Source organism: Nonomuraea diastatica (genome assembly GCF_004349015.1).
GTDB lineage: Bacteria > Actinomycetota > Actinomycetes > Streptosporangiales > Streptosporangiaceae > Nonomuraea > Nonomuraea diastatica.
On record NZ_SMKP01000045.1, the window covers coordinates 1 to 56,048 of the forward strand.

The following is a 56,048-nucleotide window of genomic DNA, read 5'->3' on the forward strand; positions in this document are numbered from 1 at the left end:
AGCAACGAGGCTCTCCGGTAGAGGCATCGGATCTTGGTCGACTGCTGTCTTACCGGGAGCCTCTTCTCATGCCAACTCGCCCCGGCGCTGCCCCTGCTGACCAGCGCGATCAGGTTGAAAAAGCCTCAGTATCCGAGCCGTCGGAGGACGGCATGGCGCCACCGACTTCGCTATCACCCGACCTCACGAGACATGACAACCACAGTTCAGCGAAGGACCGGGTTGGAGGGCCCTCGTGACTTCGGCCACGCGTCGATCCCTCTTGACGGAGGTGGTGTCAACGACATGATCGACCACCGTTGTTTCGGTCTGGGTGTACCTGCCCCTGATCGCTTTCAGCTGGAGTCCGGTTACAATGTGCGGGCATGACAGAGAGTTTGGAGATCGCCCGGGAGGCCGTACGCGAAGCTGCTTCCCGAATGGTTATCCTCGGCGAGGACTTCGACGCCGCGCTGCAGGGGCTGACGGAAAGCGGCGCCATAGGCGATGACGGTCTGCTCGCAGGCTTTCTCTCCGCACTCGCCGAGAGCCTCACAGAGGCGAGCGAGATGCGAGCCGCACTCAGCCACGTGATGGCCGCGACCGGTGATGGCTTGCGACTCGTGGCTTCCTCCACAGAGGCTGCGGAAGCGGCGAGCGGCGAACATCTGGAGCTGCGGGGTGAATCATGGGCATGATGCTCCCTTCCTGGGTGATCGACCCCGGCTACTGGCCGCCCGACGAGCAGGATTACCTGGCGAACGCGAACACGCTGAGGACCGTTCTGGAGGGGATCCAGGGTCCGGTCGCCGAGTCGAACGCCACGATGGAGCAGGCCCAGCAGAATTACCAGGGTGAGGCGTCTACTGCCCTAGCCGGTACGTGGGAGCAGGTTTCGCAGACCGGCGCACTGGCGACGACCGCGATGAACCTCATCCCCGTCTCCCTCGACGGTGTCGCCGGAGTGATCAGCGGATCGAAACTGGTCATCGGCTCGGTGGCCGCGGCCACCACGGTGCTGATCGCGGCTCACCTGCTCAACCCGCACCCTCTGAGCAGGGCCTACGTGGAGCTGAGAATCCGCGCCATGCACCGCATCGTCCAGCAGGTCGCACGCGAGGCGAAAGACGGCTCCGAGGGGGCGATCGGCCGTGCCCTCAAACGCCGGGTGGCCGAGTATCTTCGGGAACTCCGCGAGAACTTGCCGCATCTGGACCCGCGCCCCCAATTCGCCGGGAGCGTCCCCGGGAGCCGCCGGCGTATCGAGACGGCGTCCGAACGCGACTCGCACATGACGATGATGGCTGGCAGGGGCTGGTTCGGAAAGACATCCGGAAACGAGGAGAGAGCAGCGGAGAGGGAGATCGAAACACAGTATTTGAACACGAACTACGAGCTGCAAGAGGTCGAAGAGCTCGCGCGTGACGAAGACGATCTCGCGGCCGATGCGGCTCAGGGCATAAGCGGCGAGGCAGCACAGCGACATTGGCAGCAGGCGGATGCGTTGAGAGAGCGGGCAGAGAGTTTGCGAAACAGAAGAGGCCACAATTGATCTCACCTTGTTGGAGTCATCATGCGGCCGCCGCCCACGCCTCAAGATGATCAAGAACAGCTGGAGCAGATCTTGGCACAGGCGGCGAAGGCGATGCGAGAGCTCCAGGAGGCCCAGACCAGGATCGGCGCCGTCACAGGCGTTGGCACGAGCGCCGACGGCCTGGTGACGGCCACGTCCGATGGGCACGGCGCCATCATTTCGCTGAAGCTCGACCCCCGCGCCATGCGCCTCGACACGACAGCCCTCGGACGGCACGTGACGATGGCGGTGCAGGAGGCCCAGCGGGCCGCGGAGCAGCAGACACGAGACGTCCTGAGCAACCTCCCCCACACTCAGGCCATGCCGAAACCGCTGGGCGCTTCCTTGGTGCGAGAACGCGTGGAGGAAGCGGCCCGCCGACTTCTCGGTTAGCCGGCGATCTTTGGCGGCGGATCTGCTGGCTCAGCGGCGGTTGGGCGATGCCCAGGCGTACGGCGGCGTGGCCGAAGTGCAGTTCCTCGGCGAGCACGACGAAGGCGTGCAGCTGTGGCAGCGGCAACTCGGGGCGGTCCATACGCCTAGAGCTATCAGGTGATGCCTATGGGCGTCTTGGACGTATAGGTGCTCCTCTCTTAAGGTCCAGCACATGACAGAGCGACAGGTGATCCTCAGCGGCTCGACGTTCGAGGAGCAGATCGGCTATGCCCGCGCCGTGGTGGACGGCGATCGGGTCCATGTGTCGGGGACGACCGGGTTCGACTACACCACGATGACGATCTCCGACGACGTGGTGGAGCAGGTTGAGCAGTGCCTGCGCAACATCGCGGCAGCGCTGGCCGAGGCGGGGTGCGGCTTCGCCGACGTCGTACGGGTGCGCTATCTGCTGCCGGACCGGGCCGACTTCGAGCCGTGCTGGCCGGTTCTCCGCCGATACTTCGGCGAGGTCCGGCCCGCCGCCACGATGCTCGTGTGCGGGCTTTCCGACCCTCGGATGAAGATCGAGATTGAAGTTTACGCGCGGCGCGCCACGACGTGAGCCTGAGATATCCATCGCAAAGGAACCACCGATCGCGGCCTTCGATCGGCGCTTGATGCCGCCGAAGGCCGTGTCGGCATTGCTCTTCTTGCGGGAGTGGACGGGATCAGCCGATCAGGTCACGCTCGATGTCGAGCTCGCCGTACTCGGCGTCGGTCACCAGAATCATCGCCATCACCGTCACCCCGCCGTCCAGGAGCTTGCGAGCAGGAAGTCCGCCAATCGGTCTGACCTGCATCTAGTTCAGGCTTGCTACAGCCGGATGACATTCGATATGAATCCTCTATGGCAGAAGGACATTTGGCGATGGGTTGACCTGGGTGGAGTTCCAGGTGCTCGACGCACACCTTGCCGTACTGTCGCTGATCACCTGTGAGAAGGGAGCGCCTGCCGGCATCACGCGGACGAGCACAAGGGCTATATCACCGTCCTGGCCAACGATCACCGCGGCAAGAGGCTCAACAGGCCACGGCCCTCGACAGGGTGCACTGCTAAGGAACGCGATGTCGAGACCAACGATCACCTAGGCCGTGTTTCATAAGGCGTTGAGCCACTCGTTGATCGCAGCGATGGTGACGACGGCTTCGTAGCGGACGGCGAGCTTGTCATACCGGGTGGCCACGCCTGGCTCTTAGGCGTACGCTCCGGAGGGTTGCCCTCGGGTTCCGGCCGCTATCGCGAAGATCCCTCCGGCGTGCGGCTGCTCCCGCAGTTCCGCTTCGGACAGGCCCACGCGGGCGGTGGTCACGTAGAGCGTGTCGAGATCGAGACCACCGAAGGAGCAGCTGGTCACCTTGCGTGCCGGGATTTCGATGGTCTTGACGAGCCGGCCTTCCGGTGTGAATCGCTGGACGGCCCCGCCCTCCCACAATGCCACCCACAGGCATCCCTCGGCGTCGGTGGTCAGCCCGTCCGGGCGACCGCGGTCGATGTCGATCAGGCGGCGCCGGTTGGTGAGGGCCCCGGTCTCCGGATCGTGGTCGAAGGTGTCCACGCCGCCCGTGGGGGAGTCCGCGTAGTAGAAGGTGCGCCCGTCAGGGCTCCAGCCGAGGCCGTTGGAGACGGAGACACCGGTCAGCATGGTGTGGAGCGTGCCGTCGGGGTCGAGGCGATAGAGCGCGCCCGCGCCCCGGATACCGGTGAGTAGGGTTCCGGCCCAGAAGCGTCCCCAGGGGTCGGCCTTGCCATCGTTGAATCGTCCGCCGGGCGGATCGGTGTCCACCTCGTGCAGGACCGTGCGCGCTGAGCCGTCGGCGGCGCAGCCGATGATCCCGGTGGCCGTGGCCAGCAGCAGGCCACCGTCGCGGCGGACGGCCACGGCACCGACCGCCTCGCCCGCCTCGAAGCTCATGTCCTCACCGGTCGCAGGAGAGAAGAGGTGCACCCGGCCGGCCGGGATGTCGGCCCACCACAGCCGCTGCCGTTCCGGGTCCCAGACAGGGCTCTCCGCCACCGTCGCCCGCGCGTCGAGCATCAGGCCGGCGATCACGGGCGAGGCACCGCGATGCTCTGATGGGCCAGGAAGGGCAGCAGACCGGGCAGCCCGCCCTCGTAGCCGATACCGCTGTCGCCGCGGCCGCCGAAGGGAATCTCCGGGGTGGCGGGGGTGGCCACGTTGACACCCGCGATGCCCACATCGAGGCGGGCGAGCAGTTCCGTGCCGACGGCGGCGTCGCGGGTGCAGACGTAACCGGCCAGTCCATGTCCGGTGGACGAGGCGTCGGCGATCGGCTCCTTCAGGTCGGTGAAGGAGCGGACCAGGGCGACAGGGCCGAAGACCTCCTCCCGCCATTCGGGCGTGTCCGTGGGCGGGTCGACGACCACGGTCGGTGCGACGTGCCAGCCGCCGGCCTCGGGCCGTGGGCCGCGGTGCACCCTGGCGCCCGCCGAGGCCGGCGCGGCGATCAGGTTCTCCAGGCGCGCGGCCATCTCGCGAGTGCGTACGGGGCCGAGGGTCGTGCGCTCATCCAGCGGGTCACCGGGAACCAGCGTTGAGATCCGTTGGGCAAGGCGATCCAGGAAATCCGCGCGTACGTCCTCGTGGACCCACACGTTGTTCGCGGCGATGCACGAGGCCCCGTTGTTGCGGAACTTCGCCACCATCAGCGTGTCCGCGGCCTCATCGAGATCGGCGTCGGGCAGCACGATGAACGGCGCCCGCCCGCCGAGTTCCATCACCACGGGCGTAAGGGCCGCCCCGGCGGCCTGCGCGATGGTGCGGCCAACGGTGGTGGAGCCGGTGAAATGCAGGAGACGCACACGGCGGTCGTCCAGCCAGGCACCGGTGATCTCGGCCCCGTCCCCGGCCACCGTGTTCAGCAGCCCGTCGGGGAGTTCGGCCTCGCAGGTCTCGGTGAAGGCGAGGCTGGACAGCAGGGACAGTTCGGAGGGCTTGAAGACCACGGCGCAACCGGCTGCCAGGGCGGGGGCGATCTTGCGCGCGGGAATGGAGACGGGGAAGTTCCACGGCGTCAGGACGGCGGCCACGCCCACCGGCCCGGAGCGGACGAGGTGCCGCATGCCGAGGCGTACGGAGAGCACCTGGTCGGTGAGGGTGTGCGTGAGGTCGGCGTACCAGTCGAAGTAGTCCGCGGCCAGGGCGAGCTCGGCGCGCGCTTCGCGAAGGCACTTGCCGGTCTCGCGAGTGACGGTCTCGGCAAGATCATGGGCGGTGCGCAGCCGCCCGGCGATCGCGCGCAGCGCCGCGCCCCGCTGCGGGGCCGGAGTGGCACGCCATCCCTCCAGGGCCGCGGCGGCGAGGTCCACGGCGTGTCCGGCGTCGCGGCCGGTGCCCGCGGCGACGTGCCGGATCCGCCGGCCGGTCGCCGGCTCCAGCACCTCGAAGCGGGGCCCGTCACCGGCACGGGGCCGGCCGCTCAGCCGCACCCCCGGGATGTCCTGGTGCATGATCGGTCCTTCCTGCATTATTCGGCCTCCCCGCGGAGCACGGTCAGGTAGCGGCGTGCGCTGTCCGCCAGCCGCTTCCAGTTCTTGTCTCTGATGGCGTCCGCGTCGATCAGCCCGACCCCGACCCCGACCGTCGCGCAGCCGGTCAGCAGGCACTGCCTGCCGAGCTCGGCGGTGACTCCTCCGGTGGCCAGCAGCGGAATATCGGGCAGTGGCTGGCGAAGCTGGCCGAGGTACGAGGCGCCGACGGGGGCGATGGGGAAGATCTTGACGACGTCGGCGCCTGCGGCGTGCGCCTGGACGACCTCGGTCGGCGTGAACGCTCCCGGTATCGAGATCAGCCCGGCCGCCTTCGTCGTCGCGATCACCGCCTGGTCCAGGTGAGGTGAGAGCAGGAACGAGGCGCCCGCGTCCGCTGCCGCCTTGACCTGGTCGGGCGTGCGAACACTGCCCGCGCCGACCAGCGCGCCGCCGCCGAGGCGGCGTGCCAGTCCGGCGATCGAGGCGAGGGCATCCGGGCTGTCCATGGTCGTCTCGAACGCGGTCACGCCTGCGGCGTGGAGGGTGTCGCCGGCGGCGAGGACGTCGTCCGTGCCCAGCCCACGGTAAATGATCAGAAGGTCGGGGAATTCCATGCCTCTCACCAGTTCGTGAAGGAGCCGTCGTTTCGGGACAGGCGGGGTGGCTCGTTCCAGGTAGTGGTACGGGCGGCGGCCAGCGCGTCGAGGTCGATCGCCAGACCCAGGCCCGGCTTCTCCAGCGGCAGCAGGCTCCCTTCCCGCAACTCCGGTGCCATGGGGAACACCTCGGGCAGCAGGTCGGCGGGATGGTAGGGCTGCTCCTGGACACCGAATGCGGTGCACGCCAGGTTGAAGTGGACGGCCGCGGCGGTGGCCACCGGGCCGAGGGGATTGTGCACGGCCACGCGGAGGTAGTGCGTCTCACACCAGCCGGCGATCTTCGTGGCCTCGGTGAGCCCGCCCGCGATGCACAGGTCGATCCTGGCGTAGTCGATCAGCCTGTCCTCGATCAGTGGCCGGAAATCCCATTTCGAGGCCAACTGCTCGCCGGCCGCCAGCGGCACGGCCGTGCGCTCACGCAGCGTGCGGTAGGCGCCGAGGTTCTCGCACCGCAGCGGGTCCTCGACGAACAGCGGGCGTAGCGGTTCCAGCTCACGGCAGAGCAGCACCGCCTCGGGCGGGTCGAGACGGGTGTGCACGTCGAGGATCAGGTCGACGTCCTCGCCCACCGCCTCCCTGGCCGCCGAGAAACACTCGACGCCCATGCGTACCGCCGAGCGCGGCTCGAACGTCTCCCCTGATGCGGGCAGTGCCAGCCGCAACGCCCGCCACCCCGCCTCCCGCAGCGCCATGCAGGCTCGCGCGACCTCAGCGGGCCCGTCTTTCTCGGGTCGTACGTGCGTGTAGCACGGGACGCGGTCGCGGACCCGGCCGCCCAGCAGGACGTGCACGGGGACGCCGAGCGCCTTGCCTTTGATGTCCCACAGCGCGAGGTCGACCGCCGCGATCGCCGAGGCTCCCACCCGGTCGGCGGGAAAGAAGCCACCACGCGACATCACCTGCCACAGATGCTCCGTGCGCAGCGGGTCCTGCCCGATCAGGAGCGGCCTGAGGTGGTCGAGCGCCCCGCACACCGCCGCCCCGCGACTGGCCAGCCCCGATTCGCCGATGCCGAGCACGCCTTCGTCGGTGTCCACCAGCACGAACAGATAGGTACGCCGCCCGCCCCGCACCGGCGCTGCTCGGACATCGCTGATCTTCACGCCATCTCCTCACTGAAGTGACACGCCGTCCGGCGGCCCGGTGCGATCTCGCGCGCGACCGGCCGCGCCACGCGGCAGATGTCCCGTCCCGCCCGCAGGGCGCATCGCGTGTGGAAGGGACAGCCGGAGGGCGGCGAGAGCGGGCTGGGCACCTCCCCGGGCAGTGGCACGTGGCTTCGCCGCCGCTCGACCGCGGGATCGGGCTCGGGCACCGCGGACAACAGCGCGGCCGTGTAGGGGTGCAGCGGCCGGGCGCACACCTCCTCAGCCGGTCCCTCTTCCATGATCTGTCCCAGGTACATCACGGCGATGCGGTCGCTCATGTGCCGGACGACGGCGATGTCGTGGGCGACGAGCAGGTACGCGATGCCGAGGCGGTCCTTCAGGTCGAGCAGCAGGTTGACGATCTGGGCCTGTAGGGAGACGTCCAGCGCGGAGACGGGCTCGTCCAGCACCAGCACCGACGGGCCCACGGCCAGCGCCCTGGCCAGGGCGATGCGCTGGCGCTGGCCGCCGGAGAAGTCACGCGGCAGGCGAGCCGTCATGGACGCGTCGAGTCCGACGAGTTCCAGCAGCTCCGCCACTCTGCGCCCGGCCTGGCCGGGTTCTGCCAGGCCGTGGATGCGCAGCGGCTCTGCCACCAGCCGCCCGATGGTGTGCCGCGGGTTGAGTGCGGCGTAGGGGTCCTGGAGGACGAGTTGCACCTGCCGGCGCAGCTCCGTCAGCCGGCGGCCGCCGGTCGCCGTCAGATCGTGGTTCTGGACCAGCACGGAGCCGGAGTCGGCTTTCTCCAGGCCGAGAAGTATCCGCGTGAGCGTGGACTTGCCGCAGCCGGACTCACCGACCAGCCCGAGGGTCTCGCCGGCGCGCAGCCGCAGGCTCACGCCGCGTACCGCCCTGAGCTCCCCTTTGGCGCGCGGCCCGAGCCCACGTCCACGCAGCCGGTAGCTCTTGTGCACGTCGCGCAGGACTAGAACGTCGGCGGCGGGCCCGGGCGCCGGAGACGACCGCGCGGGGGTGGGCCGGCCGGGTTCCGCCTGGGCGGAAATATCGGGTTCGGCGTCTGTGGCCGGCTGCTCGGCGACGGTCAGTCGCAGCCCATCGTCCGTGACCCAGCAGGCCGCGCGGTGGCCGGGGGCACGCTCCGTCAGCGACGGGGCCGTGGCGTGGCAGCGGTCCTCCGCGAACGCGCAGCGCGGCGCGAAGGCACAGCCGCTCAGGGAACGGCGCAGGTCCGGCGGCCGGCCTGGGATGGATGCCAGCCGGTCGGAGTGGTGGGTGAGCCGGGGGACCGATCTGAGCAGGCTCCATGCGTACGGATGCCGCGGCGCGTCGTGCAAGGTGGCTACCGGGCCCTCCTCGACGACCTGGCCCGCGTACATGACCAGGACCCGGTCGCTTAGCCGGGCCACCAGGCCGAGGTTGTGCGTGATGACGGCGACGGCGGTGCCCAGTTCCTTGTTCAGCCGCGCGAACACCTCCAGGATCTGGGCCTGCACGGTGACGTCCAGTGCGGTGGTGGGCTCGTCGGCGATGATGAGCGAGGGGTCGCCGGCCAGGGCTATGGCGATCATGACGCGCTGGCGCATGCCGCCGGAGAACTGGTGGGGATAGTCGGACAGCCGCCGTACAGGGTCGGGCACCCCGACGAGCTCCAGCAGTTCGGCGGCTCTGGCCCGGGCGCGGCGGCGGTCGTGGCCGTGTGCGCGTACGGCCTCCGCGACCTGTGCTCCGATGGTCATGACCGGATTGAGCGAGGATTGGGGGTCCTGGAAGATCATGCCGATTTCGCCGCCGCGCAGCCGGGTGAGCTCGGCTCTGGACATGTCGAGGACGTCACGCCCCCGGTAGCGGATGGAGCCGGAGGTGATCCGGCCCGGGTCGCGTACGAGCCGCAGCACGCTTCTGGCCGTCACCGACTTGCCGGAGCCCGACTCGCCGACGATGGCGAGCGACTCGCCGGGATGGACGTCGAAGCCCACCCCGCGTACGGCCTGCACGCCGCCCTCCCGCCCCGGGAACTCGACCGTCAGGTCGCGCACCTGAAGCAGCGGTGACGTGCCGCCGGTGTGCTGGTTGCCGTCCATGTGCGCCTTTCCGGGTCATCCGCGGCGCAGGGCCGCGTTGAGTGCGTCGCCGAGCAGGTTGAGTCCGATGACCAGCCCGGTGAGCACGGCGATGGGCGCGAGCACGCCCCAATGTTGCTCCGCGAGGTACGGCAGGCCCTTCTCGATCATGCCGCCGAGCGATGGGGCGGGCGGCTGTATGCCGAAGCCCAGCAGGCTGAGCGCGCCTTCCAGGAACACGGCGCCGGCCGCGGACATCACGAAGTTGACCACGAGCGCGTCGACCGCGTTCGGCAGGATGTGCGTCACCAGGATCGCGGTGCGCGAGGCTCCCACGACCCGGGCACCTGTGACGTAGCCTCGCTCGCGCTCGGTGAGCACGGCGGTCCGGGTCAGCCGGGCGGTGACGGGGATGCCACTGATCACGATGACGATCAGCACGGTGGAGAAGCCGGGGCCGAGGAACGCGGCCAGTGCCGCGCCCAGGATCACCGTGGGGAAGGCGAGCTTGAGGTCGAGCACTCGCTGAACGAGCACGTCGGCGGCTTTGTGCGTGGTCGCGAGCAACCCGATGGCGATGCCGATCGCTTTGCTGAGCGGCACCGCCAGGACGATGATGATCACATCTTGCCGGATGCCGTACAGCAGCCGCGAGAGCACGTCCCTGCCGAGGTCGTCGGTGCCGAACCAGTGTCCGGCGGACGGCCCCCGCAGGACCGCGCCCGTCTGCTGGAAATCGGGCGCGTACGGGCTGAGCCATGGCGCGAGCAGGCCGGCGGCGACCAGGACCAGGACGGTCGCGGCTCCCGCCGCACCGCCGGGAGAGCGCAGCGCCCGGGGTGTTCTCATGCTTCACCGTCCAGCCTGACGCGCGGGTCGAGGGACGCATGGATCAGGTCACTGACCAGTTGCACGGCGATGAAGACGACGACGAAGTAGACCACCAGGTCCTGGATGATCAGATAGTCGTGGTTCGCGACCGCGTTCGCCAGCACCTGGCCGAGTCCGGGCCAGGCGAACACCGCCTCGATGACCACCGCGCCGCCGAGCAGGTGCCCGACGCGCACGCCCAGCACCGTGATGACCGGCGGCAGCGCGTTGGGCAACGCATGCCTCCACAACACCCGGCGGGCGGAGACGCCCTTGGCGTGCGCGGTGTCGAGGTACTCCTCCTCCAGTTGCCCGCGTAGCTCGGTCTCCAGGAACCGGCCCACGACCACGCCCGAGTGCAGGCCCAGTGCGATGGCGGGCATGGCGAGGTACTGGATGCCGATCCCCGGGTCGGCGAGCAGCGGCTCGCGGCCACCCGCGGGCAGTAACCGGACGGTGATCGCGAACGCCAGGATGAGCAGGATTCCCAGGACGTACTCGGGCACGCCGAAGATCAGCGCGCTGGCGCCGCGAAGCAGGGCCTGCGGCACCCGCCGTCGTACGGTGGCCGCGGCGATGCCGAACGCCGCCCCGGTGACGGCCGTGACGACCAGGCTGGCCAGCGCCAGCTCCACGGTAGCGCCCGCCGCCACTCCGAGGGTCTCGGCGATCGGCGCGCCGGAGACGTAGGAGGCGCCGAGGTCTCCGGTGATGAGGCCGCGGGCCCAGTCGGTGTACTGCCACAGCAGAGGCCGGTCCAGGCCCATGCGCTCTTCCAGGGCGGCGACAGCGGCAGGATCGGCCTGCTCACCGAGGATGACCGAAGCGGGGCTGCCGGGCAGCAGGCCGACCAACAGGAAGACGACGACGGAGGTCAGGATGACGGTGAGCGCCGCGGTCGGAAGGCGGCGGATGAAGTAGGACAGCACGTGTCAGATCACCGTGGAGTTGCCCAGGAGCACGTCGTCCCAGACGGAATAGTCCCAGTTCGAGACGCCGGTGGTGACGGCGGTGGGAGTGGCGTGCACGAGATCGCAGCAGAACGCCTCGTCCAGGACGAACGCGGTGACGGCGTCGTAGGCCGCACGCTGCTCGTCCTTCCCCGCTGCGCTCAGAGTGGCTGCGGCGAGCCTCTCGTACTGCTCCGATGCGAAATTGAACAGGTTCTGGGTGGTTCGGTACGGCATGGCGCTGTAGAGGAGGTTGGCGGGGGAGAGGTTGGTGTAGCCGTGCTGGCCCATGAACATGCCCTCGAAGGTACGGTTCTCGATGCGCTCCTGCTGCTGGGTGGCGTTGAGCACGCGCAGCTGTGGTCGCAGCCCGGCCTCGCGCAGGTTGAACTCGACGATCTCCGCGGCCTTGCTCACCGCCTGCGCCGACTCCAACACCAGCTCGGCACCCCCGACTCCGGATTCCTCGAGCATCCTCCGGGCGCGGGGCAGATCGCGGGCGTAGTGGTCGGCGAGCCGCTGGTTGTAGGCGGGGCTGCCGGCCGACCACGTGGTGGCGTTCGGGGTGGCCTTGCCACGGTAGATCTCGTCGCTGATCCTGCGGCGGTCCAGCGCGTAGTGGATCGCCTGCCGTACCCGCTTGTCCTTCAGCGGGTCCGCGTTGACGTTGCAGCCGAGGTAGACGCCGGAGCTGTAGGTGTCGTAGGGGGTAACGGTGAATTTCCGGTCGGCCTCCACCTGCTTGAGTTCCATAGGGCCGACCCCTGTAGCCAGGTGCACCTGGCCGGAGCGCAGTGCGGACATGCGGGCCTCAGGTTTGGTGATCACCCGCACCAGAACGCCGTCCAGATCTGGCCTGCCGGATTCCCAGTACTTCGCGTAGCGGTCGAGCTGCAGGCTGGTGCCCTGCCGGTACTCGCCGAAGGTGAACGGGCCGGTGCCGATCACCTTGGCGCCGGTCATGAGCTCCTTGGCCGACTCCCGATCCAGGAGGATCATCAGGGACAGCGCATCGAAGAGGTTGTTCACCGGCTCGTCGAAAGCCAGCCGGGCCGTCCTGGGGTCCACCGCCTTCACTTCGGCCAGCCGCTTGAGCAGCCAGGCGAAGGCGAACGGCGGCTGCATATCGCGCTGAAACTCCATGGAGAAGCGCACGTCGTCGGCGGTGAAGGGACGACCGGAGTGCCAGGTAACGCCGTCGCGCAGAGTCAAGGTGATCACGCGGCCCCCGTCGCTCGTCTCCCATGCGGTGGCCAACTCCGGGAGGATCTCGTGGGTCTTCCTGTCCAGGCGGATCAGGCTGTTGAAGACCTGCCTGCGCCACGTGGCGTTCTGGGCGGACTGGTTGACCACGGTCTTGGGGATGATGTCCGTGCCCTGTGCGATGACGAGCCGGCCGCCCCGAGAGCCCGCCCTGGCGCCCTTGTTCCTGGCTTCGCGTTCGACGGCGGAGGTGCAGCCGCTGACGCCCGTGCCCAGCAACGCCATACCTGCCATACTCCAGCGCAGGAAGTCTCGTCGCGGCACTTGGCCGGGATGGTTGCTCATGGTGGAATCCTCCGTTGCGCGTCGGCGGGCCAGGCCGTTCGGCTGAGCTTTCTAGCTGCTCAACTAGTTAATTCCTAACAGAAGTTAATCTGTGGGCAACGTCGGCGTCAAGGCATTCGCCCCATGGAGGCTCCTGGGAGGGCCGCCATTGACGCGCTGGGCCGGAGGCTATTATCTTCTGGCTGAAATTTATAGCCTGCCTCGATGAGGAGCCCGTATGAGCCTGCGGATCACCGACCTTCGCTTGCGCCGCTTCCGCGCGACACAGAGATCGACGTGGATGTTCCTCGAAATCGAGACCGAGGACGGTCTGGTGGGAACGGGAGAGTGCTCCGACAGCGGGTGGCCGGAACAGGTGCCGGAGACGGTCGCACGGCTGGCCTCCCGAGTGCTCGGGACCGACGCGGTGGCCGGTGGGCAGGACCTCTGCGACCAACTGCGCCGCGAGTGCGCGCTGCACGGCGACCCCCGCACCCGCTTCCTACGGCGCACCGTCATCGGCGGCCTCGACATGGCCCTGGCCGACATCGCCGCGCAGGCGCGAGGAGTGCCGCTGTGGCGCTGGCTCGGAGGCGAGCAGCGGGAGAGCGTTCCGGTCTACGCCAACATCAACCGCAGCGGCGGCAGGCGCCGGCCCCGGGACTTCGCCATCAAGGCCGCCGCCGCGGTCGCCGACGGCCATGGCAAGATCAAGGTGGCTCCCTTCGACGGGCCCCCGCTGCCGGGCTGGTCCATCGTGGACACCGGGCTCGCGATCGCTCAGGCCGTGCGAGAGGCCATCGGCGAGGCCGCCGAGCTGATGATCGACGTGCATCACAAGCTCTCCAGGGAGGAGCTCGCCGCGGCCGTCCCACGCCTGGACGACCTCGGCGTCGCCTGGCTGGAGGACGCCGTGGACGTCACCGACCCCGAGGCCATGCGCTGGCTGGCTGCCCTCGCCAAGGCGCCCATCGCCGGCGGGGAGACCATCCACAGCGCCGAGCAGCTCGCCGCGGCTCTGTCCACCGGGCACCTGAGGGTGCTGCTGCTCGACCCCAAGTACACCTCCGGACTGACCCCGCTGGCGCGCCTGGCTCAACAGGCCACAGGAGTGGACGTGACCTACCACAATCCCTGCGGCCCGATCAGCACCGCCGTGTGCGCGCACCTGGCGACCATCCACCCTGACTTCACGCTGGTGGAGCTCATGTACGGCGAGGACGTGGACCGCGCCGCGGTGGTCACGCCGCCGGAGACCGTGATGGGGGCGAGCCTGCCCCTGTCCATGGCTCCCGGCCTCGGCGCCGGCCTCACCCCTGGGCTCGACTTCCTCACGGAATCGGCGTGAGCGCAGGTCATGCGACGATCCGGGGCGTCAGCCCCGTGCTGCCCACCCCTTTCGGCGTCGACGGTTCACTCGACCGCCGCTCCTTCGGCCGGGTGAGCAGGCACACCTGGGAGCTGGGCGTCGGCTCTGTCATGTTCCCCGGCTTCGCCTCCGAGTATTTCGCGCTGAACGACGAGGAGCGGCTGCACCTGCTGGCCGACCTGGCCGGGACCGTACCACCGGGACGGCTCATGATCGCCTCCGTGGCCGAGCACGCCACGCATCATGCCGTCAGGCAGGTCCGGCGGTGCGCCGACCTCGGCGCGGGCGCGATCAATGTGCTGCCGCCCCACTTCGGCTCCCCTGCGCGTCAGATGGTTCTCGACCATCTGGCCGCAGTGCTGCAGGCGGCCGGGCCGATGCCGGTGATCGTGCAGTTCGTGCCGCGCGCCACCGGCACCCGGCTCACCCCAGAAGACCTCACGAAGCTGCGCTCCCACCATCCCAACCTGGCCGCGGTGAAGGTCGAATGCCGCTCTCCCGGTGCGTACATCCGCGCACTCACCAGGCACGGCGTCCCGTGCCTGGCCGGCAACGCCGGCATCGACCTTCCCGAGGCGCTGGAGGCAGGCGCGGTGGGAGTGCAACCCGGTGGCGGCTTCGTCGATCTCTACGTACGCATCCTGCGCCTGTGGGACGCGGGGGAACGCGACACCGCCCGCACCCTGCACGCCAGACTCGCCGCCTGGCTGGAGGAGTGGTGGCCGCAGCCGGGCCGGTCACTCGCGATGGGCAAGGCCATCGCCTGGCGCCGCGGCCTCATCGATGCCCCCACCTGCCGGTCGCCCGGTCCGGAGACACCGGACGTGGCCGAGGTCGACCGGTTCATCGGTGAGTTCGCGCTCAGGGCGACGGCGCCCTGAATCGATCGCCGCCGCCCGTCGCCTCACACCGGTACGTGTTCCGCCTCCCGCCAGGTGTACCCCGGTTGCCAGCCGAGCATCCTGCCCGCCTTGCTGACGTCCCATACCGAGGCGCAGCCGGGCAGCGAGCCCCGGAGGGCCGTGCCCGGGTGGTGGCGGCGCAGCAACTCCTCGGTCGGTATCTCGCTGAGGGTGTCGGCCGCCGCCACCGCGAACACCTCCCATCCGATGCCCTCCGCGGTTACGGCGGCGGCGAAGGCCCGTGCCAGATCGCGCACCTCGACGTAGGCCCACAGCCCACGGCGCAGGAACCCCGGCTCCGCACGCTCGCGGCGAACGCGCTCCCGCAACAGCTCGGGGGTTCCGATCGCGGGGAAGCGCAGCGCCGCCACGGACAGGCCGGTGCTTCGATGGAACATCGCGCAGGCGGCCTCGTCGGCCTGCTTGGACAGGGCGTAGCCGTCCTGTGGACGTACCGGGTGCTCCTCGTCGACCGGGGCGTAGAGCGGGGACAGCTCGCGCGGACCCGAGGAGATCCCGAGCACCGCGCCGCTGGATGCCGTCACCACACGGGGCACGCCCTCCGCGAGGGCGGCATCGAGCACGGCGTAGGTCGCCGTGGTGTTGACGGTGTAAATCGTGTGCCCGGGACCGGCGCGCGGGTTGGGCATGGCGGCGAGGTGGATGACGGCGCGGGCGCCCCGGAAAACCGGCCGCAGCGCGCCGGGGTCCCGGATCGCCATGGTGTGCACGCGAAAGCCGGGCGCGGGGGGCCCCTCAAGGTCGATGCCCACCACCGGAACACCCGTCGCCAGCAGGTGCTCGACCACCGCCCGGCCGAGCCGCCCGGACGAGCCGGTGACGACGACGGCGTTCTGCTGCTCGATCACGGTGGTCCTCACACGGGATGGACGGATTCGGGGCGGTGGGCGAGCTTCTTGTAGGCGTCGAGCCGCTCGCCGTCCAGCACCCAGGTGCCGTTGGGGGACTCCACGCCCGAGTTGAAGTACGACAGCGCGACCAGGCCCTGCTGCAGCGCGTACTCGTAGGCGTGCGCCAGCCAGGCGGCGGACTTGCCCGGCTCCTGGTAGGCGGTGCGCACGCCGTACTCGGCCACGAACAGCGGCTTACCCCATTCGAGGCAGGTGGCGATGGGCTCGCCCCAGATCGTCTCCGGGGTCTTCCACGGACGATATTCGGCTTCTGTGGTGTCGTAGGTCCACCAGGGGTTGTAGTCGTCGACGCCGATGAGATCGGCCTCGGGAATGTGCCACGCCTCGACGTCGTCGCCGCCCTGCCAGATCCAGCCGTTGAGGATGGGGGTCACGGCGATGTTCTTGAACTGGTGCAGGATCGGGGCGGCGTGCTGGTACATCGCGCGGTAGGCCCCGGGCGTCTGCTCACCGCGCGGCTCGTGGTGCAGGCAGAACCACACCGGGCCCGGTACGCTGCCCAGCGCCCTGGCCACGTCCTTCAGCCAGACGTCGTGCTTGCCGTCGGCCACCTCCTGCCAGGGGCCCGGCAGCTTGGTGGAGATGACAGGAATGCGATGGTGCTTGATGTCGTCCATGGCGACGCGCCGCATGTCGCGCCACTGCTCCCCGTTGACATACTTGAAGTAGCTCCGGTGGCACCCCAGCGTGGTGCCAAGGCCCTTCTCGAAGTCGGGCACCGTCTGCTGCGGCCCCATGGAAGATCCGTACACCAGTTTGCCCGGGCCCGGGTCGCCGGGAAAGCGCCCTCTGCGCCACCGTGGGGTGGCCGCCGCGGCGGGCGCGGACAGCAGGTCGAGACCTGCGGCGCCCACCACGGCCGCGCCGCCGAGCAGGATCGAACGCCGCGAGGGCGTGCTCTCATCGGTCATGCCGTTCCTCCCTGATGAGGTCTGAGATATAAACTTCTAACAGAAGTTAATCGCCAAGACCAGCCCCTGATACGATTGCCCAGGCAACGGTGCAGTCGTTGCAGCCCCCGACCTCCAGGGGTTTAATTCAAGCAAACAGAAAATATGAAGGCGGTCGACGAGAGGGTTGATGCCATGCGGAGCCCGAGCGTGCCCTCCCGGGCTGCGGCGACGTACGACGTGCGCAGACACAATGTGGCCGCGCTCTTGCGAGCCCTGCTCAAAGAGGGGCCCGCCCCGCGCGTCGATCTCGCCGAACGACTCTCGATGAGCTCGGGCACGACCACCCGCATCACCGCGGAGCTGACCCGGGCGGGGCTTCTCCAGGAGTTGCCCGCCCTCACATCAGGAGACGCGGGCCGGCCGCGGGTGCCGCTCGACCTCGCCTCCGCGCGCTTCCACGCCGTGGGCATCCACGTCGGTCTGCGGCGTACCACCGTCGGCCTGGTGGACCTGCGCGGTCGGCCGGTGGGTGACAAAATACGCATCCCGCACGGGGGCGAGCTCGACCCCGCAACCGTGGTCGGAGAGGCCGCCGAACGTGTGGCCGGCCTCGTCCCAACTACGTCGGCGCAGATCATCGGCACCGGCTTCACCACGGTAGGCAGGGTGGACGCCGCCTCAGGGCGCATCCGCGATCACGACATGCTCGGCTGGACCGACGTCGACATCCCAGCGCTCGCGGCGGGTCGCTTCCCCGGCCTGCTCGTCGTCGATGCGACCCAACGTGCCCTGTGCCGGGCAGAGATGTGGTTCGGGGTCGATCCCGGCGTGCGGGACTTCGTGCACCTGTACATCGGCAACGTGATCGGCGCCGGCATCGTCATCGACCGCGAGCTCCACCACGGCCAGAACGAGGGTGCGGGGCATATCGCCCATCTCCCGCTCTCCCGTCCCGCACAACTGCCGTGCGAATGCGGCCGCGGTGGCTGTCTGATGTCGGTCGCCGGCGATCGCGCCATCATCAGCCGGGCACTGCGCGAAGGGGTGCTCACCGAGGAGCGGTCCGTCCATGACCTCGCCGAGCGCGCCCGGCGCGGTGACTCCTTGGCCGACTACCTGTTGCGCGACCGCGCACGCGCGATCGGCGAGGCCGTCGCGATCGTGCATGATCTGCTCGCCCCCGACCAGATCATCGTCTTCGGCACACCTCTACTGGTCCCCGACCACATCACCGAGATCCGCAGAGAGGCACGGCGGTGGATGCGGCGCGACTTCGACGCTGACCAGCTGATCAAACCGAGCACTCTCGACGACGACGCTCCCGTCGTCGCCGCCGCCACCTGCGTGCTGGAACGCTTCTACGCCGATCCCTTCGCACTCATCGGCTGAGCACCACCAGGCCGCACCGGTGCGTGCGGTAGACCCGGCCTGCGCGGCCTGCCGACCTGAGACCGAAGCCACGCCTCAAGAGGATGCGCCCACCCGGCCCGCGTGGATGGTGCTCCCCTGCGTGGTCTCGAGCGTGATCGGCACCCAGTGCGGAAGTCGTCCGCGCAGGGCGCTCAGAAGGTCTGCCATTGAAATGACGGCCGTGAGCGCTGGTTCTGTCGCTCTGGTCGTGCCCGAAGAAATCGGGGTCGCTTTCTGGGACCTGTACGAGGTGAGCATCCCCGCCACGGTCTTCGGGACGCCGCAGCCCGACCTCGCCAACCCGTGGTATGACCTGCGGATGTGTCGGATCCGTGCGTACGGGCCGGGCGCGCCTGGGTTCGCGCTGCGCACCCGGTACGGCGTGGATGACATCGTCGGCGCCGACACGGTCAGCGTCGCCTCGGTGCCGGAACAGGTCGGGGTTCGATGGAGTCATGGCACGTCCATCCCCTTACCCTCCCGAGCTTCGTGAGCGTACGGTGCGCATGGTTGCGGAGGTCCGGCCGAACTACCCGACTGAACGGGCCGCGATGAAGGCGGTCGCGGCGAAGTAGGGCATCGGAACGGCGGAGACGGTGCGCAGTTGGGTGCGCCGGGCCGAGATCAACGCGGGGCAACGGTCCGGGACCACCACGGCTGAGGCGGAGGAGATCAAGCGGCTGAGGGACGAGAACGCAGAGTTGCGGCGCGCCAACGAGATCCTCAAAGCGGCCTCGGCTTTCTTCGCTAAATGGCGGCCTGGCCAGCCCCGGCGTTTCCATCGGCCGTACCGGCGGCCTTGCGGGCGGCATACTCGGCGGCGATGAACGCGTACTTGTCGCTCACCGCTGCTCCGACGCAAAGTGTTCCGCAACTTTTCCAGAAAGGCGATCTTCTGGCGCATCTCGCGGTTCTCGCACTCCAACTCCTGCAAGCGTGCCCGATCGGACAGCTCAAGCGGCACCGCGTCGGCGGCGTGCTTCTTGCGGTACGCCCTGACCCAATTACCCAACGTCGTATCGTGCACGCCGATCTCACGCGCTACATCCGCGATTGGCCGGGAGTTATCCACCACCTCGCGGGCCGCGGTCTCGCGGAACTCCGGGGAGAAACTCTTCCTCTTTCCTGCCACCCACACCTGTCCTTCCGAGACGAACCCAACTCGGGTCCGCAGGCCGGAAGGTTGGGGGCAGGGCAGCCCTCTTCGATGGCTTGAAGGACGAGAATCGTTTGTTCAGGGTCCGCCAGTGACATCCGGTGGCCGGTGCTCTTCGGCGAACAGCCGTGCGATGAGCTCACCGCGGCTGGAGACCGCCATCTTGCTGAAGATCGCCTTGAGATGGCCGCGGACGGTGTGCGGCGAGATGAACAGGACCGCCGCGATGTCGGCAGTGGGCTGACCACGTGCCACGAGCCGAGCAACTTCGAACTCGCGGGGCGTCAACCCGTGCGCCTGGGCGACGATGCCCGCCAGGTCTGCGGGCGCGGCGGGCTCGATGACGAGCACCACCGGCCCTCCCGTCGGTCCCGAGGGACCGCTCAGGCAGGAGGCACGGCAGGTCAGCCATCGCCCATCGCGTGTCCGCAGGCGAATACGGGCGTTGCCGTGGTCGCGCTCCTGGGCGATGGCCCGCGCTTGAAGGGCCGTGCTGGTCAACCAGATGGGCAGTCTCAGCCCGAGCGACGATGGTGTGGACGGACCGTCCGGCAGCAGCGCAAGATACCCTCGCGCCTCCTCGTTGATCGACGTGGCCTCACCATGCTCGTCGAACAGCAGTAAACCGGGCGCGCTGGCGCCGCGGCCGTCGTCCGGCCCGCCTTGCGCCGCAAAGCGGCACAGCAGCTCAGCGAGTGGCCCGGACAGCCCGGCGAGCAGCGCGATCTCATCCGGCCCGAACGGGGGCGCGCCCCGCAGACGAAACAAGCTCACGGACCCCCAGGGTCGACCGCCGGTGCGCAGAACGGCGCGCAGCTCGTCATCCACACCCTGGTCACCGAGCAGGCGGCGGAAACGAGCGCTGCGCGCGGGCGAGTCACCGGTGGCGGCACGCAGGGCGCCCACCGGCACGGCAGCGTGGGCCAGGTCACGGAACGGCAGGACGTTCTCCTCCAGCAGTTCGCTCTCCCAGTAAACAGCGCACCGTTCGGCGGAGCCGAGGTTCTCCACCTGCATGGGTGCGGTGACCAGGCCTGTTTCCGGATCGGTGGCCGACCACACGGCACCATCGAACGGCACCACCCGCCGCAACCTGGCCGAGGCATGGCCGAACAGTTCCAGAGCGTCCGCCGAGCGCTCGGCAGCCGACACGATCTCGGCGTAGCGCTGCGAGCGGGTCATCACGCCTCCCTGGTGCTGGGTCACATACAGCGGCTGAATGCAGATCAGCATGCCTGCCTCCTGTTCCTCCTGCCAACCCCTCGATTGAGGGGGTCGTCCATCGACGATCGACCACAATCACGAGCATCATCATTCTGGGATCGCGATGCACACGCCCGCCTCCGTGCATGACGGCACCGCGTGCACATCCAGGCCCGCCGGATCGCCACCCTCCACACGGCTTCCGGCGCATCCGGAACGGTTCCACGGCCGCCGGGCCTACCCGCCACCGCTGCTGACCAAGGTGTGGATTAACCAGCCACCCGCGACACCCGAAAGCGGCACCTCGCTACAAAGCACGCAAGTGGCCTGACGTCTCACCAGGCTTGACAGGTTCCGGCCCCGCGCCCAGACCACGCTGGAACGCTGGCACCAGGTCCACGGCCTGCTCGAACGCGTGAGTTTCGCCGTTCGCGGAGGCTTCCCTCAGCAATCCCCCGATTGAGGGGGTTGCTCCTGATAGTCCAGCGCAGATGAGGGATGGAGCAGGATGCCGACGTCCCCGAGGCTTGGGAGGAGCCGCGTCGCAAAGCACGGGAAACCTTGCGCGAATCGCGGTCCTGAGGGGCGAGGGCCGTGATCGGCCGGCAAGCCGGTGACCGCGACGCTGGCCGTGCGATCGGCATCGCACTCGACGTCGTCTGCCTGATGCTGACCGCCACCACGCCGACTCTGCTTGGCCGCGGCTCTGTGGGGCGCTGCCCTTGTCGACGGAGCGCAGCAGCCGGCTCGACGCCCCCTGGACGCAGTCCATTTCCACCACCATCTGACCTCAGCTTGGAGGCTCGCCCATGACGAGACCGCCGCCGTATGACTGCGTCCCGTTCGCGGGGACCCGGACCCCTGCCATGCCTGCTACCCGGTCACGACCACCATCCGGCCGAGCACACCCGGCTACGACACGACTGAGGTCCTCACCTGTTCCGAACGGGGTCCAGCCGTGTCGCGGAAAGGACCCGCATGAACGCGAAGCTGTTCACGCTTGCCTGCGGTAACTTCACCGTCGGGGTCTCGACGTTCGTCATCGCGCCCATGCTCGGGGACATCGGTATGGACCTGGACGCCGGCCGCGCCGTCGCCGGGCAGTTGATCGTGGTGTACTCGCTCGCGTACGCACTGGGCGGACCATTGCTCACCGCGCTGGTCGGGCACCGGCCGCCGCGGCAGGTGCTGCTCGTCGCGCTGGCCGTGTTCGCCGTGGGCAATGGCCTGACCTCGGCAGCGGTGGACTTCCCGGGTGCGGTTGCCGGGCGCGTGGTCGCCGGCATGGGTGCTGGTGTCTACACCGCCAACGCGCTCGCGGTCACGCGCCGCCTGGTCGCTGGAGACCGGCAGGGGCGCGCCGTGGCGTTCGTCGTTGGTGGCTTGACGGCCGCCATCGTCCTGGGTCTCCCGATCGGCGCGTGGCTGGGCAGCACGACGAGCTGGCGACTGGTACTCGGCCTGCTCGTAGTCGCCGCGACGCTGCCGATGGCCGGAATCCTGCTGCTGCCGGCGCTCGATGGGGCACCCGCGGTCGCGCTCAGGGATCGGCTGGCGCCGCTGCGGGATCGGCGGGTGCTGGCCACCCTGCTGGCGACCTGGCTGTGCCTGACCGCGAGCTGGACGGTGTACAACTTCATCGACGAGGTGCTGTTGCCTGCGACCGGGGGCGACCCTGGTCGCCAGTTCGTGGCGTTGCTGGGCTTCGGCGTCGGTGCTGTGGCCGGTAACCTGCTCGCGGGGCGGCTGGCGGATCGCTATGGTCCGGAGCGCACGATCGTGGTGGTCGCGCCCCTTCTCACCGTCGCCGTCATGGTGGTCCCGCTGGCGGCGGTCACCATGCCACTCGCGCTGCTGTGTGTCGGCCTCTGGGCGATGCTGCATTGGATGGTCAACGTCCCGCAGCAGCTGCGCCTCGCCGCGGCGGCGCCCGACGCGGCGCCCATTGTGCTCGGCCTGCACCAGAGCACCATCTATCTCGGCATCAGCACGGCCGGCCTCGTCGGCGCGCTCGGCTACAGCCTGGCCGGCCCTACCGGCATCGGCTACGCCGCGTTCGCCACCGGGCTGTTGGCACTGTGTGCGCTGTGGTGGTCGTTCCGCGCGCGTTCGGACCGCACGTTGAGCAATGACCGTGCGCCGGAGACAGACGGTGCTCATTACCCAACAGGTCGCGACGAGGCGCAGGGCAACCACTGAGAAACGGCACGCCCGCCCCCGGGCACCCCCGCGACAGCCGCACCCCAGACACACGGAAGCCTGCTGATCTCACGGAGGACCAGCTCAGGCCCATGAAGAAAGGTATGGAAGAGCTATGACTGATCGGATCGCCATCGCCGGCGCGCGGATCTTCGACGGACGACAGCTGTCCGAGCCGCGCACGGTCGTTATCGACGGCGGCGTGATCGGCACCGACGCCGCCGACGCTGAGGTCGTCGATGCAGGCAATGGTGTGCTGCTGCCCGGACTGATCGACGCGCACGTCCACCTCAGCGGTCACAACACGCTGGAAAAGCTCTGCTCGTACGGCGTCACCACCGCCCTGGACATGGGGACCTACCCACCGCAGCGGCTGGCCGCGCTGCGTGAGACATCGGGTGGGAGCGATCTGCGCAGCGCGGGTACCCCGGCGATCGGCTCAGGTGGCCTCCACGCGCGTATCCCGACGATGCCGTCCGACGCCATCGTGACCCATCCCGAGCAGGCCAAGCCGTTTGTCGCGGCCCGCCTGGCCGAAGGCTGCGAGTACATCAAGATCATTGCTGATCCGGGAGAGGGCGGCCCGGACCAGCGCTCCATGACAGCCCTGGTCGACGCGGCACACGCCCACACCATGCGGGTTGTGGTGCACGCCGTGTCGCAGGAGGCCGTCATCATGGCCCTCGATGCCGGCGCGGACATCATCACTCACGTCCCGCTCGGCCCACCGCTGGATCCGCAGGTCGTGGCCAGGATCGCAGCCAGTGGCCGCACCGTGATTCCCACCCTGGCCATGATGGAAGGCATCGCGGCAGCGGCCGGCCGCCCGGATGGATTCGCCGGCGCCCGCCGCAGCGTGGGCCTGCTGCACCAGGCAGGGGGGCGTATCGTGGCCGGCACCGACACGAACGACACCGCCGCCGTGCCGTTCCAGCCCGAGGCCGGCGCAAGCCTGCACCACGAGCTCGAACTCCTGGTGGACTCCGGGCTGAGCACCGTGCAAGCGCTCCGCGCGGCCACCCATCTGGCAGCCCGGGCCTTCGGCCTGACCGACCGCGGTGCCGTCGAGCCGGGGATGCGCGCCGACCTGGTCCTCATCGACGGCGACCCGCTTGCCGACATTCGCGCTACCCGGGATATCCGTCGCATCTGGTGCGGTGGCATCGAGCAGTCTCCGGCGGCAGGTAATACCACTCGGTAAGCAGGGCCGTCTCGGGCAGGAGACCTCACAACTGCTGCAACCCGGTCACCCTGAGCATGTCGAGCGCCGTGGCCTGCGGGCTTCCCGGTTCGGCGGAGTACACGACTACGGTCTGATCAGTGTCGGGAAGCAGGAGAGTGTCGCAGTCGAGCGTGATCGCGCCGAGCCGGGGATGGCGGATGGTCTTGGTTGCGGCACGCCAGGCCGTGAAACGCCCCTCCCTCCAGAGCTCCTCGAACCGGGGACTGCTGTGGCGCAGCTCGCTGATCATCCGGGCGAGGTCGGCGTCACGCGGGTAACGGGCCTGGGCGGCACGCAGGGTGCCGACGGCGGCGCGGGCAGCGGCCTCGTCTTCGCCCGGATTCGCGGCGATCTGGCAGCGGCTGCTACCGAGGAAGCGCTGCCAGACGAGGTTGCGCCGATGCCGGGGCCAGGCGGACATGTCGCCCTGCAGCGCCGCGGCCAGCGGGTTCCAGGCCAGCACGTCGCCCTTGGCCGACAGCACTAGCACCGGCAGATCCGCCATGCGGTCCAGCAGCCGCAACACGCTCGGCCGTACGACCATTTCGATACGGCCGGGCTGTGGCGGCTCGTGGCCGGCCAGGCGGAACACCAGCTCTCGGTCGTCGTCGTCGAGCCGCAAAGCCTGCGCCAGCGCCGCGACGACCTGTGCGGACGGCCGCGCGCCGCGCCCCTGCTCCAGCCGGACGACGTAATCGACGCTCAGCCCCGCGAGCATGGCCACCTCCTCCCGGCGCAGGCCGCGCACCTGGCGGCGGGTGCCCGACGGCAGGCCGACGTCCTGCGGTCGCAGGCGGGAGCGGGCCTGGCGGAGTACGGCGGCGAGCTCGGTGCGATTCACCCCTCGATCCTGCCGCATCGATCGACCACGCCGGGTGGTACGGCCAGTCCCAGGCCAAGACGGCCCTGGTGAGAGGCGGGCGCGTTCCCCGACGATCAGATCATGACAACGGACACCAACGGCGCTGAGCCGGTGCCGGCAGACACACCGGCAGCGGATACGAAGACGGTGGCGCTGGTCACCGGAGCGAACAAAGGGCTGGGCAGGGAGACGGTACGTCGCCTGTCGGAACGGGGCTGGTGGGTGTTTCTAGCCGCCCGCGACCGGGAACGTGGCACGCGGGCGGCGGAGGCGCTCGACGTCGAATTCATACAGCTTGACGTGACCTCCGATGACTCCGTCGCAGCTGCGGCCAAGACGGTGGCCCGAAGAACGGGCCGTCTTGACGTACTGGTCAACAACGCCGGAGTCGGCGGCCCGCTGCTGGATCCCGCCGACGTGGGCGCGGACCTGCTGCGGGTCCTGTACGAAGCCAACGTGTTCGGCCCAGTACGGGTCACCCACGCGTTCCTGCCGCTCCTGCGCGAATCGAACCATCCCCGCATTGTCATGGTCTCCAGCAGCCTCGCCTCCCTGACCCACGCCTCCGACCCTACGCGTCCCGAGTCCGGCTTCCTGAGCCTGGACTACGCCTCGTCTAAGACCGCACTTAACATGATCGTCTCCCAGTACGCCCGCGCGCTGCCTGGCTTCAAGATCAACGCCGCCGATCCGGGCAATCCGGCCACCGACATGAACCGGCACACGGGCATGCACACCGTCGAGCAGGCCGCCGAATCAGTCATCCAGATGGCTACGTTGGACCGCGAAGGGCCGACGGGCGGCTTCTTCGACCGCAACGGACCCGTCCCCTGGTAGGAGCACACATGACCAAGATCTTGACCCTCGGCCTGCACCCAAGCGCCATCGACCTCTCCGATCACCCCGGCCTCGACGAAGCGACGATGGCCACCCGCATCGAACAGGGCGAGGCGGCGCTGCGCGCGGCGGGGTTGGACACTGTGCCTTGCCTCATCAGCACCGACCAGGACGCAGCTGAGAAAGCCGTACGCGAGCGACTGTCCTTCGACGGGCCCTTCGACCTGGCCATGATCGGGGCCGGCCTACGAGCGCTGCCGGAGCACACCGTGCTCTTCGAGCGGCTGATCAACCTACTGGTGACGGCCGAGCCGGGCATCCGGTTCTGCTTCAACACCTCGCCGGAGACCACGATCGACGCGATCCGCCGCTGGACGTAGCCGGACGACGGGCGCGCAAGAGCGGCTACGCTAACCGCCGGACCACCTGCTGCCGACCCTGTAGCGGGAGTGGGTGCGTCGATGGAAGTCCGATTCTTCATCCTCACCCTGGATCCACGGCGTGAATCTTGAGGCGAAGTCCGGGAAATGGCGTGAGGTGCCCTTTGAACTGGGAGGATGGGAGTTCTTCACGCTTCCAGCCGCCCGTTTCAAGGACACCTCGTAGGTGCGATTCTCCCGCGCCGCCGTCCGGACGCAGGCGATCTTCGATGATCGCCGCGGTGGTCTCGTTCCGTCACATGCATGAGCTTGCACTGGCCCATGGAGAGAGCCCACTGGCCGCGGCGCTGATCCCGCTGCCTGTGGTGCTTTGGTCGGGGCGTACAAGACGCTGATGCGGCAGATCCGGTACGCAGATCTGCATCGTCATGCGGAGACCGGGGATACTGCGGTGGTGCCGGCGGAATGCGTTGATGGTGATCTCGCCCTTGGCATGGAGTCTTCTGAGCCCTGCGAGGACGGGACCCGTGATGGCCGGGAACTCCAGAAGGCGGCCTGGCGGTGGGCGCTTGAGAACCGTGGCCTGGACGGCTCAGTCGGCGTGGCCCATATAGGTGGGCGTCGCATCGTGTTCCACTCAGCTACACTGATCAGGCAAGTCAGTGCTAACACATCGGAAAGGCGTTTGGGTGGCAGTCGGGCGTGTTCGCGGGCCAGGGGCGCATCACGAGCAGCGGCGCAACGAGATCGCCGACGCTGTGCTCGCCATCGTGGCCGAACGCGGCCTGGCGATCCCGGTCCAGGAGTGTCGTCTGGAGTCCTTTGACGCTCAGGCGCTCGTGCAGGTCGGGCAGGTGCGGGTCGGCGGCGATCAGTCCCACTGAGCCGTCGCCTTTCGATGCCCGTCGGCAGGCCTGGACGATGTCGGACAGAAGGTCGGCCTCGCTGCAGTGCATAATACTGAGGCTGCCTGGAGTGTGGCGGATCGAGGATGGCGTGGTCAGCGTGGGGTCTATGGTGGGCAGCAGCCGGTTGGCGTAGCCGATGATCTGGGCCGGGACACGGAAGCCACGGTCGAGGATTGCCAGGCTGGCGTCGGAACGTCCGAGGTGCTCGAGCAGCGTGGGCCAGTCAGAGGCGGCGCAGGGGGCTGTGCCTTGGGCGAGATCTCCGAGTACGGTGAAGGAGTCGCCGTGGCCGCGCCGGGCGAGCGCGCGGCACTGCATAGGGCCTAGGTCTTGCGCCTCGTCGACCACGATGTGGCCGAAGGTGGGGGTACGGTCCATGAGGCTGGCCAACTCGTCCAAGAGCGGCGTGTCGGCGGCAGTCCACTTGGCAGACTTCCACGATCGGCAGGGTTTGGCCCACAGAAGCTGCTGCTGCTGGTCTGGCTTGAGGTCTTTGCGGGCGGCCTTGGCGAGAAGGCCGGGGTCGGATAGGAGCCGGTGCAGTACCTGCCCGGGTTTGATGGCGGCCAGACCTGGTCAAGAAGCTGTTTCACGGGCAGGGATCGGGCAACCGCATTCTGCACCCGGTCGTCGGGGGCCTCGCCGCGGCGTTCCATCTGTACGAAGACGGCATGGGTTAGACGCTGGGCCGCGGCGTGCTTGATCGCAGGTGGCGGCTGGCGTACGCCCGCTGGGCCTCGTCACTGCTCCACTCGGCGTAGGTGAGCACCGTTTCGCCGTCTGTGCTGAGATGGCACCGCAAGGAGAGAGAACCCTCCGGCCAGCCGATGCTCGTCCACTCGTCGACGATGGCCTGGGCCATCACGTGTTGCCGGTGGCGGTCGCCCGCGTATGCCGAGTCGATCAGCAGGGTTCCGGAGCCGGGACGCATGATGCTCGGCAGGGGCAGAGCAGGGGAGGAAGACATCAAGGTTCTCCTTCGTCTCAACGTGATCGATAGGAGCATCCTGCGTGATGCCTTCCCGTCTCCACGAGCCGATTTCTAGTGGCTGCCGGTGAGCTGCCCCGCGAGGGTGCCGTGGAGGTGGGCGCTCGGCTGGTTGAGCCCGACGATGGTGACCTTCTTGCCGCGGGCGGCGTACTTGGTTTCGATCGCGTCCAAGGCTGCGACGGAGGAGGCGTCCCAGATGTGGGCGTCGGTCAGGTCGATGACCACGTCGTCAGGGTCGGTGGCGTAGTTGAACTGGTAGACCAGGTCGTTGCTGGAGGCGAAGAAGAGTTCGCCGGTGACGGCGTAGACGACCTGCTTGCCGTCGGGGTCGAGGCAGGCGGTGACGTTGGCCAGGTGAGCGACGCGGCGGGCGAAGACGACCATGGCGGTGAGACTGCCGGCGACGACGCCGATGGCCAGGTTGTGGGTGGCGACCACGACGGCGACGGTGACGACCATGACGAGGGTCTCGCCGTGCGGCATGCGCTTGAGGGTGGCGGGCGCGAGGGAGTGCCAGTCGAAGGTGCCGACCGACACCAGGATCATCACCGCGACGAGGGCTGCCATGGGCATCTGTGACACCCATGGCCCGAAGGCGATGCAAAGGATCATGAGGAAGACGCCGGCGCAGAAGGTGGAGATTCGGGTGCGGGCGCCGTTCTTCACGTTGATCATGGTCTGGCCGATCATGGCGCAGCCGCCCATCCCGCCGAAGACACCGGTGACGATGTTGGCGATGCCCTGGCCGATGGACTCGCGCGTCTTGTTCGAGTGGGTGTCGGTGATGTCGTCGACCAGCTTGGCGGTCATCAGCGATTCCATCAGCCCGACCAGCGCGAACGCGAGCGCGTACGGGGCGATGAGGGCGAGCGTGCCGAGGGCGAGGGGCACGTCGGGCAGGCCTGGGACAGGCAGTGAGGACGGCAGGGCGCCCTTGTCTCCCACGGTGGGCACGGCCAGCCCGGCGCCGAGTGTGATGGCGGTCAGGATGGCGATGGACACCAACGGCGCGGGCACCGCCTTGGTGATGCGAGGGAAGAACACCATCAGTGCCAGCCCACCGATCACCAGCGGATATACCGGCCATGGCACGCCGGTGAGCTCGGGCACCTGGGCCATGAAGATCAGGATCGCGAGCGCGTTGACGAAGCCGACCATCACGCTACGGGGCACGAACCGCATTAGCCGGGCCACACCGAGCGCACCCAGCACGACCTGGAAAATGCCGCCCAGAATGACCGCCGCAACCAGGTAGCCCAGCCCATGCTCGCGGGAAAGCGGCGCTACGACGAGAGCGATCGCGCCGGTCGCAGCGGAGATCATGGCGGATCGGCCGCCCACAAGGGAGATCACCACGGCCATGGTGAACGAGGCGAACAACCCGATACTCGGATCCACCCCGGCGATGATGGAGAAGGAGATCGCCTCGGGAATCAACGCCAGCGCGACCACCAGGCCGGACAGCATCTCGACGCGGAGCACCTTGGGCGTCAGATGCCGCAAGTCCGGGAGACGGAAGCGGCGCGTGGCCACAGCAGAAGAAGACAACACAACCATCCATAGGGCAGGCGCGCAGCGCGAAGCGACGACGCGAACAGAGGGCATGGAGCTACGAGGACAGGCTGACGCGGCAATGTGGCAGCGCTGTGACATGGCGGTGACACCGCCATGTCAGGGAAGGATGAGGGGTTACCGGATGCTGTCGCAGCGGTGCGGATCAATGGCAGGCTGGACGAGCACGATGAATTCCCCCGGGTAGAACGCCGTCGGCTTGCGGGCGCCCGCGATGCGCGTGGATGCCCGGCCAAGCTCGCGCAGACAGCGGCGAGCTCCACATAAACTACCGTGACGTGAGAGTACGGTCGAGCAGAATGGCGGGTGAGAAACCTCTCACCGCTTCATCGTGCTCACCGGGAAGAAGCCGCAGAGGCGGCGTCCAGGCGTGAGCGGCGCAGCTGCTCGGCGAACTCCCTGGCCATGGCGAGTTGCTCGCGGAGCTTGTCGGCCCGGTCGGCGACCGCCCGTTCGAACATCTGCAGCCTGGCCGCCAGGCTGGGGTCCGTGTCGCCGGCGGCCAGCCGGTCGGTGATGTCCAGCAGGTCGCGCATCTCCTCCAGGCTGAACCCCAGCGGCTTCATCCGCTTCACCAGGGCCAGTCGGCCGATGTCGGTCTCACTGTAGAGGCGGAAGCCGCCGGGTGTGCGCTCGGGCACCACCAGGCCGACCTCTTCGTAGTGCCGGATCGTCCGCAAGGACAGCCCGAGCCGCTCGGCCACCTCGCCGATCTGCACCAGACCCTCCGACATCCGTTCCTCCGCTGTTCGTATCCGCCACTCACCGCTTCGCCATATCCTGAGCGTGCAACCTACCCTTACGTTAACTTAAGCTGTGTGCGTAGGTGCACGAGGCGTTCTGGTGACGATACCCCGCTTTCGCGGCGACGTCGGGAAGGGAGCAGCCGATGGCTCGGCAGATCGTCTGCCCGTCATGTGGCGAGAGCGAGGACCTCAACGGCAGCCGTACGGCCGAGGGGATCGTCGTCTCCTGCCAGTCCTGCAAGGCGAACTGGCTGCGAGATTCGGTTCCGGACACCTGCGCCACCTGTGGTGGCACCGACATCGAGTTCCACCCTCAGGCCCTGACCCAGTACGCGCGGGGCACACAGGTGTCCATCGTTGGATGGCGGCACGGTCCGTTCTGCGTGGTCTGCGACGCCGAGGTGGTGCAGACGGCCCGCGACGGCAAACCGATCCCAGCCGCCTACATCTCCGCCGCCGCCAAGCCGCGCGCTGACGGCGGCACGACGGGCACGCTGCGCATCCTGCCCGAGTCCTTCATCGGAGAGCGGTAGGGCAACGCCGACCTGCACCCTGGCGCGTGCGTGCCCAGTGTCCAGACCGTCGGTCATGCCTGCGAGGCGTCAGTGAGGCTTTCGAGAGTGACGATGTTGTCGCGGTGAATGTCGCTCACGACCACCCATTGTCCGCTCTTGTCATCGACCCTTTCGAAGAGCACCGACGAACCGTCTCCGCGGCTGCGGTGGGCCGCGATGAACAGAACGCCGTCATCAACGAGTGTGATGCGGAAGCGCTTCATGGGCCCTCCTGGCGCGATAAGCGGCGAAGCCGCTCTCTTTAGTCTACCTTAACGTTAGGGTAGGTTCGGCTGGATTCACCAGCCCCTACGTCTTGGAGGCCGACCCTATGCGGCATCGTCTTCAGTGTTCTCTCGCGAGAACAGCGCTTCCCCCGGCACTTTCATGAGCCCGTGCAGTGCCCTGCTCGCCCAGGCAATCCGGGGGTCGCCATACAGACGCGTATCTAGACGGCAGCCCCGCTCAGGCCATGCGCGGTGACCAGCCGCGCACTGCCGTCGGCCAGCCGATACGACAGGCCCACCACCGCCAGGCGGCCATCGGCCACCCGCTCGGCCAGCACGCGAGAGCGCTCCAGCAGCAGGTCGACGCTGTGCCGGATGTGCTCATGCAGGATCTGCTCGCCCTGATCGTGTCCGGCGGCGCGGGCCGCCAGCACGCTCGGCATCACCCGCTCGACGACGTCACGGACGAACCCGGCCGGGGTGCTGCCGCCATCGGCGGCGGCACAGGCCGCCGCGATCGCCCCGCACGACTCATGGCCCAAGACCACCACCAGCGGACAGCCCAGCACGCTCACCCCGAACTCGATGCTGCCCAGCACCTCGGTGCCGGCCACGTGCCCGGCCGTGCGGACCACGAACAGATCACCCAGGCCCCGATCGAAGATGATCTCCGCGGCCAGCCGGGAATCGGAACACCCGAACAGCACCGCAAACGGGCTCTGCGCCGGCGCGGTCTCGGACCGGCGGGCGGCATCTTGGTTGGGGTGCTCCGGCGCGCCGGCGATGAACCGCTGGTTGCCCTCCAGCAGCATCGCCAAGGCATCATCGGGCGTCAGCGTCAGGATCTCAGTCATGGCCGCAGGCTACTGGGTATCAGGCTCTTCACAGATGACGGTGTAGCCGCGGGCATGGGCCTGTGGGTCCTGGGCCACCCCTCATGCTCTCTTTGGGAGTTTCCACCCGGAGCGGAGCCGTGGACGTTGGGGTCCGCCGCTGAGACTCTTGTCGGCCGTGCTGATGCCAGGCTGATCGAGTTGGGTCAACACATCGGCACTCCCCTCCTTCGGTGTCCGTCCCGGGGGGTGCCTCGCGATCGTCCTTGGGGCCGACAGCCTCGATTGCTTAGGCAGCAGCTCCTTGTCGCGGTGGGACTCATTCGTGGTCGGTGGGACTCAGCCCTGGGTCGACGGCCCTGGTCCAGTTGCGGCGTACCGGGCGGCGATGGTGCGGACGGCCTCGTCGACTACCTGAGCGACGCGTTCGGCGCTCACCTCCCAGCCCGGCACTAGGAGTGTCGGCCAGAAGACGTAGTTGGAGATCATGCCCAGGAACTGGGTGGCTGCGAGGTCCACGTCCTCGACCCGCACCGTTCCCGCCTCGTGCTCAGCCAGGAGGTAGCTGCGCACGGACTCGAAGTAGGGCATCTTCCCGTGCGAGAACTGCGCATGGGCCAGCTCAGGGAACCGCGGCAGTTCAGCGATGACGATCCTGAACAGATCGGTCATCTGGGCACGGCCTAGCAGCTCGGCGTAACGGCGACCGATGATGCTGAGCCCGTCAACGACGTTGCCTGCTGGCGGAGGATCCTCCTCCTCGTCAGCGGTCGACCAGGACTCGGTCACGATGGCGTCGAACAGGGCAGCCTTGCTCGGAAACTGCTTGAACAAGGTGGCCCGCGAAACGCCCGAGCGCTCTGCGATCCGCGCCAGCGACGTCCGGTCGTAGCCCAACTCGAGAAACAGTGCGGTCGCGGCCGTCACGATCAGCGCGCGCTTCTCCTGGGCGACGCGCTGGTGATACGTCGTCACGACCCTGCTCATGGGCCGAGTATACGAGGTGAGTGGCTTGACTCGCCACTGCCGCCGACCTAGTGTCCAGGGATGGTGAGTCGCCCGGCTCACCACTGGCCGCCGTTCATCACTGGTGATCTCGGTCATTCACCCACGTACCGAAGGAACATCTGATGCCCCGCTTCGACAACCAGACCGTGCTCGTGACCGGTGGGACCGGCGGCCAGGGCTCGAGCCACGTACGCGCCTTTCACGCGGAGGGAGCGAACGTGGTGATCGGCGACATCGACGCCGAACGCGGCGCCGCTCTCGCCGGCGAGCTCGGGACCCGCGCTCGCTTCACCCGACTTGACGTTACCGACGAGAGCGCGTGGTCCGCCGCTGTGCTAGCCGCCGAGAGCGCCTTCGGCGCCCTGAACGTGCTCGTCAACAACGCGGGCGTGCAGAACCCGCCTGCAACAATCGAAGACACGGAGCAGGCCACGTGGTCGCGCATCCTCGACATCAACCTCACAGGGACCTTCCTCGGCATCAAGGTCGCAGCCCCCGCTCTGCGCCGTGCAACAGGCGGAGCCATCGTCAACATCGCCTCGACCATGGGCCTGGGCGGCACGGCTCACTACGCGCCGTACGTCGCCAGCAAGTGGGCCGTGCGAGGCCTCACCCAAACGGCAGCACTCGAGCTCGGCCGCGACCACATCCGGGTGAACACCATCCACCCCGGCGTGATCGCGACCTCCTTCATCCACGAACCAGCAGCTGGCGCAGTCGCGGCAATCGCCGACTTCTACTCACCCGAGCCGTTCGCCATCCCCCGGCTCGGGGAGCCGACTGACGTCACCCGGCTTCTCCTGTTCCTCACGTCATCGGACGCGTCGTTCATCACGGGGTCGGAGTACGTCATCGACGGTGGACTCCTCCTCGGCCCCGCCCTTCAGACCGAGACCGCATGAGCACTCCAGACACGACCGGGTCGAACGACTCCGCACGGGACGCGTCTTCATCCCACCTGCCCAACCACGTCCGACGAGCCATCGAGATCACCCCCGCCGCGGGCACCAGAGAACGGATCATCGACATCACGACGCTGGGGCGACGCACCGGCCGGCCACGCCGCATCGAGATCTTCTTCTACCGGGCTGCGGGCACCACCTACCTGTGTAGCGGCGCCGGCGGTGCCGCGACCGACTGGCATGCGAACCTTCTCGCCCATCCCAACTTCACCTTCCACCTCAAGAACGGGATCCGTGCCGATCTGCCTGCACGGGCCACGCCGGTCACCGACCCAGCTGAACGTCAGGCCGTGCTGGCCGAGATCGTCGCGGATCTCAATCAACCCCACGACCCCGGCACCATCCGGCCGACTCGGCTCGAAGACTGGGCTGACAGTCGGCTGATGCGCATCAGCTTCCGCCATCGGCCGTGATCGCGGATCCCTCGACAGATGACCTACTCCCAGGGACTGGGGTGTAGTCGCGGCTAGAGCGGCTCTTCGCCAGATGAGGGTGTAGCCGGCGCGGCGGTCACAGATGGATGTCGAGGTTTCCAAAGGGGGAAAGGCTCCTGCACGCTCATCTTGAAAGAACCGCCACGTGCCCGACGCCACCGTCGGTGAGCACTCGGATGCGTTCGCCCACCCCGATCCGACAACCTTCTGCCGCCTCGACGAGCTTGGGCTCGTCGTCACGGCCAGCGCCTCGAGCCCGAGCGCGCAGTCCTCTCGTGCCGGGTCGTCGAACCCGACCGTTGGTGTCACCGCTGCGGCTGTGAAGGGACCCCGCGGGACACCGTGACCCGGCGCCCGGCCCACGAGCCGCTCGGCTGGCGGCCCACGCCGCTGCTGGTCACGATCCGCCGGCACCGATGCGGTGGCTGCGGCCACGTGTGGCGCCAGGACACCTCACCGGCGGCTGAGCCGCGGGCCAGGTTGTCGCGCCGCGGGCTGACCCTGTACGCGTCGGCCGGCGCGATCCGCCTCGCCTCGGCCAACCTCCGGAGGCCGGGGCCCCGCAGGCACATCTGGCTGCTGCGAGCTGAACGGGGCCTCAAAAGGAGCGGGGGGGGGGGTGACGTTGATGAGGACTTCCCGGCCACCCATCTGAAGGGCGATGTCTTCCGGCTCTCGGCCGGTCGTCAGCCATCCGTACACGGCGGAGGCGAGACAGCGTGGATCAAGGGGATCGCCCCGAGCGGAGGATGCCGGGGACACCTGGAACCTTCGCCCATCCCGCAGCGTCAAGCGGATCAGCTCCGCGTGGACGATCTCGGCTGCCAGGTAGCAGCCTGGATGGCGTCGCAAGGTCTCCTCGGCCCAGCCTGCGGGGTCCCGGCCGACGATGATCGCCGCGCTCGGCAGGAGTCGCCTGTACAGGATGTCGGCGTCCACGACGAGATGCAGCTCGCGTACCTGATCGTCCGGGGTGTGCTCGGGGGTGATGGGGAAGCGGCGCACGTGGACCCGGCCGTCGCCGACCTCGGTCTCCACGAGGAAGGCGAGCACGTCGTCGCGTTCCGCCCGCGGTTCGGGGCAGCGGCGTGACGGTGGCGAGGGCCCGGCGTTCCGGAAGGCTCATCAGTCGGTACGCCAGGCGGCGCAGCAGATCCTCGGCCTGCCCGGCCATGCCCAGTGTCCGCCTCGCCGCCTCGTCGTACGTCCGGCGTGCGGTCATGGTCATGTCGAGCTGTCGTCGCAGGTTCTGGCGCGGGCCGAGCCGGGGCAGCTTGCGGCACAGCGCGGCGGTGGGGGAGGCAGGATCCAGTTCCAACGCTTCGCGGCCGGAAGACGCGAGCAGGGTGGGACGACCCAGAGCTGTTCCGTAGAAGGTGACCGATCCGTGGTCGCCCACGATCACGTCGGCCGCCAGGAGCGCCGCCTGCCAGCCCTGATGAGGGGGCAGCAACATCAGCCCGGCGTCGCGGGCGTCGGCCAGCCACAGTCGTACCTGCAGTCCGCCGTGGCCCATGCGCTGTCTTCCGTATGGCTTCCGATCAGACCCCAAGGCCGGCCAGTGCCTCCCGAGCCTCGTCCAGGGCGCGCCGCGTACTCGTCGATCTCCTCGTCACATGCGTCGGTCGGCGTCGAGGAACCAGCGCTGGTTGGCGGTGGCATTCCGTTCTTTCCCAGCGCGAGTCCCGGGTGGATGTCGAACTCGTCGAGATGTGCACCGTCAGCTCAAGAGTCGTCCACTTCCGTTACCACCTGGCCCGCTAACTAACCGGCATTGCGGCTAGGGCGTGTCTTAAGTCGTGATCAAGGGGTGAGATCCCTCTTCCGACCGGCGCTTCGACTGGATCCTCAGGATTTTGTGAACCTTTCCGCTCGGAATGCCGACTGTCTGTGTGACGGACGGTGCAGAGGGAGGTGTGGTGGGCAACGAAGGGTTGCTGGTGGTGCGCTGTCAGCTTGGGGAGCGGAGGCGTTCCGCGAACTGGTGGCCATCTGGCACACCCCGCTGTGGCGCTATGTCCGGGGCATGGTCGGCTCTCCGCACCTCGCGGACGATCTTGCTCAGGAGGCGTGGGTCGCTGTGGTGCGCGGTCTGCCGCGGTTGCGGCAGCCGGAGCGGTTCGCCCCGTGGCTGTTCACCATCGCCAGGCGCACGGTCACAGACCATCTGCGGCAGACGTACAGGGCGCCGGAGACGGCCATGGAGGAAGCCACGACTGTCGTCGCCGACGACGAGCTCAGCGGGGTACTCACCACGATGCAGATCGAGGCAGGTCTTGCTGCTCTGCCGCCCTTGGAGCGCGAGGTACTGATCCTCTTCCATCTGGAGGACCTGCCGCTGGCCACTTGTTCGGAGGTGCTCGGCGTACCGGCCGGCACGGTCAAGAGCAGGCTGCACCGCGCCCGGCACCTGCTGCGCAACCACCTTGCCGAGAAGGGATACGAGGCATGAGCGAGCGGAACCGCGCAGCGCAGCGGGCGGTGCCCGAGCAGCTGGAGCGCGTGCTGGCCACGGAGGTGTCGCTGCGCTCCCGGCTGCGCCACGTGGCAGTGGGCCTGGCTGGGGGATGCGGCGCGGCCGTGATCGCGGTGCTGTGGGCGACCGAGCCGAATACTCTGCCGACGCGTACTCAGGCCGTCTTCGCCGGATTGATCGCCATCGGGCTGGCCTGGGCCTTCTTCGCCGGCTGGGTGCTGAGCAGGCGTCGGCCGCTTTTCGCCCAGGACCGGGTGCTGTCGGCCCGGATCGCGCTGGCGGCGACCGTGGTGACCGCCGCGGGCGGGGTGGCGCTGGCTGCAGCCCGCGGCAGCACCGCCGACCTGGTGGCCACCGCCGCGGGCGGGGTCGTCTTCACCGCCGCCGCGGTGCTTGCCCTGGTACGGGCGCGGCGCCGCCGCCGCGAACTACTGCGTCTGCGGGATGCCTTGCGGCAAGAGGCCCCCTGAGCAACCGAATTCACCCAAGCCAAGATCACCCAGATCATGAAGGAGACAGACATGGATAACAAGACTGCTCCGATCGGCCCGGTGGCCCTCGCGCTCAGTCTCAGCGGTGCAAGCAGGCGCACCGTCCTGGTCGTCGCGGCCCTGGCCTGTACCGCCCTGCTGATCGGCGTCGGCCTGCTCCTGACCTGAGCTTGCGCCCCAGAGCCGAGGCTCCACCGCTGGGGCCTCGGTGACACACGCCCAAGAATTCAGTGACACAGGACAGCTGGCAGAGGTCGGGGATGGCTCGTAGGGAACTCACGGACGACGAGTGGGAGTTGATCGAACCGTTCCTGCCAGTGGGTAGGTTCGGCCCGTATCCAGAGCATCTGCGGGAGCAGTTCGAGGGCGTGATCTGGAAGTTCCGCTCGGGTGCCCAGTGGCGGGAGATGCCGGCGGAGTTCGGGGTCTGGCAGACCGTCTACGACCGCTTCGTCCGGTGGCGTGACACAGGCGTCTTCCAGGCCCTGATGGACGGGATGATCGCCGAGGCGGCCCAGCGGGGTCAGACGGACTTGTCCCTGGTCAGCGTGGACTCTACGGTCGCCCCTGGTCATCACGACGCCGCGGGCATGCGAGTTGGGGAGGAGGTCTTGTCGTCCCTGGAGAAGGCCGCCGAGGCGTCAAAGGGGGCCGCGAGAGGGAACGAAAGCCGCAGGTCGGAGGTGTACAGGACACGTCCGACCCTGACCGGGAGGAACGGTGGCGCCTCCGGCGATGACACCGGGCCCGTCTCAAGGAGGCCCTGTTGGGCCGGTCGCGTGGCGGCCTGACCACCAAGGTCCACCTCGCTTCCGATCCGCGCTGTCGCCCGCTCTCCTTCATCCTGACCGAGGGGCAGGCCGCCGACAGCCCCCGGTTCGTCCCGGTCCTGGGCAAGAAGCGCCGGAGGGCGCCCGGTCAGCCACGACGCCGCGCTCTACAAAGATCGCAACACTGTCGAACGCCTGATCAACAAGCTGAAAGCGTGGCGCGGCATCGCGACCCGCCACGACAAGACATCCCAGAGCTACCTCGCCGGCCTCCATCTGCGAGGAGCAGTGATCTGGATGCGCAGCCTCCAGTGATCTCGACTTCAGACAGGCCCTAGTCCGCGCTGACCTGCGTGGTGCCCGCCTCAGCTGGGCAGACATGCGCGGGGCACTCGGTATCCCGCATGACCAGCACCAACATCAACCATCAGCGAATTTGAAGTAGCCGTGGGCCACTGGCGACGCTGCGGTCACCACTGATGCGCCAATCGGCTCCTGAACCTGTCGGGACGGCGCTCGACCCGGCGCCGGATCACGCTGAAACCGATCCCGCCTGTGGGCAAACGGTGAACACAGTCCTCTGGCCGGACGCGATGCCCTGGCCACTTGAGCCAGAACCGCCGCTCTCAGGCTCCGCGCCCGAAAATGGACAAACTGGGCCGTCGGAGAAGAGCTCCGGGAACATCACCCTTGGGGATCACCAGGTCCGCTCCGGCCACGCACCTCTCGGTGGTTGACCAGCACATCGACCCCATCCAGAGCCTCATGGCTTGCGGTGGTAGCGCTCGGTGATCGTTTGGATCTCATCGGTGTACAGCGCGTCGGCGTCGATGTGCATCGCGGTGTAGGCGCCGCCCAGTTCGAGGCTGACGATGCCGTGCATGCGTGACCACACGCGCACGACGTACTGGACGTCGTCGTCTTCGTTGCCGTCCAGGACGCCGAGTACGGGGAGCATGAGTGTCGAGGCGGCCTCGGCGATCGGCTCGGCGTGCGCGTCGTAGCCGGGGAACGGTGGCCTGAACAGCAGCTCGTAACGGTGCGGATGCTCGCGTGCCCATTGGCGGTAGGCGTGGGCCAACTCGCGCATCCGCTGCTCGGGACGGCGGACGTGGGCGCTGCCGGCGGCCGCGCGGGCCAGCGCGTCGCGCAGGTCGTGGTAGGCGTCGATCACTAGTTCGTTGAGCAACTCGTCGCGGTTGGCGTAGTAGCGGTACAGGGCAGGGCCGGAGACCCCGAGCTGCTTGGCGATGGCGTTGAGCGAGATCGTCTGGGCCCCGCCCTCGGCCAATTGCTCGAGGGCGACGGCCTTCACGTCCTCCCGTACCTGCTCGCGGAAGCGCTCTCGCATCGAGCTCCGGCGCTGTCCTGTGGCCATCACGGACCTCCACTCCACGTCCACGAATGAGCTTCCGCAAACGCTAGCACTTCAAGCGCCTCTTGACATAGAACGCGATCGTGATAGATGCTCCACGATGTTAGAAGATATAACAAAAGAGAGCACCGCTCTAGACGAAGGAGGCCGAGTGATGGGCAACGGAGTAGCGCACCCCAGGGCGGACGGCCGCCCGAAGGCGCCGCGTGGAGTGGCGATGGCCGGCCTGGCGACGGCCATGTTCCTGGTCATCCTGGACGCCGCCATGGTCAACCTCGCCGGGCCGACGATCCGCGAGGGACTGGCGCTCACTGCCGCCGAGCTCACGATCGTGGTGGGCGGCTACCTGATGGCGTTCGCCGGTCTGCTGCTGCTCGGCGGCCGTCTTGCCGACGTGCTCGGCGGCCGGAAGGTGTTCCTGTCCGGGATGGCCGTCTACCTCGCGGCCTCGGCCTGGTGCGCGCTGGCCACCAGCGGCGCCATGCTGATCGCCGGGCGGATCGGGCAGGGAATCGGGGCCGCGGTCGTGATACCGGCCGCGCTCTCGCTCGTCCTCGCCCTGTACTCCTCGTCCGGGGAACGCACGCGTGCGATGGGCATCTGGGGCGCCGTCGCGGGTGCCGGCAGCCTCGTCGGTGTCTTCCTCGGCGGAACGCTGACCGAGATGCTCGGCTGGCAGGCCGTGTTCGTGACCCCGGTGCCGTTCGGCCTCATCGGGGCGATCATCGTGTGGCGCTCGGCGCCGCCAGCCCCGGGCAGGCCCGGCCGGTTCGACCTGCCCGGCGCCATCACCATCACCATCGCGATCTCCGCCCTCGCGCTAGGCATGGTCTCGGCCTCAGAGGCCGGATGGGACGCGCCCGGCACCGTCGCCGGTCTCGCGGTCGGCCTCGCCGCCCTGGCCGCGTTCGTGAAGGTCGAGCGACGCTCCGCGCACCCGCTGGTCCCCCTCGGCGTCTTCCGCAGAAGGCCGGTGGTCCTGGCGAACGTGGTGGTGCTGCTGATCGGCGGCACGCTGACGAGCCTGTTCTTCTTCCTGCCGCAGTACCAGCAGGAGGTACTCGGGATGAGCCCGCTGGCGGCCGGGATGGCCCAGCTCCCCATCGCCGTCATGATCATCGTGGGCAGTGCCGCCGCGCCGCCGCTGGCCAAGCGCATCGGGCTGGCCCGCGCGCTGCCGGTCGCCCTCGTCGTGCTGCTCACCGGCTTCGTGTGGCTGGCGCTGGACCGGACGGCCGGCGGCTTCTCCCTCACTCTGCTGGGCGCGTTCGTGGTGATCGGCGCCGGCCTCGGGCTCGGCGCCGTCAACGCCACCGCGATGGCGGTGCACGACAGCGCCGAAGGCGAATCGGGGCTGCTCAGCGGGCTGGTCAACGCCGCACAGCAACTGGGCGGCGCGGTCGGGCTCGCGGCCCTGGCCGGGATCGCCATCGGCGCCGCGGGAGCCGAGGAGGACATCGCGTTCACGACCGCGTTCCTGGGGCAGGCCGCGCTCATCCTCATCGCCCTCGCGCTGTCGCTCGTCCCCACCGCCAAGACCCGGCCGGCCCCCGCCTCCGCGGGGACGCGCTGACCCGGGACCACCACCCCCGCCGAGGAACAGGCCCTGGCGAAACCACAGGAAGGAACACCGTGATGAAAAGCCCGACCGTCCTCGTTACCGGAGCGACCGGAACCGTGGGATCCGCCTTGATTCCCGCCCTGCAGGCCCGCGACGTCACCGTCCGCGCCATGATCCGCAACCCCGACCGTCCCGTCCCCGGCGTCCAGAACGTCGTCGCCGACCTGCGGGACCGGGCATCGGTCGCCGCCGCGTTGAAAGGCGTCGACGCGGCGTTCCTCAACAGCCCCTCCGAACCCGACGCCGCCGCCCTCCAGATCCAGTTCGCCGATTCCGCCCGCGACGTCGGCCTGAACCGGCTCGTGCTGCTCTCCCAGTACGCGGCACACGCCGGCTCCCCGGTCCGGTTCCTGCGCTGGCACGCCGAAGTCGAAGCACACCTCCTGCGGCTCGGCCTCGACCACACCGTGCTGCGCCCCAACCTCTACCTGCAGGCGCTGTTCGGCTTCGCCGGCACCATCGCCCAGGGCTGGTTCGCCGCGCCCGTCGCCGACGCCGCCGTCAGCGCAATCGACACCAGGGATATCGCGGAGACGGCCGCGGTCGTCCTGACCGGCACGGGGCACACCGGCCAGATCTACACCCTGACAGGGCCCCGCGCCGTGACCCACGGCCAGATCGCCCACGCGCTGACCGCGGCCACCGGACGGGACATCACCTTCCATGACGCACCCGCCGACCAGTTCACCGCCGCACTGACCGGGATCCTTCCGCCTTGGCAGCTCGACGGCCTGGTCGAGGACTACGCCCACTACGCCAGGGGCGAGGCCGCCGATGTGCACACGTCCGTCCCCGATCTCACCGGACGCCCCGCGCGCGACATCACCGACTTCGCCCGCGACTTCGCCCCCGCGTTCCGCCCGGCGTGACACCCCGGACGGACACCAGCCGAAAGGAAAGGTTCGATGATTTACCATTGCATCCGTTTCACCCCCAAGCCCGGCGTCTCGGAGGCGGACCGGCAGGCCGCTCTGGAAAGCATGCGCGAGGCCGCCCGCGCCATCCCGGCCATCAAGTCGCACGTCGTCGGCCCCGACTTCGGCGGGGACTACGAATACGGCTCCATCTCCGTGATCGAGGACCTCGAAGGCTATGAGGAGATGATGAACCACCCGGTCCACCTCGAGGTGGACCGCAACGGGCTGCCGCTGGTCGACAGATTCGCCTCCTTCGACATCACCGACGACCCGGACCCGGAGATCGGCACGAAGATCGCCGAAATCCACCGCCGCCGGTACGCCACCATCCCCGACGTCGCCGCCCTGGTCTCCGAACTCCCCGAATACACCGGCAGCGCCGCCCCGCCGGAAAGCGCCGGCTGACAACAAACCCAAGCGACCCCGGCCCGCACTTCACGCGCCTGGGTCGGGGTCGCGTTCTGGTCGGTGATCCACGTGCCCGACCAGGCCATGCCCGGCATGTGCGAGCAGTTCCGCCGAGTGTTGCGCCCAAGAGGCCGCTACTGGTCGGCTTTCACGTCGGTGGCCAGACACGAGACACGTCCGAGGGCTACACGGGCCGCCTGATCACCGTTGACACCCATGACCCAGGGCGATTTCAAGGTTGCCGGGCTGGGGCGATCATGTCCTGATGCCGGGATCAGCCACCGTTACCTAGGTTGATAACGCGGCGAGGACGGCCTTCTGTTCTGGATCATGGGAGGGCGGCGGCCGAAAAGACCGCCGCCCTCCTGTTCGGCGAGGAAGACCAGGTAGAAACGGGCAAACTCATCTCGCTGAGGAGCTGAACAGTCGGATTAAGCATCCGGCCCCGCGTTCGCCGCCTGCTCGTGGCAAGGCGGGGCCGCTGCTCTTGTCGCAGCAGCCGGAGGTACATGGATCATGGAGTGTGCGGGGTTGCTGCGCACGAGCACGTATGGAGCACTCCGCTTCTAGACGAAAATTCTAGAACGAGTCCGATCCCGCAAAGCAGCAGGTCCGGCTATGATCAAAGTGCGCCCTGCAGTGTGCTGGTGCAGGACATAGGAAACCCACAGCGTGTGCGGGGTGTCCAAGGCCAAAGTTGTCATCACCGCTGCTGTCGTCGAGGGCCGGTCCCAAGCGGAGGTCGCCCGCGCGTACGGGGTTTCCAAGGGCTGGGTGTCCAAGCTCGTCGCGCGCTACCGGGCCGAGGGCGAGGTGGCGTTCGAGCTCCGGTCCCGGCGACCGAAGACCTCGCCGAACGCGATCGGCTGTTCCTGGCCACCGAGCGGCTGATCGGTGCGGAAGTGGCGGCCGCCATCAAGGAAGGGCTCGACCGCTACGAGCGGATGGGGTAACTGACCGATGCATGGTGAGGGAAATGCCCAGGCAAGGGCGACGGCAAGCTGGGAGCGAGGGCTGCTGGCGTGCGGGGTGATCGGTCCTGCGCTCTTCGTCACCGTGTTTCTGGTGACAAGTGCGGTCCATCCGGCGGGGTACGACCCGCTCCGGCACACGGTGAGCGCCTTCGTGCTCGGGGAGTTCGGCTGGGTGCAGCGCACGAGCTTCATCGCCAGCGGCGGGCTGCTGCTGGCATACGCCGTCGGGCTGCGGCCGGCGCTACGGCGCTACAGCGGCGGATGGTGGGTGCCGGTGCTGATCGGGCTGTTCGCCGTCGGGATGATCGGCTCCGGGGTGTTCGCCGCCGACCCGGTCGCCGCCGGGGTGACCACCGCCCATCCCTATCCGCTGGGAACGCCGGTGGGGCCGGACCGCACGCTGCACGGCGTCCTGCACGACCTCTTCGGGACTCCGGTCTTCCTGGGACTGCCGGTCGCCTGTTGTATGGTCGCCTACCGCCTTGCCGCGGCCGGGCACAAGGGGTGGGCCGCCTACTCGACAGGGACCGCCTTAGCGTTCCTAACCGGCTTCGTGCTCACCGCCATGGCGCTGGCTCAGCCTCCGCTCATCCCGTCGATCGGCGGGCTGCTGCAGCGCCTCACGATCATCATCGGGTGGGCGTGGCTGGCCGCGCTGGCCGCGTACCTGATCCGCAGGACTGCCCGATGAGGCGGACGCGCCATACCGTCTCGATCGGGCCAGCTCTCACGAGGGTGCCATGTGGATCGACCCCCCGCGTGTCGTACTTTCTGTCGTACCTCCAGGCGATTTCTATTACCGGTTGTTGGATCACGGAAGTACTGCGACTCGGAGGAGACAGGTGGCGCAGCAGTGCTCCAGGCATTGACGGACGGTCGTTTGATCACTTCGACAGTGACACCAAGCCCGCTTCGCAGGCGAGGATGACAAGCTGGACCCGGTCACGCGCATCGAGCTTGCTCAGCAGCCGGCCCACATACACCTTGACGGTGGCGACGCGGATGACCAGTTCGGCGGCTACTTCCGTGTTGGTCAGGCCGCCCGCCATCAGAGTGAGGACCTCGCGTTCACGCTCCATGACGCCCGCCAGCTCCCGCGGTGCGGGATCGGGTGCGGAGCCGCTGGCGAACGCCTCGATCATTTTGACATTGGTCAATCTCCTGGTGGGTGGAAGCGAGCAGTCAGACGGTGCGGACCAGCTCGCCGAAGGCATGCGCTCGTTCCTCACCGAGCGTCGCCAGGCCGAGCCGGCGCCACCGGTTCGCTTGGCCGTGGATGCTGCACTCCCGCACGGTTTGGGTGGCTGGGTCGGCGTCGTGGCCCACACCGTTCGGTTTCGCCCCTCGGCCAAGACGGCTCCTGAGCCCGGTCTGCCGTTTCCGCCGTTCCGGTTGCCGTTGTCAGCTTCTCTAGGGTTTCCACCATGGCGTGGTGTTGCGGAGGCTGCGTTCGACGTTGGTGACGCAGTGGATGTTGCCGCCGACCGTGCCGACGCGGTGGGCGTAATCCCAGTCTTCGATCCAGTGGACACGGACGCCGGACTTCGCGAGCGCCTTTTCGGTGGCCCTGACGAAGGCGTCCTCGCCGCCCAGCCGAGGTCCGTGTTGTGTGGGCGCGAGGTAGGCGCCGGTGCCGGTGCTGATTCCGTTGGCCGCGTTGGGGAGGTAGGCCGCGGTGACGTTGGTGCGCGGGTAGCCCTTGGGTACGGTGATTTCGTAGTACAGGACCGGCACTCGGATGATGTCCTCTTCCGTGATGCCGGCCTGCTCGCGCAGTTGCCGCAGCGCCTTGTCGATGCCGCGGGCCGCGATGCGGGTGCCGCTGACCAGGGCCGGGTGGCGTATCGCCTGGGAGACGGTCATGCCGGGGTGATCAGTCTTCGACGGGGCCACGCCCTCGACCAGGCGCCGGTTCCCCCCGCCGTTGCGGGCGAGGTTCTGCAGGATGGTCATGGCCTGGCGTGGGTCGGCGACGACAGCGGCCCAGCCGCGGCGGTTACGCGTGGGTACGAAGTGCAGGAACTCGTCCAGGTGCCCGACGCCGAGCCAGCTGGTGTCCACGACGATCGGGTCCTGGTAGCCCTGTGCGGCCAGCATGGTGGTGAACGTCGTGTCTGGCGCGAACTTCCCCTCGCCGCCGTACACGATCCGGCCGGCGGGGTAGCCCTGATGCGGCGGGATCGTCCCGAAGTTGCCCATGGAGCTGGTGGAGCCGTAGTAGAGGTTGTCGTCGGGCCGATCGACCCGGTCGGCATCGAACTGCTGGAGGCCGGCCACCCCGGGCCCACGCAGCATGGTGAAGACGGGGCGTGAGGCGTCACGCAGAGGCCGGTCGCGTGCGGGCACCTGAGGCATGACGGCCGGTAACCTGAGGTTCACCACGATGCGGTGCTCTCTGCCGTCCATTCCCGGCATCGAAGCGTAGGCGGGTTTGTACATGTCGCCCATCCATTGATCTCCACCGGCCGGCCAGAGGCGGAACGGCTTGTGCAGTCCCTCGTCATCCAGGGCGCGGCGCAGGTCCCTGCGGTAGGCCCGTGTTCCCGGCACGGGTTTGCGGGAGGCATTGCCTCCTTCGAGCGTTTCGGGCGCGTCGGGATCGGCCACGACGGCCCGTTCCAGCGGGAGGAGATCGTGCTGCAGGAGCACGGGGGCGACGCGCAGCCGAACCCGGTCGGTCCTCGTGGCCCCGGAGCCCGTGACGGTCAGCGTGAGATCGGTGAATCCCGACCAGACGACGGGGTTTCTGACGACATCCCGGGCCTCGATCGCGAGGCGTACGCCACGGCGTAGTTCGGCGGCGGGGATCCGGTCGGCGACGACCCAGCTTCGCTCCCTTTCGACGAAGATCCGGACCTTGTCGCGTGAGCGTGGATCGGCAACCACCGTCGCTTCCCCCTCGGGGGAGACGTTTCGCAGGGCGGGCATCTCCAATCGGGCAAGGTCCGCGAGGTCGGCCGTACCGTTGACCACCTCGTCGGCCGCGTCATGGCAGGCGCCCAGTACCGTGTCCGAAAGGCGTGTTCCGTCCGGGGCGGCGGTGGGGCAGCGGGATGGGTCGTCATCCAGGTTCGGCAACATGATCGCCCCGCGGGCCGGGGTCCAGGTGTCGCGCATGGCGTCGTCGGCGGCCGTCAGGCGGCCGTCGCGGGAACGGCCGGCGCAGCGAGCACGGTGATCGCGGTGAGCGATGCCATGCCGCCACGGAGACGTTGCAGGTGATCAAGCATGAGGACAGCCTCGTGGCGCGTGGCCCGCCGGAAGATCGGCCACTCGGTCGATTTCCCGCCCGGCGACTCGTCCGTATGGCCGGGACGCGACCGTGGGGAACGCCACGGCGGGAATATCGTCTGTCACAGGACGGGAGCGACGCGGGAGGACATCGGGCAGTCGAATGCTTCCTGTCCCTTTTAGATGAAGTTGGCGGCCAGGACAGCTTCCGACCTGCGGAACGACACCTTGGTCCGGACGGTTTCAAGCGGACTTGTTCAGGTCTTTCTGCCGGCGAGAGGAACTCAAACGTCCGGGTAGTCGATCAGCGTGAGAACCGACGATCCTGGTCCTGCGCTCTGTGACCGGTGTGGCACGGTCTTCACTACGGGTCGCAGCCTCGCCCCCGTCCCGATTCCTCTAAGGACCGGAAGCGTCCAGCGTTGATCGCCTGGTTTTCGCGATCTTCTGGACGCTCCCGGTGGCGCTCTGGATGGCGGATGTTGTCTGTTCAAGGAAGTCCATGACGTCCGCGAGCCGCTCCGCGGGGAAGCGGCTCAAGACCTCTTCCATGCCTCGCTCGATCGGCTCGAACGCCGCGTTCAGCGCCTCGTCCAATTCGTGACCACGGACCTTCTCAACGATCACACGGCGACGGTCGGCCGGGTCGGGGACACGGCGGAGTTGACCGGCGCGCTGCAACCGGTCGATGAGCCGGGTGGTGGCGCCTGTCGACAGGCCCGTGCGCTCGGAGAGCTCGCCCGCGCCAAGTGGTCCGTGCAGCTCCACGACGCCCAGGGCGAACAGGTCGGTGGGATGCATGCCCAGCACGCTCGCCGTGATGTTGCCGTGCAGGATCACGGCGGTGAACAGCCCGCGGATCACTCGTTCCTGATGGGCTGCCGGCTCAGGGGGCTCTTGTGGCTGTCTTGACACCATTCCTCCTCTAGGAGCATCATCTGCACAAGAAAGAACCTGCATTATGCAGATGCTTTGTTATGCAGCAAATTCTAGTCCCGAAGTGAAGCCGAGGGAGCCGATGACCAGCAGCCAGGCCGTTCCGCCATCGGACAGAGCATTCGCGCCCGATCTGGCGCGAGGCGCCATGCTGCTGCTGATCGTGCTGTCGAACACGGGCTACTACCTCTGGAAAGAATCCGGCGCCGCCGTTCTGGACCAGTTCGTACGATCCGTCATGGCCGTCGTACTGGACCTACGCGTCTATCCGATGTTCGCCTTCCTCATCGGATACGGCATGGTCCAGATCTACAACCGTCGGCTTGCCGCAGGCTCGGACGAACATGCCGCGATCTCCCTACTGAGACGCCGCGGCCTGTGGATGATCGCCTTCGGTCTGGCCCACGCCGCCCTCCTCATGTCGACCGACGTCCTCGGCACCTGGGGCCTATTCACCCTGCTGCTAGCCGGACTCACCCTACGGCGCAACGACCGCTCCCTACTGATCTGGTGCGGTGTCGGGCTCGGGTACCTCGTGCTGGCGCTGGCCGCGGTCACCGTGGTGCAATTCGCTGTGGGAGGCATCGACCTCGCCGCGGAGGCGGACAGCTCTGTCGCCCTCGCGGCGTCCGGCGAGCCCGGCTACTTTGCCTCCATGTTCACGCGGACCGTGTCCTGGCCCGGGGTCACCGTGGCCACCCTTGTCCTCGGCACCGCCTATCGCGATCCTCCTCGGCATGTGGGCCGCGCGCCACCGCGTGCTGGAAGAGCCCGGCCGGCACCTGATGCTGCTCGGATGTACGGCAGGCGGGGGCATCGCGCTCGGTTGGGCCGGTGGGCTTCCCCTGGCGCTCGCGGAAGCCCCGAACGCCGTCCTCGTCTGGGTTCACTCGATGACCGGCCTGCCATGCGGGGTGGGTTACGCGGCGGCGTTCGGCCTGCTCGCACACGTGATGTCCGGACGACGCAAGGGGCCCTTGGCTGCGGTGGCAGCGGTGGGCAAGAGGTCGCTGTCGTGCTACCTCGCCCATTCGGTGATCTTCGCCCCGATCCTCGCTGCCTGGGGCCTCGGCCTCGGCGCGTACCTCACCTCGGCGACCATGGCGCTGTTCGCGTTCGGCGTCTGGCTGATCACCGTCATGTGGGCATATGCGCTGGAGCGTGGCGGCAGACGAGGCCCCGCGGAGGTCGCCCTCCGCCACCTGATCTACCGGCCCAACGCAAAACGCAAACCCCGATCCGCACTCTCCGGAAGGCACCAAAGTCGCGTGGAGCGTCCTATCCCCTGATAGGCATCGCGAAGGCCGCGGTCGCCTCGCTCCCTTGTGGCTGCAGGCCGGTGACGCCGAGTGACGGGCATGGCGGGCGACGGTCCCAAGGCGCACCGGCCGACTCCGCAAGGACGCTCAGAGTCGACCGACTCGCCATAACAGCCTAGGTCGCCGCTTTGAACCAGTCTGTGGTGCGTTGGCGTTGTTCCAGCAGGACTCATAACCCACGTGCCCGCCGACCACCACAATCCTGGGAAGTTCCGCTGCCTCTGCAGAACCCGCGCCAGCGATGCCCCTCGAACCGCACCGCACCCGCCTCATCAAGCGAGATGCGACGCAGCCTTGTCGCCCTCAGCGACGTACCGGACCTCGAACTCCCCGTCCCGGGGAGGCATGTCCATCCCGCCGGCCAGTGCGCGCAGAGCGGTCATGGCTGAGCATTCTGCACCACCAAGATCGGAGCCGAAAGCGGAATCCGACAACTCAACCTGAACACCCGCCGTGAGCCGGCCACCCGCGACCAGGGCCGGCCGCTGTGTCCGAACTGCCTGATAACCGACCCGGCGAACCTGGACCTGGTCAGTGCGCTCGGTGCCTCATCAACCAGCGCCTCAACGAGCTGCTGGGACCATCCAATGCCCTCCACCCTGGCCTCGAAGCCCTCCGGCACAACATCGCCACCACCGAGCACCCCATCACCGCCAGGCTGAACGGCGAGGAGCATGACCAGGTGCGCGATGACTTCGAGCGCCTGGCAGAACTGCTGGAAGCCCACTTCGCCTACGAAGAGGAACAGGTCGTGGCAGCACTCAACGCTTGGTGACGCCGGCGTCGTAAAGCTCGGTGATCTCGGCGAGCAGCCGCTCATGCGCCACGTCGGCCGGGACGACGCCGGTCAGGACGTAGGCGGCGAGCCCTTCGGCCAGAGCCACCAGGGCCAGGGCCGAGCCGTAGGCGTCCACGCCGGCGGGGATGCGGCCGGCCCGCTGGTCCTTGCGGATGAGGTCGGCCATCTGGCGGTGGAAGTCGGCGTACAGGGCGCGCAGCCGGGCCGCGATGCTCTCCTCGGCGAAGCCCAGGGCGTGGAAGGACTGACGTACGCGCATGTGGGCTTCGGTGGCGGCGTCGTAGGGGATGAGCTCGGCCAGGACGGTGGTGAGCACCAGGCGTGGATCGGCGGCCTCCAGATCGGAGCCGGCCTTGGCCCGGATGCGAACGCTGGCCAGCTCGTTGCCGCGCTCGAAGGCGGCCTCGATGAGCCGGCGTTTGGCCGGGAAGTAGTGTTGCACGCGGCCGGGTGAGATGCCGGCCTGGGCGGCCACCGTGGTCAGCGACACGGACGCCAGGCCGCGTTCGGCCACGATGGCGAGCACAGCGTCGGCGATCTCGTTGCGCCGCTGCTCGTGATGCGCCCCTGGCCCGCGAACACGCCTGTCTGCCACCCAGCCACCCTTCCCCATGTGCTCACACTGGATTGCCTGATCAGTGTAGCCGCGCGTGGGACACGATGCGAGGAGCTTCACGCGCCACGCCGGCTCCCGCCTCGCAGCGCCGCCATGGCACATCCGACGCCGCCGCAGGAGAGCACCGCTGTCACCGCGATCGCCGCGCCCCACCCGCCGGCCTCTACCACCCACGCGTACAGCGGTGGCCCGAGAAGCGTGCCCAGGCTGCCCGCCTGCGTCACCGCCCCGGCCCCCAGAGAGAGCCGGCCGCCCGCGACCAAGGGAAGCGCGGCGAACACCGCCGACACGGCCAAGCCGTTGATCCCCAGCACCGCGCCGGCGTACACCGTCGCCGCCACCGATGGCGTCAAGAACACCCCCGCGCTCAATGGCGCCATGAGCAGGGCGGCGGCGATCAGCCTGCCCGGCCGCACACGCGCCCGCAGTGCACCTCCGGCCGCCAGGCTGCCCAGCACGCTGACCCCCGACACCAGCCCCGCCGCCAGGCTCGCCCGGGACGCGGACCACCCCGGCCCGGCCGCCAGATACGCCGGAAGGAAGGTGACGACACTGACCCCGACCAGGGCGATCATTGCAAATCCGGCCGCCAGAAGGGCCACCGCCCACTGCTTGTTCACCGTGCCGGTGCGACCGTCCTCCTCCTGCCTGTGGTACCGGTCCCGTGGCAGCGCGCCCGCCAGTGCCGCCGCCACCAGAGCGAGTGCGCCCACGGCCGTGGCGTTGGCGCGCCAGCCGGCCGCTCCCACGATGGCCCCCAGCACGGCGGCCAGCGCCAGCCCGGCCGGAATGCACAGCCCCCATGACGCCAGAGCGGCCCGTCGCGCACGGCCCTGGAGCAGGCGGGCCAGCAGGCCCGGCCCCGCGACCACCACCACGGCGTATCCTGCGGCCTGAACCAGCCGCAACAGGAACAACTGCGCCACCCCCTGGACGACTACGGCCCCCAGCCCGGTCATCCCCAACGCCACCAGAGCCGCCACGAACATGCCGCGAAGCCGACGGCGATCCATCCAGACGCCCAGAGGCAGACAGCCGAGCCCGGCCACCAGGGTGATGGCCGACGACAGCCAGCCCACCGTTGTGAGGGGCAGAGCGAACTCCTCACCCATCATGGTGAGAAACGGAACGAACTCCCCTAAGGTCGCGCTGGCCGCAACGCCCGACGCCAGCACGGTGGCCGTGATACGAAAACTCATCCGGACACACGCCTCCCACAGATCGGGAAGACGCGACCGGAGAAAACCGGCCCGACCCTCAAGCCCCGGATGGGGCGACGTCTCGCATGAGGACCTTCGACAGCCCGGCGGGAGAGCCGCCGACCATCGCGCACCATCCTATGCGCACTCTCTTTCCGATATGTGCGCATCGGATTGTATGCTGATTCGGATAGAGCGATGTGATCCCATTGATTTGAGTGGGAGGTGATGAGGTGAGGGCCGTCCTGGCGCTCGTCTGCGCGGCACAGTTCATGGTGGTGCTCGACGTGTCGGTGGTGAACGTCGCGCTGCCGTCCATCCAGGACGCGCTCGCCTTCGACCCCCCGGATCTGGCCTGGGTCGGCAACGCCTACGCCCTGGTCTTCGGCGGCTTCCTGCTGCTCGGCGGTCGCCTGGCCGACCTGTACGGGCGCCGGCGGGTCTTCGCCGCCGGCCTCGCCCTGTTCACCGCCGCCAGCCTGATGGGCGGCCTGTCCACCTCCGGCGGCACGCTGATCGCAGCCCGAGCCGCCCAAGGGCTCGGAGCCGCCGTCCTCGCCCCGGTCACCCTCACGATCGTCACCACGACGTTCCCGGAGGGACCGCTGCGTACCCGCGCCATCGCGGTATGGACCGCGGTGAGCCTGGCGGGCGGCGCCGCGGGCAGTCTCATCGGCGGCGCGCTGACGGAGTACCTGTCCTGGCGATCGATTCTTCTGGTCAACGTCCCGATCGGGCTGGTCTGCCTGGCCGCGATCCGCTTCCTCGGTCCCGATGCGGCACGGCGAGGCGGACAGCGGGTGGACCTCCTCGGCGCGGCACTGGCCACGAGCGGGACGGTCGCGCTGGCCTACGGGCTCGGCGGCCCGCCCGCCTTCACCCTTGCCGGAGTGATCCTGGCAGGGCTGTTCGTCGTGGTCGAAACGCGCCTGGCCCGCGCGCCACTGATCCCGCCGCGACTGGTCCGGCCGCGGGCGATCTGGCTGGGCAACCTGGCGATGCTGCTGGCCGGCGCCTGCCTCAACCCGATGTGGTATTTCCTGACCTTGTCCATGCAGCGCGTGCTCGACTACGGCCCGCTGCAGACCGGCCTCGCCTTCCTCCCGCACACGCTGCTCACCATGCTGGTCGGCCTGTACCTGACACCGTGGCTGATGCGCCGCGCCAATGATCGCGTTCTCGTCGTCGCCGGAGCCCTGATCGGAGTAGCCGGGTTCCTCTGGCAGGCCGCCATCGCCCCCGGCGACTCCTACCTGACGGCCATCCTCGGCCCGGCCATCCTGATCTCACTCGGCGGCGGCCTGCTGAACACCCCCCTCACTGTCACTGTCACCTCCGGCGTCGACTCTGCCGACGCCGGCGCGGCCTCAGGGCTGATGAACACCGCCAAACAGGTCGGCGGCGGGCTGGGCCTGGCCGCCGTGATCGCCCTGACGGGCGAGCCGTCCGGCGGGCGTGAGGCCACGGCGCAGGCGCTGGCGGCCGGTTACGGCCAGGCGTTCGCGCTCATCGCGGTGGTGATGGCCGTCGTCGCCGTACTCGCCGGCGCCCTTCCTGCGCGGCGGGACAACGCAGTTACCGATGCCGACGAGGCGGCCGACGGGCAGCGCGTGAACTGACCGCCCCGAGTTCTGGACTCATGGGGGTTGAGCTGCCTGCGCGAGTGTCGGGTGAGGGCCGCCAACGTGAACCGTCTCGTTTCGAGGTCATGGCTGGTCGTCGCACGGGGTGTCGAGCGCGGTGGTGGAGTGCTTGAGCAGCTCGACGAGCTGGCGGCATCCCATGCGCCGACGGTGCGCCGGTTACGAAAAGCACATCGCCGCCGTGCGGGCCGCTTGGCGGCCGGATCCGGTGCAGTTCGAGGGACGCTTCTACCGGCGCCACCAATCCGCTCCTGGCCTCCAACCCGCACCTGAAGCTCCACCTTCGCCATCGCGGCTACCTCATGCTCCAGGTCACCCCGAGCACCGGCACGAGCATCGGGGACCGTCCATGTGCTGCGCGATGCCGCCACGCTTGTTTCAGGAGACCGTCCCAGCCGGCGCGGCACTGTTGGCCGAGGCTACTCAGGCGCCAGCCAACAAGTAGCGCTCGATGAGGATGGCTGCCCTCCTGACAGCTCGATGTTTTTCGCAGGTGGCACAAATCCTCATAGGCTTCCCCCATCCGTGTTGCCTTGTGATCCTTCCGGCGATAACGTGGCAAACGTGACTGCCGGGTCGGCCATGGGCCATAAGCGAGTGGGGCACCCGGCCACGGCGTGAGCGCCAGGCGGGCGCGAGGCCCGCCATTTCTTCTGAAATTCTGTGTAACGCATCGCGGCAACCCCGCACGTCCGCGCCGCTCGCAGCGTCGCAAGCGGGCACTCTGCCATGTCGCTGTGCCGCGTGCCTCCATCATTCTTCAACCGCTGGCCACTCGGCCATGTGGTCGATTCGCCGTGCCCGTGAATGCTTCACGAGCTGACCACACCAACCAGAAAGCCAAGAATGCCGCTCGATTTCAACCACCACATCATTCAGGAATTCCGCGCCAACCAGGGAAGAGTAGGCGGTCCTTTCGAGGGAGCGCGGCTCCTGCTGCTCACCACCACCGGCGCACACTCAGGGGCCCGCCACACGGTGCCACTCGGCTACCTGCACGAAGGCGGAGGCCGCCTGATCGTCATCGCCTCAGCCGGCGGCGCGGCCCACCATCCCGCCTGGTACCACAACCTCCGGGCCGACCCGCGCGTCACGGTGGAGACCGGCGTCTTCACCATCGAGGCCGAGGCGATCGTCCTACAAGGCGAGGAACGCGACCAGATCTTCGCCCGCGCGGTGGAAGCCGACCCTGGCTGGGCCGACTACGAGAGCAAGTCCGGCCGCGTCCTGCCCGTCGTCGCCCTGAGACCGCTCTCCGGCTCCTTCCCCGACCTGCCCGAAGGCGACGTGCTCAAGGCGATCCACGACGCCTTCCGGCGCGAGCTGGCGCTGATCCGCACCGAGGCGACCGCCTCAGGGCCACGTCTCGGCGCACAACTGCGCATCAACTGCCTGACCGTCTGCGGCGGGCTCCACCACCATCACTCCACCGAAAGCGACCAGCTGTTCCCGTACCTGCGCGACCGCCACCCCGAGCTCGATAACGTGCTGGACCGGCTGCACGCCGAGCACACCACGCTCGCCCGCCTGCTCGACGACCTGCAGGCGCTGCTCTCCGGCGAACCCGCCGACCTGCCGGCCGAGCTCGACCGGCTCATCACCGAGATCGAAGCCCACCTCAGCTACGAGGAGCGACACCTCATCCCCCTGCTCAACGCCCTGCCACCCCGAAGTGAGGATCACCTGAACGTCACCCGCCTCCCCACCACCCCCGACGATTGCGCCTCCGTGGCGGCCGAGATGCGGGCCCTGGCGGTCCACACTCCGCCGCTGCCCGCCGACGCCGACCTGACTCCCGCACTGGTGCACACCGGCGGCATCCCGGGACGCTGGGTCAACGCCACCACCAGTTCGGCGCGCCAGGCCGGCGTCACGCTGTACGTGCACGGAGGCGGCTTCGAACACACCCAGCCCCAGCTGGAACCGCTCATGGCCTACAGCCTGTCCCGAGCCACCCGCCGCCCGGTCTTCAAGACCGAACAGCGCCTGGCCCCGGCTCACCCCTACCCCGCGGCTCTCGACGACGTCACGACCGTCTACCGCAGCCTGCTGGATCAGGACATCCCCGCGAACCGCATCATCCTGTCCGGCGAGTCATCGGGCGCCACGCTCGTGCTGTCGGCGCTGCTGGCCCTCAGGCAAGCCGGTACCCCGCTGCCCGGCGCGGCCGTCGCGGTCTCGCCACTCACCGACCTGACCCTGTCGAGCCCGTCCCTGGATGCCAACGACGGCCAGGACGTAGTCAGCCGGTCGGTGGTCGAACACATCGTCACCCAGTATCTCGCCGGCGCCCCGGCCGGCCGCGCACCTCAGTCTCCCCTCCACGGTGACCTGCACGGCCTGCCCCCGCTGCTGCTCGTGGCCGGCACCAGCGAGGTCCTGCTGGACGACAGCCGCCGTTTCGCCGCTGCCGCCGCGTCCGCTGGGGTGGATGTCACCCTTGACATGTACGAGGACATGCCGCACGCCTTCCATGCGGTCGTCATGTCAGACAATCCTCTGCCCATCGCGGCGACCTTCCTGCGCCGCGTCTCCGACTGGGTCGACAGCGCGCCATCGCGCCCCTAGATGGGGTTTTGGCGGTGGCAACGACGGAACCACCTGTGGCTGACTACCGGCCTGCCGGCTGGCCACGCGATCAGCTGGCGTGAACTCCGGCGTGAGGTCACGTGCGAGAAGACAGCGATTTCCCTCCCGCCTCGGTGCCCGGGGGATGAGCTGGTAGGCGAACCACGCATCCACGCTGCCGCCCGTGTGGCCGCCGAGGGCTGGCACACGACCTACCACGCCACTGAGTCCGCCATCACCATAGGCCTCCAAGGCCTGGACGCCCAAGAACTCAACCAGCTCCGTGACGCCCAGCCCGCCGAGCCGGGATCACCTGGGGAGCAACTCGCGCCGGTGCTACGAGTCGGAGACCGCCGTGCGGCCCAGGCTCGCCAAGCCCGCCGCCGCAGGACAACGGAAGCAGGCGCGCGGACCGTCGCGCGTACAGTCTCCGGCGATGCCGGGCCGTAGTAG

At 68.6% G+C, this 56,048-nt stretch carries 55 protein-coding genes and 6 pseudogenes; 33 read left to right on the plus strand and 28 right to left on the minus strand.

Annotation, left to right across the window (positions count from 1 at the left end):
• The first annotated feature begins 365 nt into the window (after positions 1-365).
• The 3 genes from E1294_RS17615 to E1294_RS17625 are packed head-to-tail and all read left to right on the plus strand — an operon-like array spanning position 366 to position 1,945.
• Positions 366-677, plus strand: a complete 312-nt coding sequence (locus tag E1294_RS17615) for a hypothetical protein (RefSeq protein ID WP_132509614.1) — start codon at positions 366-368, stop codon at positions 675-677.
• On the plus strand, positions 668-1,531 hold the full coding sequence (locus tag E1294_RS17620; protein ID WP_132509615.1) for a hypothetical protein: 864 nt from the start codon (positions 668-670) through the stop codon (positions 1,529-1,531). The genes E1294_RS17615 and E1294_RS17620 overlap by 10 nt, the downstream gene beginning before the upstream one ends.
• Positions 1,532-1,552: 21 nt before the next feature.
• Complete coding sequence (locus E1294_RS17625; RefSeq protein ID WP_132509616.1) at positions 1,553-1,945, plus strand: YbaB/EbfC family nucleoid-associated protein; 393 nt, start codon at positions 1,553-1,555, stop codon at positions 1,943-1,945.
• Positions 1,946-1,958: 13 nt separating this feature from the next.
• Here E1294_RS17625 and E1294_RS17630 read toward each other — a convergent pair.
• Positions 1,959-2,087, minus strand: a pseudogene (locus E1294_RS17630) (helix-turn-helix domain-containing protein); the annotation flags it as partial.
• 72 nt (positions 2,088-2,159) lie between these two features.
• On the opposite strand from E1294_RS17630, the gene E1294_RS17635 reads away from it, so the two are divergent.
• A complete protein-coding gene (locus E1294_RS17635; protein WP_132509617.1) occupies positions 2,160-2,549 on the plus strand; it encodes a RidA family protein in 390 nt (129 codons plus the stop codon).
• Between the two features lie 106 nt (positions 2,550-2,655).
• Here the strand turns inward: E1294_RS17635 and E1294_RS57220 are convergent, their stop codons facing one another.
• The 9 genes from E1294_RS57220 to E1294_RS17680 all read right to left on the minus strand — a co-directional run bounded on the left by E1294_RS57220 (position 2,656) and on the right by E1294_RS17680 (position 12,673).
• Complete coding sequence (locus E1294_RS57220) at positions 2,656-2,787, minus strand: hypothetical protein (protein ID WP_281284447.1); 132 nt, start codon at positions 2,785-2,787, stop codon at positions 2,656-2,658.
• Positions 2,788-3,180: 393 nt separating this feature from the next.
• Positions 3,181-4,038, minus strand: a complete 858-nt coding sequence (locus E1294_RS17645) for an SMP-30/gluconolactonase/LRE family protein (RefSeq protein ID WP_132509618.1) — start codon at positions 4,036-4,038, stop codon at positions 3,181-3,183.
• A complete protein-coding gene (locus E1294_RS17650; RefSeq protein WP_165977342.1) occupies positions 4,035-5,456 on the minus strand; it encodes an aldehyde dehydrogenase family protein in 1,422 nt (473 codons plus the stop codon). Before E1294_RS17650 ends, E1294_RS17645 begins: the two co-directional genes overlap by 4 nt.
• Positions 5,457-5,473: 17 nt before the next feature.
• Entirely contained in the window at positions 5,474-6,091 is a 618-nt protein-coding gene (locus E1294_RS17655; protein ID WP_132509620.1) for a bifunctional 4-hydroxy-2-oxoglutarate aldolase/2-dehydro-3-deoxy-phosphogluconate aldolase, read from the minus strand.
• Positions 6,092-6,096: 5 nt separating this feature from the next.
• Complete coding sequence (locus E1294_RS17660; protein ID WP_132509621.1) at positions 6,097-7,239, minus strand: mandelate racemase/muconate lactonizing enzyme family protein; 1,143 nt, start codon at positions 7,237-7,239, stop codon at positions 6,097-6,099.
• Positions 7,236-9,326: a dipeptide ABC transporter ATP-binding protein gene (locus tag E1294_RS17665; protein ID WP_132509622.1), complete on the minus strand. Its 2,091-nt coding sequence runs from the start codon at positions 9,324-9,326 to the stop codon at positions 7,236-7,238. The genes E1294_RS17660 and E1294_RS17665 overlap by 4 nt, the downstream gene beginning before the upstream one ends.
• A 15-nt stretch (positions 9,327-9,341) precedes the next feature.
• Entirely contained in the window at positions 9,342-10,154 is an 813-nt protein-coding gene (locus E1294_RS17670) for an ABC transporter permease (protein WP_132509623.1), read from the minus strand.
• Entirely contained in the window at positions 10,151-11,104 is a 954-nt protein-coding gene (locus tag E1294_RS17675) for an ABC transporter permease (protein ID WP_132509624.1), read from the minus strand. The genes E1294_RS17670 and E1294_RS17675 overlap by 4 nt, the downstream gene beginning before the upstream one ends.
• 3 nt (positions 11,105-11,107) lie before the next feature.
• Positions 11,108-12,673: an ABC transporter substrate-binding protein gene (locus E1294_RS17680; protein WP_132509625.1), complete on the minus strand. Its 1,566-nt coding sequence runs from the start codon at positions 12,671-12,673 to the stop codon at positions 11,108-11,110.
• A 217-nt stretch (positions 12,674-12,890) separates the two neighbouring features.
• Between E1294_RS17680 and E1294_RS17685 the strand changes: the two genes are divergently transcribed.
• Both E1294_RS17685 and E1294_RS17690 read left to right on the plus strand, forming a co-directional pair.
• On the plus strand, positions 12,891-14,000 hold the full coding sequence (locus E1294_RS17685; protein WP_132509626.1) for a mandelate racemase/muconate lactonizing enzyme family protein: 1,110 nt from the start codon (positions 12,891-12,893) through the stop codon (positions 13,998-14,000).
• On the plus strand, positions 13,997-14,902 hold the full coding sequence (locus E1294_RS17690) for a dihydrodipicolinate synthase family protein (RefSeq protein WP_165977343.1): 906 nt from the start codon (positions 13,997-13,999) through the stop codon (positions 14,900-14,902). Before E1294_RS17685 ends, E1294_RS17690 begins: the two co-directional genes overlap by 4 nt.
• Before the next feature lie 23 nt (positions 14,903-14,925).
• Here the strand turns inward: E1294_RS17690 and E1294_RS17695 are convergent, their stop codons facing one another.
• Positions 14,926-15,792 (minus strand): NAD-dependent epimerase/dehydratase family protein, encoded by an 867-nt coding sequence (locus E1294_RS17695; protein ID WP_165977344.1) that lies wholly within the window; start codon positions 15,790-15,792, stop codon positions 14,926-14,928.
• 8 nt (positions 15,793-15,800) lie between these two features.
• On the minus strand, positions 15,801-16,766 hold the full coding sequence (locus E1294_RS52765) for a glycoside hydrolase family 5 protein (protein WP_165977345.1): 966 nt from the start codon (positions 16,764-16,766) through the stop codon (positions 15,801-15,803).
• Between the two features lie 174 nt (positions 16,767-16,940).
• Here E1294_RS52765 and E1294_RS17700 point away from each other — a divergent pair, with 174 nt between their 5' ends.
• From E1294_RS17700 to E1294_RS55855, 3 genes and pseudogenes are all read left to right on the plus strand, one after another.
• Complete coding sequence (locus tag E1294_RS17700) at positions 16,941-18,137, plus strand: ROK family transcriptional regulator (RefSeq protein ID WP_165977346.1); 1,197 nt, start codon at positions 16,941-16,943, stop codon at positions 18,135-18,137.
• Positions 18,138-18,339: 202 nt separating this feature from the next.
• Positions 18,340-18,651 carry a type 1 glutamine amidotransferase family protein gene (locus E1294_RS17705; protein WP_220447795.1) on the plus strand — a complete coding sequence of 104 codons (312 nt, stop codon included), beginning with the start codon at positions 18,340-18,342 and terminating at the stop codon, positions 18,649-18,651.
• Positions 18,614-18,901 (plus strand): annotated as a pseudogene (locus tag E1294_RS55855) (transposase); the annotation flags it as partial. The gene E1294_RS17705 and the pseudogene E1294_RS55855, both read left to right, overlap by 38 nt.
• Before the next feature lie 155 nt (positions 18,902-19,056).
• On the opposite strand, the pseudogene E1294_RS57225 reads toward E1294_RS55855, so the two are convergent.
• Both E1294_RS57225 and E1294_RS17715 read right to left on the minus strand, forming a co-directional pair.
• Positions 19,057-19,296, minus strand: a pseudogene (locus tag E1294_RS57225) (transposase); the annotation flags it as partial.
• 96 nt (positions 19,297-19,392) lie between these two features.
• Positions 19,393-20,547, minus strand: a complete 1,155-nt coding sequence (locus E1294_RS17715) for a helix-turn-helix domain-containing protein (RefSeq protein ID WP_246083081.1) — start codon at positions 20,545-20,547, stop codon at positions 19,393-19,395.
• Between the two features lie 948 nt (positions 20,548-21,495).
• On the opposite strand from E1294_RS17715, the gene E1294_RS17720 reads away from it, so the two are divergent.
• Together E1294_RS17720 and E1294_RS17725 are read left to right on the plus strand one after the other, a co-directional pair.
• The gene (locus E1294_RS17720; protein WP_132509631.1) at positions 21,496-22,716 is read left to right on the plus strand and encodes an MFS transporter; all 1,221 of its coding nucleotides are present in this window, start codon (positions 21,496-21,498) and stop codon (positions 22,714-22,716) included.
• 115 nt (positions 22,717-22,831) lie between these two features.
• Positions 22,832-23,917, plus strand: a complete 1,086-nt coding sequence (locus E1294_RS17725) for an amidohydrolase family protein (protein ID WP_132509632.1) — start codon at positions 22,832-22,834, stop codon at positions 23,915-23,917.
• Between the two features lie 25 nt (positions 23,918-23,942).
• On the opposite strand, the gene E1294_RS17730 is transcribed toward E1294_RS17725, so the two are convergent.
• On the minus strand, positions 23,943-24,779 hold the full coding sequence (locus E1294_RS17730; protein WP_132509633.1) for a helix-turn-helix transcriptional regulator: 837 nt from the start codon (positions 24,777-24,779) through the stop codon (positions 23,943-23,945).
• Positions 24,780-24,947: 168 nt separating this feature from the next.
• Between E1294_RS17730 and E1294_RS17735 the strand changes: the two genes are divergently transcribed.
• From E1294_RS17735 to E1294_RS17745, 3 genes are all read left to right on the plus strand, one after another.
• Positions 24,948-25,637, plus strand: a complete 690-nt coding sequence (locus E1294_RS17735) for an SDR family oxidoreductase (protein WP_246083082.1) — start codon at positions 24,948-24,950, stop codon at positions 25,635-25,637.
• An 8-nt stretch (positions 25,638-25,645) separates the two neighbouring features.
• Positions 25,646-26,017 (plus strand): sugar phosphate isomerase family, encoded by a 372-nt coding sequence (locus E1294_RS17740; RefSeq protein WP_132509635.1) that lies wholly within the window; start codon positions 25,646-25,648, stop codon positions 26,015-26,017.
• A gap of 269 nt (positions 26,018-26,286) precedes the next feature.
• Positions 26,287-26,412, plus strand: coding sequence for a DUF2637 domain-containing protein (locus E1294_RS17745; RefSeq protein ID WP_132509636.1), 126 nt, complete (start codon positions 26,287-26,289; stop codon positions 26,410-26,412).
• A gap of 270 nt (positions 26,413-26,682) precedes the next feature.
• Here E1294_RS17745 and E1294_RS54585 read toward each other — a convergent pair whose 3' ends face one another.
• The 4 genes from E1294_RS54585 to E1294_RS17765 form a co-directional block, all read right to left on the minus strand.
• A complete protein-coding gene (locus tag E1294_RS54585; RefSeq protein WP_220447796.1) occupies positions 26,683-27,324 on the minus strand; it encodes a helicase domain-containing protein in 642 nt (213 codons plus the stop codon).
• 277 nt (positions 27,325-27,601) lie between these two features.
• Complete coding sequence (locus E1294_RS17755) at positions 27,602-27,892, minus strand: hypothetical protein (RefSeq protein WP_132509637.1); 291 nt, start codon at positions 27,890-27,892, stop codon at positions 27,602-27,604.
• Positions 27,893-27,967: 75 nt separating this feature from the next.
• Positions 27,968-29,383 (minus strand): SulP family inorganic anion transporter, encoded by a 1,416-nt coding sequence (locus tag E1294_RS17760; RefSeq protein ID WP_425465211.1) that lies wholly within the window; start codon positions 29,381-29,383, stop codon positions 27,968-27,970.
• Positions 29,384-29,823: 440 nt separating this feature from the next.
• On the minus strand, positions 29,824-30,222 hold the full coding sequence (locus tag E1294_RS17765; RefSeq protein WP_132509639.1) for a MerR family transcriptional regulator: 399 nt from the start codon (positions 30,220-30,222) through the stop codon (positions 29,824-29,826).
• A 155-nt stretch (positions 30,223-30,377) separates the two neighbouring features.
• On the opposite strand from E1294_RS17765, the gene E1294_RS17770 reads away from it, so the two are divergent.
• Positions 30,378-30,767, plus strand: coding sequence for a hypothetical protein (locus tag E1294_RS17770; RefSeq protein ID WP_181958515.1), 390 nt, complete (start codon positions 30,378-30,380; stop codon positions 30,765-30,767).
• 53 nt (positions 30,768-30,820) lie between these two features.
• Here E1294_RS17770 and E1294_RS17775 read toward each other — a convergent pair whose 3' ends face one another.
• The 3 genes from E1294_RS17775 to E1294_RS17785 form a co-directional block, all read right to left on the minus strand.
• Positions 30,821-31,012 carry a hypothetical protein gene (locus E1294_RS17775; protein WP_132509640.1) on the minus strand — a complete coding sequence of 64 codons (192 nt, stop codon included), beginning with the start codon at positions 31,010-31,012 and terminating at the stop codon, positions 30,821-30,823.
• 224 nt (positions 31,013-31,236) lie between these two features.
• Positions 31,237-31,869 (minus strand): carbonic anhydrase, encoded by a 633-nt coding sequence (locus E1294_RS17780; RefSeq protein WP_132509641.1) that lies wholly within the window; start codon positions 31,867-31,869, stop codon positions 31,237-31,239.
• Positions 31,870-32,187: 318 nt separating this feature from the next.
• Positions 32,188-32,835: a TetR/AcrR family transcriptional regulator gene (locus tag E1294_RS17785; protein WP_132509642.1), complete on the minus strand. Its 648-nt coding sequence runs from the start codon at positions 32,833-32,835 to the stop codon at positions 32,188-32,190.
• A gap of 143 nt (positions 32,836-32,978) precedes the next feature.
• Between E1294_RS17785 and E1294_RS17790 the strand changes: the two genes are divergently transcribed.
• The 9 genes and pseudogenes from E1294_RS17790 to E1294_RS58085 form a co-directional block, all read left to right on the plus strand.
• A complete protein-coding gene (locus E1294_RS17790; protein ID WP_132509643.1) occupies positions 32,979-33,758 on the plus strand; it encodes a glucose 1-dehydrogenase in 780 nt (259 codons plus the stop codon).
• Positions 33,755-34,231 (plus strand): nitroreductase/quinone reductase family protein, encoded by a 477-nt coding sequence (locus E1294_RS17795; protein ID WP_132509644.1) that lies wholly within the window; start codon positions 33,755-33,757, stop codon positions 34,229-34,231. The genes E1294_RS17790 and E1294_RS17795 overlap by 4 nt, the downstream gene beginning before the upstream one ends.
• 166 nt (positions 34,232-34,397) lie before the next feature.
• Positions 34,398-34,750 (plus strand): annotated as a pseudogene (locus tag E1294_RS17800) (ISL3 family transposase); the annotation flags it as partial.
• A gap of 309 nt (positions 34,751-35,059) precedes the next feature.
• A complete protein-coding gene (locus E1294_RS17805; protein WP_132509645.1) occupies positions 35,060-35,344 on the plus strand; it encodes a hypothetical protein in 285 nt (94 codons plus the stop codon).
• 892 nt (positions 35,345-36,236) lie between these two features.
• Positions 36,237-36,704 (plus strand): RNA polymerase sigma factor, encoded by a 468-nt coding sequence (locus tag E1294_RS17810; protein WP_246083083.1) that lies wholly within the window; start codon positions 36,237-36,239, stop codon positions 36,702-36,704.
• A complete protein-coding gene (locus E1294_RS17815; RefSeq protein WP_132509646.1) occupies positions 36,701-37,198 on the plus strand; it encodes a transmembrane transport protein in 498 nt (165 codons plus the stop codon). Before E1294_RS17810 ends, E1294_RS17815 begins: the two co-directional genes overlap by 4 nt.
• A gap of 51 nt (positions 37,199-37,249) precedes the next feature.
• Positions 37,250-37,387 carry a hypothetical protein gene (locus E1294_RS52770; RefSeq protein WP_165977348.1) on the plus strand — a complete coding sequence of 46 codons (138 nt, stop codon included), beginning with the start codon at positions 37,250-37,252 and terminating at the stop codon, positions 37,385-37,387.
• A gap of 92 nt (positions 37,388-37,479) precedes the next feature.
• Positions 37,480-38,304 (plus strand): annotated as a pseudogene (locus E1294_RS17820) (transposase).
• 19 nt (positions 38,305-38,323) lie between these two features.
• A pseudogene (locus E1294_RS58085) lies at positions 38,324-38,434 on the plus strand (pentapeptide repeat-containing protein); the annotation flags it as partial.
• A gap of 318 nt (positions 38,435-38,752) precedes the next feature.
• Here E1294_RS58085 and E1294_RS17830 read toward each other — a convergent pair.
• The gene (locus E1294_RS17830) at positions 38,753-39,367 is read right to left on the minus strand and encodes a TetR/AcrR family transcriptional regulator (RefSeq protein WP_132509647.1); all 615 of its coding nucleotides are present in this window, start codon (positions 39,365-39,367) and stop codon (positions 38,753-38,755) included.
• Between the two features lie 151 nt (positions 39,368-39,518).
• Between E1294_RS17830 and E1294_RS17835 the strand changes: the two genes are divergently transcribed.
• From E1294_RS17835 to E1294_RS17860, 5 genes are all read left to right on the plus strand, one after another.
• The gene (locus tag E1294_RS17835) at positions 39,519-40,937 is read left to right on the plus strand and encodes an MFS transporter (protein WP_220447797.1); all 1,419 of its coding nucleotides are present in this window, start codon (positions 39,519-39,521) and stop codon (positions 40,935-40,937) included.
• Positions 40,938-40,999: 62 nt separating this feature from the next.
• A complete protein-coding gene (locus tag E1294_RS17840) occupies positions 41,000-41,854 on the plus strand; it encodes an NmrA family NAD(P)-binding protein (RefSeq protein WP_132509648.1) in 855 nt (284 codons plus the stop codon).
• A gap of 36 nt (positions 41,855-41,890) precedes the next feature.
• The gene (locus tag E1294_RS17845) at positions 41,891-42,307 is read left to right on the plus strand and encodes a Dabb family protein (protein WP_132509649.1); all 417 of its coding nucleotides are present in this window, start codon (positions 41,891-41,893) and stop codon (positions 42,305-42,307) included.
• A gap of 684 nt (positions 42,308-42,991) precedes the next feature.
• Positions 42,992-43,201, plus strand: a complete 210-nt coding sequence (locus E1294_RS17855) for a helix-turn-helix domain-containing protein (protein ID WP_220447798.1) — start codon at positions 42,992-42,994, stop codon at positions 43,199-43,201.
• Between the two features lie 69 nt (positions 43,202-43,270).
• On the plus strand, positions 43,271-43,975 hold the full coding sequence (locus tag E1294_RS17860; protein WP_132509650.1) for a DUF998 domain-containing protein: 705 nt from the start codon (positions 43,271-43,273) through the stop codon (positions 43,973-43,975).
• Positions 43,976-44,168: 193 nt separating this feature from the next.
• On the opposite strand, the gene E1294_RS17865 is transcribed toward E1294_RS17860, so the two are convergent.
• The 3 genes from E1294_RS17865 to E1294_RS17875 all read right to left on the minus strand — a co-directional run bounded on the left by E1294_RS17865 (position 44,169) and on the right by E1294_RS17875 (position 47,355).
• Positions 44,169-44,426 (minus strand): response regulator transcription factor, encoded by a 258-nt coding sequence (locus E1294_RS17865; RefSeq protein WP_246083085.1) that lies wholly within the window; start codon positions 44,424-44,426, stop codon positions 44,169-44,171.
• Between the two features lie 268 nt (positions 44,427-44,694).
• A complete protein-coding gene (locus E1294_RS17870) occupies positions 44,695-46,401 on the minus strand; it encodes a protein-arginine deiminase family protein (RefSeq protein ID WP_132509652.1) in 1,707 nt (568 codons plus the stop codon).
• Positions 46,402-46,914: 513 nt separating this feature from the next.
• Positions 46,915-47,355: a MarR family winged helix-turn-helix transcriptional regulator gene (locus tag E1294_RS17875; protein WP_246083086.1), complete on the minus strand. Its 441-nt coding sequence runs from the start codon at positions 47,353-47,355 to the stop codon at positions 46,915-46,917.
• A gap of 797 nt (positions 47,356-48,152) precedes the next feature.
• Between E1294_RS17875 and E1294_RS55865 the strand changes: the two genes are divergently transcribed.
• A complete protein-coding gene (locus E1294_RS55865; protein ID WP_246083087.1) occupies positions 48,153-48,740 on the plus strand; it encodes a DUF418 domain-containing protein in 588 nt (195 codons plus the stop codon).
• A 517-nt stretch (positions 48,741-49,257) separates the two neighbouring features.
• Positions 49,258-49,545 (plus strand): hypothetical protein, encoded by a 288-nt coding sequence (locus E1294_RS54590; RefSeq protein WP_220447800.1) that lies wholly within the window; start codon positions 49,258-49,260, stop codon positions 49,543-49,545.
• On the opposite strand, the gene E1294_RS17890 is transcribed toward E1294_RS54590, so the two are convergent.
• Positions 49,532-50,164 carry a TetR/AcrR family transcriptional regulator gene (locus E1294_RS17890; RefSeq protein WP_246083088.1) on the minus strand — a complete coding sequence of 211 codons (633 nt, stop codon included), beginning with the start codon at positions 50,162-50,164 and terminating at the stop codon, positions 49,532-49,534. The two genes, E1294_RS54590 and E1294_RS17890, sit on opposite strands and share 14 nt — an antisense overlap.
• Positions 50,165-50,241: 77 nt before the next feature.
• A complete protein-coding gene (locus E1294_RS17895; RefSeq protein WP_132509654.1) occupies positions 50,242-51,384 on the minus strand; it encodes an MFS transporter in 1,143 nt (380 codons plus the stop codon).
• Between the two features lie 233 nt (positions 51,385-51,617).
• Here E1294_RS17895 and E1294_RS17900 point away from each other — a divergent pair, with 233 nt between their 5' ends.
• On the plus strand, positions 51,618-53,003 hold the full coding sequence (locus E1294_RS17900; RefSeq protein WP_281284448.1) for an MFS transporter: 1,386 nt from the start codon (positions 51,618-51,620) through the stop codon (positions 53,001-53,003).
• Between the two features lie 870 nt (positions 53,004-53,873).
• A complete protein-coding gene (locus tag E1294_RS55870) occupies positions 53,874-55,595 on the plus strand; it encodes a nitroreductase/quinone reductase family protein (protein ID WP_246083089.1) in 1,722 nt (573 codons plus the stop codon).
• Positions 55,596-56,048: the final 453 nt, after the last annotated feature.

Coding starts and splice junctions, on each gene's coding strand:
- E1294_RS17615 (WP_132509614.1), top strand. CDS start 366: ATGACAGAGAGTTTGGAGATCGCCCGGGAGGCCGTACGCGAAGCTGCT.
- E1294_RS17620 (WP_132509615.1), top strand. CDS start 668: ATGGGCATGATGCTCCCTTCCTGGGTGATCGACCCCGGCTACTGGCCG.
- E1294_RS17625 (WP_132509616.1), top strand. CDS start 1,553: ATGCGGCCGCCGCCCACGCCTCAAGATGATCAAGAACAGCTGGAGCAG.
- E1294_RS17635 (WP_132509617.1), top strand. CDS start 2,160: ATGACAGAGCGACAGGTGATCCTCAGCGGCTCGACGTTCGAGGAGCAG.
- E1294_RS57220 (WP_281284447.1), bottom strand. CDS start 2,787: ATGCAGGTCAGACCGATTGGCGGACTTCCTGCTCGCAAGCTCCTGGAC.
- E1294_RS17650 (WP_165977342.1), bottom strand. CDS start 5,456: ATGCACCAGGACATCCCGGGGGTGCGGCTGAGCGGCCGGCCCCGTGCC.
- E1294_RS17655 (WP_132509620.1), bottom strand. CDS start 6,091: ATGGAATTCCCCGACCTTCTGATCATTTACCGTGGGCTGGGCACGGAC.
- E1294_RS17665 (WP_132509622.1), bottom strand. CDS start 9,326: ATGGACGGCAACCAGCACACCGGCGGCACGTCACCGCTGCTTCAGGTG.
- E1294_RS17670 (WP_132509623.1), bottom strand. CDS start 10,154: ATGAGAACACCCCGGGCGCTGCGCTCTCCCGGCGGTGCGGCGGGAGCC.
- E1294_RS17680 (WP_132509625.1), bottom strand. CDS start 12,673: ATGAGCAACCATCCCGGCCAAGTGCCGCGACGAGACTTCCTGCGCTGG.
- E1294_RS17685 (WP_132509626.1), top strand. CDS start 12,891: ATGAGCCTGCGGATCACCGACCTTCGCTTGCGCCGCTTCCGCGCGACA.
- E1294_RS52765 (WP_165977345.1), bottom strand. CDS start 16,766: ATGACCGATGAGAGCACGCCCTCGCGGCGTTCGATCCTGCTCGGCGGC.
- E1294_RS17700 (WP_165977346.1), top strand. CDS start 16,941: ATGCGGAGCCCGAGCGTGCCCTCCCGGGCTGCGGCGACGTACGACGTG.
- E1294_RS17715 (WP_246083081.1), bottom strand. CDS start 20,547: ATGCTGATCTGCATTCAGCCGCTGTATGTGACCCAGCACCAGGGAGGC.
- E1294_RS17720 (WP_132509631.1), top strand. CDS start 21,496: ATGAACGCGAAGCTGTTCACGCTTGCCTGCGGTAACTTCACCGTCGGG.
- E1294_RS17725 (WP_132509632.1), top strand. CDS start 22,832: ATGACTGATCGGATCGCCATCGCCGGCGCGCGGATCTTCGACGGACGA.
- E1294_RS17740 (WP_132509635.1), top strand. CDS start 25,646: ATGACCAAGATCTTGACCCTCGGCCTGCACCCAAGCGCCATCGACCTC.
- E1294_RS17745 (WP_132509636.1), top strand. CDS start 26,287: ATGATCGCCGCGGTGGTCTCGTTCCGTCACATGCATGAGCTTGCACTG.
- E1294_RS17755 (WP_132509637.1), bottom strand. CDS start 27,892: ATGTCTTCCTCCCCTGCTCTGCCCCTGCCGAGCATCATGCGTCCCGGC.
- E1294_RS17760 (WP_425465211.1), bottom strand. CDS start 29,383: ATGCTGTCCGGCCTGGTGGTCGCGCTGGCGTTGATTCCCGAGGCGATC.
- E1294_RS17765 (WP_132509639.1), bottom strand. CDS start 30,222: ATGTCGGAGGGTCTGGTGCAGATCGGCGAGGTGGCCGAGCGGCTCGGG.
- E1294_RS17770 (WP_181958515.1), top strand. CDS start 30,378: ATGGCTCGGCAGATCGTCTGCCCGTCATGTGGCGAGAGCGAGGACCTC.
- E1294_RS17775 (WP_132509640.1), bottom strand. CDS start 31,012: ATGAAGCGCTTCCGCATCACACTCGTTGATGACGGCGTTCTGTTCATC.
- E1294_RS17780 (WP_132509641.1), bottom strand. CDS start 31,869: ATGACTGAGATCCTGACGCTGACGCCCGATGATGCCTTGGCGATGCTG.
- E1294_RS17785 (WP_132509642.1), bottom strand. CDS start 32,835: ATGAGCAGGGTCGTGACGACGTATCACCAGCGCGTCGCCCAGGAGAAG.
- E1294_RS17790 (WP_132509643.1), top strand. CDS start 32,979: ATGCCCCGCTTCGACAACCAGACCGTGCTCGTGACCGGTGGGACCGGC.
- E1294_RS17795 (WP_132509644.1), top strand. CDS start 33,755: ATGAGCACTCCAGACACGACCGGGTCGAACGACTCCGCACGGGACGCG.
- E1294_RS17815 (WP_132509646.1), top strand. CDS start 36,701: ATGAGCGAGCGGAACCGCGCAGCGCAGCGGGCGGTGCCCGAGCAGCTG.
- E1294_RS52770 (WP_165977348.1), top strand. CDS start 37,250: ATGGATAACAAGACTGCTCCGATCGGCCCGGTGGCCCTCGCGCTCAGT.
- E1294_RS17830 (WP_132509647.1), bottom strand. CDS start 39,367: ATGGCCACAGGACAGCGCCGGAGCTCGATGCGAGAGCGCTTCCGCGAG.
- E1294_RS17835 (WP_220447797.1), top strand. CDS start 39,519: ATGGGCAACGGAGTAGCGCACCCCAGGGCGGACGGCCGCCCGAAGGCG.
- E1294_RS17840 (WP_132509648.1), top strand. CDS start 41,000: ATGAAAAGCCCGACCGTCCTCGTTACCGGAGCGACCGGAACCGTGGGA.
- E1294_RS17845 (WP_132509649.1), top strand. CDS start 41,891: ATGATTTACCATTGCATCCGTTTCACCCCCAAGCCCGGCGTCTCGGAG.
- E1294_RS17860 (WP_132509650.1), top strand. CDS start 43,271: ATGCATGGTGAGGGAAATGCCCAGGCAAGGGCGACGGCAAGCTGGGAG.
- E1294_RS17865 (WP_246083085.1), bottom strand. CDS start 44,426: ATGATCGAGGCGTTCGCCAGCGGCTCCGCACCCGATCCCGCACCGCGG.
- E1294_RS17870 (WP_132509652.1), bottom strand. CDS start 46,401: ATGCGCGACACCTGGACCCCGGCCCGCGGGGCGATCATGTTGCCGAAC.
- E1294_RS17895 (WP_132509654.1), bottom strand. CDS start 51,384: ATGAGTTTTCGTATCACGGCCACCGTGCTGGCGTCGGGCGTTGCGGCC.
- E1294_RS55870 (WP_246083089.1), top strand. CDS start 53,874: ATGCCGCTCGATTTCAACCACCACATCATTCAGGAATTCCGCGCCAAC.